At 38.6% G+C, this 57,671-nt stretch carries 54 protein-coding genes and 7 pseudogenes (1 of these 61 running past the window's edge); 53 read left to right on the plus strand and 8 right to left on the minus strand.

Features of this window, described 5'->3' with window-relative positions; genetic code table 11:
• Positions 1–394 precede the first annotated feature (394 nt).
• The gene (locus tag JCM19043_RS09260) at positions 395–1,147 is read left to right on the plus strand and encodes a SurA N-terminal domain-containing protein (RefSeq protein WP_062321954.1); all 753 of its coding nucleotides are present in this window, start codon (positions 395–397) and stop codon (positions 1,145–1,147) included.
• 252 nt (positions 1,148–1,399) lie between these two features.
• Positions 1,400–2,158 carry a SurA N-terminal domain-containing protein gene (locus JCM19043_RS09265; RefSeq protein ID WP_062321956.1) on the plus strand — a complete coding sequence of 253 codons (759 nt, stop codon included), beginning with the start codon at positions 1,400–1,402 and terminating at the stop codon, positions 2,156–2,158.
• Between the two features lie 139 nt (positions 2,159–2,297).
• Here the strand turns inward: JCM19043_RS09265 and JCM19043_RS09270 are convergent, their stop codons facing one another.
• The 3 genes from JCM19043_RS09270 to JCM19043_RS09280 form a co-directional block, all read right to left on the minus strand.
• A complete protein-coding gene (locus JCM19043_RS09270) occupies positions 2,298–3,332 on the minus strand; it encodes an aromatic acid exporter family protein (RefSeq protein ID WP_062321958.1) in 1,035 nt (344 codons plus the stop codon).
• A gap of 111 nt (positions 3,333–3,443) precedes the next feature.
• Entirely contained in the window at positions 3,444–5,480 is a 2,037-nt protein-coding gene (locus JCM19043_RS09275) for a penicillin-binding transpeptidase domain-containing protein (RefSeq protein ID WP_062321960.1), read from the minus strand.
• Between the two features lie 5 nt (positions 5,481–5,485).
• The gene (locus JCM19043_RS09280) at positions 5,486–6,079 is read right to left on the minus strand and encodes a class D sortase (RefSeq protein WP_062321962.1); all 594 of its coding nucleotides are present in this window, start codon (positions 6,077–6,079) and stop codon (positions 5,486–5,488) included.
• Positions 6,080–6,259: 180 nt separating this feature from the next.
• Here JCM19043_RS09280 and JCM19043_RS09285 point away from each other — a divergent pair, with 180 nt between their 5' ends.
• Positions 6,260–6,772, plus strand: coding sequence for a VanZ family protein (locus tag JCM19043_RS09285; protein WP_231631479.1), 513 nt, complete (start codon positions 6,260–6,262; stop codon positions 6,770–6,772).
• Positions 6,773–6,794: 22 nt separating this feature from the next.
• Here the strand turns inward: JCM19043_RS09285 and JCM19043_RS09290 are convergent, their stop codons facing one another.
• Complete coding sequence (locus JCM19043_RS09290; protein WP_062321965.1) at positions 6,795–7,427, minus strand: YigZ family protein; 633 nt, start codon at positions 7,425–7,427, stop codon at positions 6,795–6,797.
• 154 nt (positions 7,428–7,581) lie between these two features.
• On the opposite strand from JCM19043_RS09290, the gene JCM19043_RS09295 reads away from it, so the two are divergent.
• The 7 genes and pseudogenes from JCM19043_RS09295 to JCM19043_RS09315 all read left to right on the plus strand — a co-directional run bounded on the left by JCM19043_RS09295 (position 7,582) and on the right by JCM19043_RS09315 (position 13,557).
• Positions 7,582–9,309 carry a sensor histidine kinase gene (locus JCM19043_RS09295; protein ID WP_062321967.1) on the plus strand — a complete coding sequence of 576 codons (1,728 nt, stop codon included), beginning with the start codon at positions 7,582–7,584 and terminating at the stop codon, positions 9,307–9,309.
• Positions 9,310–9,313: 4 nt separating this feature from the next.
• A complete protein-coding gene (locus tag JCM19043_RS17610) occupies positions 9,314–9,454 on the plus strand; it encodes a hypothetical protein (RefSeq protein WP_231631480.1) in 141 nt (46 codons plus the stop codon).
• Positions 9,455–9,498: 44 nt separating this feature from the next.
• The gene (locus tag JCM19043_RS17615) at positions 9,499–9,981 is read left to right on the plus strand and encodes a response regulator (RefSeq protein ID WP_231631481.1); all 483 of its coding nucleotides are present in this window, start codon (positions 9,499–9,501) and stop codon (positions 9,979–9,981) included.
• Positions 9,968–10,081, plus strand: a complete 114-nt coding sequence (locus JCM19043_RS17620) for an AraC family transcriptional regulator (RefSeq protein ID WP_231631482.1) — start codon at positions 9,968–9,970, stop codon at positions 10,079–10,081. The genes JCM19043_RS17615 and JCM19043_RS17620 overlap by 14 nt, the downstream gene beginning before the upstream one ends.
• Positions 10,082–10,194: 113 nt before the next feature.
• Positions 10,195–11,511 (plus strand): extracellular solute-binding protein, encoded by a 1,317-nt coding sequence (locus tag JCM19043_RS09305; RefSeq protein WP_062321969.1) that lies wholly within the window; start codon positions 10,195–10,197, stop codon positions 11,509–11,511.
• A gap of 300 nt (positions 11,512–11,811) precedes the next feature.
• Positions 11,812–12,693, plus strand: coding sequence for a carbohydrate ABC transporter permease (locus JCM19043_RS09310; RefSeq protein WP_062321971.1), 882 nt, complete (start codon positions 11,812–11,814; stop codon positions 12,691–12,693).
• A gap of 34 nt (positions 12,694–12,727) precedes the next feature.
• Positions 12,728–13,557, plus strand: a pseudogene (locus JCM19043_RS09315) (carbohydrate ABC transporter permease).
• 246 nt (positions 13,558–13,803) lie between these two features.
• On the opposite strand, the gene JCM19043_RS09320 reads toward JCM19043_RS09315, so the two are convergent.
• On the minus strand, positions 13,804–14,433 hold the full coding sequence (locus JCM19043_RS09320; protein WP_062321973.1) for a YesL family protein: 630 nt from the start codon (positions 14,431–14,433) through the stop codon (positions 13,804–13,806).
• 242 nt (positions 14,434–14,675) lie between these two features.
• Here JCM19043_RS09320 and JCM19043_RS09325 point away from each other — a divergent pair, with 242 nt between their 5' ends.
• From JCM19043_RS09325 to JCM19043_RS09460, 31 genes and pseudogenes are all read left to right on the plus strand, one after another.
• On the plus strand, positions 14,676–15,848 hold the full coding sequence (locus tag JCM19043_RS09325) for a sensor histidine kinase (protein ID WP_062321974.1): 1,173 nt from the start codon (positions 14,676–14,678) through the stop codon (positions 15,846–15,848).
• Positions 15,849–16,109: 261 nt separating this feature from the next.
• Positions 16,110–16,783 (plus strand): annotated as a pseudogene (locus JCM19043_RS17625) (response regulator).
• Positions 16,784–17,157: 374 nt separating this feature from the next.
• On the plus strand, positions 17,158–18,000 hold the full coding sequence (locus JCM19043_RS09335) for a DegV family protein (protein WP_062321976.1): 843 nt from the start codon (positions 17,158–17,160) through the stop codon (positions 17,998–18,000).
• Positions 18,001–18,213: 213 nt separating this feature from the next.
• Entirely contained in the window at positions 18,214–19,785 is a 1,572-nt protein-coding gene (locus tag JCM19043_RS09340) for a DEAD/DEAH box helicase (protein WP_062321978.1), read from the plus strand.
• Positions 19,782–20,453, plus strand: a complete 672-nt coding sequence (locus JCM19043_RS09345) for a ComF family protein (RefSeq protein WP_062321980.1) — start codon at positions 19,782–19,784, stop codon at positions 20,451–20,453. The genes JCM19043_RS09340 and JCM19043_RS09345 overlap by 4 nt, the downstream gene beginning before the upstream one ends.
• Positions 20,454–20,624: 171 nt before the next feature.
• Positions 20,625–21,065: a TIGR03826 family flagellar region protein gene (locus tag JCM19043_RS09350; protein WP_062321982.1), complete on the plus strand. Its 441-nt coding sequence runs from the start codon at positions 20,625–20,627 to the stop codon at positions 21,063–21,065.
• Positions 21,066–21,221: 156 nt separating this feature from the next.
• A complete protein-coding gene (gene flgM / locus JCM19043_RS09355; RefSeq protein WP_062321984.1) occupies positions 21,222–21,482 on the plus strand; it encodes a flagellar biosynthesis anti-sigma factor FlgM in 261 nt (86 codons plus the stop codon).
• Between the two features lie 123 nt (positions 21,483–21,605).
• Positions 21,606–22,094: a flagellar protein FlgN gene (locus JCM19043_RS09360; RefSeq protein WP_062321986.1), complete on the plus strand. Its 489-nt coding sequence runs from the start codon at positions 21,606–21,608 to the stop codon at positions 22,092–22,094.
• Between the two features lie 12 nt (positions 22,095–22,106).
• Positions 22,107–23,522 carry a flagellar hook-associated protein FlgK gene (gene flgK, locus JCM19043_RS09365; RefSeq protein WP_369813836.1) on the plus strand — a complete coding sequence of 472 codons (1,416 nt, stop codon included), beginning with the start codon at positions 22,107–22,109 and terminating at the stop codon, positions 23,520–23,522.
• Positions 23,519–23,632 (plus strand): flagellar basal body rod C-terminal domain-containing protein, encoded by a 114-nt coding sequence (locus JCM19043_RS18835; protein ID WP_369813837.1) that lies wholly within the window; start codon positions 23,519–23,521, stop codon positions 23,630–23,632. Before flgK ends, JCM19043_RS18835 begins: the two co-directional genes overlap by 4 nt.
• A gap of 8 nt (positions 23,633–23,640) precedes the next feature.
• A complete protein-coding gene (flgL, locus tag JCM19043_RS09370) occupies positions 23,641–24,525 on the plus strand; it encodes a flagellar hook-associated protein FlgL (protein ID WP_062321988.1) in 885 nt (294 codons plus the stop codon).
• 63 nt (positions 24,526–24,588) lie between these two features.
• Entirely contained in the window at positions 24,589–25,128 is a 540-nt protein-coding gene (locus tag JCM19043_RS09375) for a DUF6470 family protein (protein ID WP_062321990.1), read from the plus strand.
• A gap of 97 nt (positions 25,129–25,225) precedes the next feature.
• Entirely contained in the window at positions 25,226–25,672 is a 447-nt protein-coding gene (gene fliW, locus JCM19043_RS09380) for a flagellar assembly protein FliW (protein ID WP_062321992.1), read from the plus strand.
• On the plus strand, positions 25,673–25,882 hold the full coding sequence (csrA, locus tag JCM19043_RS09385) for a carbon storage regulator CsrA (RefSeq protein WP_062321994.1): 210 nt from the start codon (positions 25,673–25,675) through the stop codon (positions 25,880–25,882).
• Positions 25,883–26,036: 154 nt separating this feature from the next.
• Positions 26,037–26,862: pseudogene (locus JCM19043_RS09390) on the plus strand (flagellin).
• A gap of 53 nt (positions 26,863–26,915) precedes the next feature.
• Positions 26,916–27,811, plus strand: a pseudogene (gene hag, locus JCM19043_RS09395) (flagellin Hag).
• Positions 27,812–27,947: 136 nt separating this feature from the next.
• A complete protein-coding gene (locus JCM19043_RS09400; protein WP_062321996.1) occupies positions 27,948–28,511 on the plus strand; it encodes a hypothetical protein in 564 nt (187 codons plus the stop codon).
• A 110-nt stretch (positions 28,512–28,621) separates the two neighbouring features.
• A complete protein-coding gene (locus JCM19043_RS09405) occupies positions 28,622–30,049 on the plus strand; it encodes a motility associated factor glycosyltransferase family protein (protein ID WP_062321998.1) in 1,428 nt (475 codons plus the stop codon).
• Positions 29,992–30,399 (plus strand): hypothetical protein, encoded by a 408-nt coding sequence (locus JCM19043_RS09410; RefSeq protein ID WP_062322000.1) that lies wholly within the window; start codon positions 29,992–29,994, stop codon positions 30,397–30,399. The genes JCM19043_RS09405 and JCM19043_RS09410 overlap by 58 nt, the downstream gene beginning before the upstream one ends.
• A 244-nt stretch (positions 30,400–30,643) precedes the next feature.
• On the plus strand, positions 30,644–31,624 hold the full coding sequence (locus tag JCM19043_RS09415; RefSeq protein ID WP_062322002.1) for an NAD-dependent 4,6-dehydratase LegB: 981 nt from the start codon (positions 30,644–30,646) through the stop codon (positions 31,622–31,624).
• A 14-nt stretch (positions 31,625–31,638) separates the two neighbouring features.
• Positions 31,639–32,805 (plus strand): LegC family aminotransferase, encoded by a 1,167-nt coding sequence (locus JCM19043_RS09420; RefSeq protein WP_062322004.1) that lies wholly within the window; start codon positions 31,639–31,641, stop codon positions 32,803–32,805.
• 28 nt (positions 32,806–32,833) lie between these two features.
• Positions 32,834–32,962, plus strand: a complete 129-nt coding sequence (locus JCM19043_RS18190; RefSeq protein WP_255349954.1) for a hypothetical protein — start codon at positions 32,834–32,836, stop codon at positions 32,960–32,962.
• Positions 32,963–33,005: 43 nt separating this feature from the next.
• Positions 33,006–33,875, plus strand: a complete 870-nt coding sequence (locus tag JCM19043_RS09425; RefSeq protein WP_197274790.1) for a sugar phosphate nucleotidyltransferase — start codon at positions 33,006–33,008, stop codon at positions 33,873–33,875.
• 93 nt (positions 33,876–33,968) lie between these two features.
• Positions 33,969–34,826, plus strand: coding sequence for a 3-hydroxyacyl-CoA dehydrogenase family protein (locus JCM19043_RS09430; RefSeq protein ID WP_062322006.1), 858 nt, complete (start codon positions 33,969–33,971; stop codon positions 34,824–34,826).
• A 109-nt stretch (positions 34,827–34,935) separates the two neighbouring features.
• Positions 34,936–35,607 (plus strand): NeuD/PglB/VioB family sugar acetyltransferase, encoded by a 672-nt coding sequence (locus JCM19043_RS09435; protein ID WP_062322009.1) that lies wholly within the window; start codon positions 34,936–34,938, stop codon positions 35,605–35,607.
• Positions 35,608–35,621: 14 nt separating this feature from the next.
• Positions 35,622–36,621: pseudogene (neuB, locus tag JCM19043_RS09440) on the plus strand (N-acetylneuraminate synthase).
• Positions 36,618–37,790, plus strand: coding sequence for a UDP-N-acetylglucosamine 2-epimerase (gene neuC / locus JCM19043_RS09445; RefSeq protein ID WP_062322011.1), 1,173 nt, complete (start codon positions 36,618–36,620; stop codon positions 37,788–37,790). The pseudogene neuB and the gene neuC overlap by 4 nt, the downstream one beginning before the upstream one ends.
• Entirely contained in the window at positions 37,787–38,503 is a 717-nt protein-coding gene (locus JCM19043_RS09450) for a cytidylyltransferase domain-containing protein (protein ID WP_062322012.1), read from the plus strand. The genes neuC and JCM19043_RS09450 overlap by 4 nt, the downstream gene beginning before the upstream one ends.
• A 120-nt stretch (positions 38,504–38,623) precedes the next feature.
• Positions 38,624–39,439: a flagellin gene (locus tag JCM19043_RS09455; protein ID WP_062322014.1), complete on the plus strand. Its 816-nt coding sequence runs from the start codon at positions 38,624–38,626 to the stop codon at positions 39,437–39,439.
• A gap of 72 nt (positions 39,440–39,511) precedes the next feature.
• Positions 39,512–39,679: a YjfB family protein gene (locus JCM19043_RS16045; RefSeq protein WP_082394510.1), complete on the plus strand. Its 168-nt coding sequence runs from the start codon at positions 39,512–39,514 to the stop codon at positions 39,677–39,679.
• A 281-nt stretch (positions 39,680–39,960) separates the two neighbouring features.
• Positions 39,961–41,652: a methyl-accepting chemotaxis protein gene (locus JCM19043_RS09460; protein ID WP_062322016.1), complete on the plus strand. Its 1,692-nt coding sequence runs from the start codon at positions 39,961–39,963 to the stop codon at positions 41,650–41,652.
• A 202-nt stretch (positions 41,653–41,854) separates the two neighbouring features.
• On the opposite strand, the gene JCM19043_RS09465 is transcribed toward JCM19043_RS09460, so the two are convergent.
• A complete protein-coding gene (locus JCM19043_RS09465; protein WP_082394511.1) occupies positions 41,855–42,772 on the minus strand; it encodes a diacylglycerol kinase family protein in 918 nt (305 codons plus the stop codon).
• A gap of 294 nt (positions 42,773–43,066) precedes the next feature.
• Between JCM19043_RS09465 and JCM19043_RS09470 the strand changes: the two genes are divergently transcribed.
• From JCM19043_RS09470 to JCM19043_RS09490, 6 genes and pseudogenes are all read left to right on the plus strand, one after another.
• The gene (locus tag JCM19043_RS09470) at positions 43,067–43,390 is read left to right on the plus strand and encodes a hypothetical protein (RefSeq protein WP_062322020.1); all 324 of its coding nucleotides are present in this window, start codon (positions 43,067–43,069) and stop codon (positions 43,388–43,390) included.
• 292 nt (positions 43,391–43,682) lie between these two features.
• A pseudogene (locus tag JCM19043_RS09475) lies at positions 43,683–46,323 on the plus strand (cation-translocating P-type ATPase).
• A 332-nt stretch (positions 46,324–46,655) separates the two neighbouring features.
• The gene (locus JCM19043_RS09480) at positions 46,656–48,350 is read left to right on the plus strand and encodes a bifunctional diguanylate cyclase/phosphodiesterase (protein ID WP_062322022.1); all 1,695 of its coding nucleotides are present in this window, start codon (positions 46,656–46,658) and stop codon (positions 48,348–48,350) included.
• Positions 48,351–48,451: 101 nt separating this feature from the next.
• Positions 48,452–48,620, plus strand: a pseudogene (locus JCM19043_RS16050) (30S ribosomal protein S14); the annotation flags it as partial.
• Positions 48,621–49,112: 492 nt separating this feature from the next.
• Positions 49,113–50,498, plus strand: coding sequence for an L-cystine transporter (locus tag JCM19043_RS09485; protein WP_062322024.1), 1,386 nt, complete (start codon positions 49,113–49,115; stop codon positions 50,496–50,498).
• Positions 50,499–51,004: 506 nt separating this feature from the next.
• The gene (locus tag JCM19043_RS09490) at positions 51,005–51,625 is read left to right on the plus strand and encodes an SGNH/GDSL hydrolase family protein (RefSeq protein WP_062322026.1); all 621 of its coding nucleotides are present in this window, start codon (positions 51,005–51,007) and stop codon (positions 51,623–51,625) included.
• Between the two features lie 191 nt (positions 51,626–51,816).
• Here the strand turns inward: JCM19043_RS09490 and JCM19043_RS16455 are convergent, their stop codons facing one another.
• Positions 51,817–51,960 (minus strand): lmo0937 family membrane protein, encoded by a 144-nt coding sequence (locus JCM19043_RS16455; RefSeq protein WP_143103171.1) that lies wholly within the window; start codon positions 51,958–51,960, stop codon positions 51,817–51,819.
• 261 nt (positions 51,961–52,221) lie between these two features.
• On the opposite strand from JCM19043_RS16455, the gene queG reads away from it, so the two are divergent.
• Together queG and JCM19043_RS09500 are read left to right on the plus strand one after the other, a co-directional pair.
• The gene (gene queG / locus JCM19043_RS09495) at positions 52,222–53,391 is read left to right on the plus strand and encodes a tRNA epoxyqueuosine(34) reductase QueG (RefSeq protein WP_062322028.1); all 1,170 of its coding nucleotides are present in this window, start codon (positions 52,222–52,224) and stop codon (positions 53,389–53,391) included.
• Between the two features lie 71 nt (positions 53,392–53,462).
• Positions 53,463–53,942, plus strand: coding sequence for a tRNA (cytidine(34)-2'-O)-methyltransferase (locus JCM19043_RS09500; RefSeq protein WP_062322030.1), 480 nt, complete (start codon positions 53,463–53,465; stop codon positions 53,940–53,942).
• A gap of 132 nt (positions 53,943–54,074) precedes the next feature.
• On the opposite strand, the gene JCM19043_RS09505 is transcribed toward JCM19043_RS09500, so the two are convergent.
• Positions 54,075–54,656 carry a GbsR/MarR family transcriptional regulator gene (locus JCM19043_RS09505; RefSeq protein WP_231631483.1) on the minus strand — a complete coding sequence of 194 codons (582 nt, stop codon included), beginning with the start codon at positions 54,654–54,656 and terminating at the stop codon, positions 54,075–54,077.
• A 252-nt stretch (positions 54,657–54,908) separates the two neighbouring features.
• On the opposite strand from JCM19043_RS09505, the gene JCM19043_RS09510 reads away from it, so the two are divergent.
• From JCM19043_RS09510 to JCM19043_RS09525, 4 genes are all read left to right on the plus strand, one after another.
• Complete coding sequence (locus JCM19043_RS09510; RefSeq protein ID WP_062322032.1) at positions 54,909–56,024, plus strand: ABC transporter ATP-binding protein; 1,116 nt, start codon at positions 54,909–54,911, stop codon at positions 56,022–56,024.
• Complete coding sequence (locus JCM19043_RS09515) at positions 56,021–56,668, plus strand: ABC transporter permease (RefSeq protein ID WP_062322034.1); 648 nt, start codon at positions 56,021–56,023, stop codon at positions 56,666–56,668. The genes JCM19043_RS09510 and JCM19043_RS09515 overlap by 4 nt, the downstream gene beginning before the upstream one ends.
• A 76-nt stretch (positions 56,669–56,744) precedes the next feature.
• Positions 56,745–57,650, plus strand: coding sequence for a glycine betaine ABC transporter substrate-binding protein (locus tag JCM19043_RS09520; protein WP_062322037.1), 906 nt, complete (start codon positions 56,745–56,747; stop codon positions 57,648–57,650).
• 18 nt (positions 57,651–57,668) lie between these two features.
• A protein-coding gene (locus tag JCM19043_RS09525; protein WP_062322039.1) for an ABC transporter permease crosses the window boundary here: on the plus strand, positions 57,669–57,671 show its beginning. The gene runs 648 nt beyond the window's last position; only the first 3 of its 651 coding nucleotides appear in the window; its start codon is at positions 57,669–57,671; its stop codon lies beyond the right edge, outside the window.

Below are 57,671 nucleotides of genomic sequence, written 5' to 3' on the forward strand. Positions count from 1 at the left end.
TTCACCCTCTCTTTGTTTTGTGTCGGTCACTGTTATTGCTTTAATTATACCATGCAGAATATATGTTTGTCACTTCAAAAATATTCAAAACAAGCGATTCATCCCCCACCTAGTGCTAACGCACTTGAGGAAGGTGTCTTCTCGCCCTAAAACGATAAATTTACCACACTTGAATTAATCTCTGCGCAAAATTGGCAAGACATTACGGTTTTAAAAGCGATGCATGCCTAATCTACTCAAATCTATTAGAAAACGGACTGACACAACGGTGCGTTTTCTTTTTTGTTCTTTTTCTTATGTAAATCGCTTGCTAAAGCAGATGAAAACGTGTTCTAATAGACAAAGTGATGTGTGGAAAAGTCATCATAAATTTATTTAAAGGAATGGTTAATAGATGTTAAAGAAACAGTTACGTGTACTTTTAGGATTACTGGTATTTAGTTTACTCCTCGTCGCGTGTAGTGAAGACGGAGAAGAAAATACAGCACCTGATGAATCAGATGCGCCTATTGAAGAAACAGACGATACAACAGAAGATACAGAGCGCGAACCACTTGATGTTAATGTGTCTGATGAGGAGACAGTAGACGCTTCAACTGTCGTTCTTGTTATTAATGGTGAAGAAGTCAATGGTGAGACATATAACGACACATATTTCAATACGAAGCGCTACATGATGCAAAACAATCAAGATGTCAGTGATATAGAACTGATTAAAGAACAAACCTTAACAACGCTTAAAAGCTACACGTTGCTGAGACAAGATGCCGAAGAAAGAGGCATTGAAGTCACAGACCAAGATGTAACCGATGCATTAGATGAAACAAAAGCACAATTTGAATCAGATGAAGAATATGAAACGGCGTTAACACAACTAGCGTATACAGAAGAAAGCTTTAAACAGTCACTTGAAGAACAACTGCTTCAACAAATGTATATGGATCAGGTTATTGAAACAGAAGCTGTCACAGAAGAAGAGATTACAGAATTTTATGGTCTACTAGAAGAACAATTAGATGACACCCCTCCGCTTGAAGAAGTGCGAGATCAAATTGTCACCCAAATTGAACAAAGTAAAATGCAACAAGCGTTTCTCGCTCAAATTGAAGAACTCAATGAACAGGCAGAGATTGAACAAAATATATAAAATATACGCTATGGACACCTTTTGGAGCGATGACTTCAAAGGGTGTTTTTATATAACCTCGAGAGTAGTATAAAAGTGAACGTATTAGCCAGTGAAACGAACTAGCGAAATGACAATGAAGTAACAAGGCGATGTAAAAAGTGTGTATTTATCATGAACACGGTTGAATGAGTGTTCAGACTATGTTGTAATGGGTCACATAGAAAGCGTGAGTCGTGCTCACAATTCATTATAAAAGGATGGGTTTAACAGATGAAAAAGACATTACAACTATTTTTAGGATTATTACTTACTACAACCGTGCTCGTGGCATGCGGCAATGAAAGCGCAGAAGAGGAGACACCAGAGGAAGAACCGAATCAAGAAGCGACTGACAATGAGGACACGTCAAATGATTCATCAGAAGAAACACCGGCGCTAGACCTTGATGTATCGGATGATGAAACAGTTGCCGATGATCAAGTCGTGTTAGAAGTGAATGGTGAAGAAGTTTTAGGTGACGCGTATAATACAGCGTACGTTGATACAAAACGTTACTTACTACAAAATAACCAAGATGCCTCTGACAAAGATATGTTAAAAGAACAAACCCTTCAAACCTTGCAAAGTAACACGCTTGTCAAACAAGATGCCAAAGAACAAGGGATTACCATTACGGATGATGATGTAGCTGCTGCACTTGAAGAGACAAAAAGTCAATTTGAGACAGAAGAAGCCTATCAACAAGCGTTAAACCAATTAGCCTATACAGAAGAAAGTTTTAAAGTGTCACTACAAACGCAACTATTACAACAACAATATCTTGAGGACGCCATTGAAGTTGAATCAGTGACAGATGAAGAAGTTGAAGAGTATTACAACTTAGTAAAAGAACAATCAGATGATGTCCCACCGCTAGAAGACGTGAAAGAACAAATCGTCGCCCAGCTTGAACAAACAAAAGTCCAACAAGCCTTCCAAGCAAAAGTGACGTCATTAATGGAAGAAGCAGAGATTAACGAAAATATTTAAACGAACGACCTCAGTTCGATCAAGCATGTATCTAACAAATCAATATCAACAAAAAAGGCAACCAAGATCTCTCACTGTTCTTGGTTGCCTTTTTAGCTTATTTTAATATAAAGCCAATAAGTAACAGCATAAGCATAATCTATGTGCTAAGGGCATCTTCTGACTCTTCTAAAGTGAAATAATAAACCATGAGTTCCGTTAACTGAATCAACTCATATAAAACGACCGTTTCAGCATGTAAGTAATCGACAAGCGTGACTTCACGTTTAGCGCTTTGACTGAAGGTGTGATTCAATGTTTTTAAATGTTGTTCTAATTGATTAAGGTCAAAGTGATCAGGGTCATGTAATACGGCACTGAGTTCATCAACAATCTGTGTCACCGTTTGATGTGTCGGTTCATCCCATTCGACTTCAGTGTGTAAGGGCATGGTTAAATTCCCGATATGATAATGCATGCGTTTGACCATATGTAGTTGTTTTAATTCAATATCAATGTTGGCTTTCTTTTTATATAGCTGTGTATGATAGCGAGATTCTTTTTGTTGGTCAAGTATAAGTGATTCAACTTTCAGCAAGCGTTCTTGAAAGGTATCGAACACTTTTTTTGACTGGGCTTGGATATCGTCTAGCTCATGATGGCGAAGACTATTGGCAAAGACACCAAGGTCAACGCTCGCGAGTTTTAAGACATCATCCATCGTTGTATTGATTTGTTTTAAGTAATTAGGCGGTAATACGATAAAATTGACGAGCGTCGAGACAGATAATCCAATCGTTGTGGTGAGTAACCGAACAAAAAAAGCATCAACAGGGCTTCCTTCAATCACATATACCATCGCAACAGACGTTAAGGTGGCGACAAGTAAGCCATCAAATAATTTTAATTTATAACAAGTCACAATCGTAAATAGTGTTGCTAAGGCATACGCCAGCGGTGAAATATGAAACAAATAAAAAAAGCTAGCCGCATAAAAAGAGCCAATGGCTGAAGCTGGAAACCGAACCAAGCCTTTTTGGATGGAGTCTTGAACCGTCGGTTCAATCGTGACAATCGCGGTCATAACCGCAAAGACTGCCGGAATATTGAGCCACTGACAGATAAAGGCCGTAATAAAAACAGCTACACTTGTTTTTAAAATTCGTCGACCAAAGAATGTTTTTAATAGTTGCATCTCTGTCACCTCCTTATTTTTCTCTTGTTGACTCATAAATGTATCTAGGCGTTATTTCATGACCTATGTATGAAGAGGGAAAGCTACCAGTAACCGGTAGGCTTTCTGTTATTAATTGACGAGTGCTTCAAATGCTTGTCTAACTTTTTCGGCTGGATAGCGGCTACCACCTTTTGATTCAACGCTTTCGATCATCATCGTGATCAAATAACGCGACTCGTCGTCATAACCGACAAACCATCCGTTTTCTTGTTTGTTTTCATCGGACGCCGATTGTTTTAATTCAGCTGTCCCTGTCTTTCCACTTAAAGTGACAGTATCAGACTTAGCAATCGTTGCCGTTCCGTTTTGCACCACATCATATAATGCCTGTCTTAAAGCAGTCACATCAGCTTCAGAGATGACGTGTTCAGTTAAAATCTCTGAAGTTTCGCCTTTTAGTAAGATAGGTGTCATCATATTCCCATTGTGAAACAGGGGCGTATACATCATCGCTAAATGATGACTACTCACTAACACTTGTCCTTGCCCGTAACCAGTATCGGCCAGTAAGACATCATTTGAAAGAGTCTCATCATTCGCAACTTGACTCTGTCTAATCGGATAGCTAAAGGTATACGCATCATTGTTAAAACCGAAGAGCTGACTTGTTGTTAAAAAGTTCTCAGCACCAATATTTAGCGCTTGTCTGGCAAAATAAATATTATCACTTCTGACGAGCGCATCATGTAAATCGACCGGTCCATCACTTAGTGAAACGCGTCTCACTTCATAGTTACCGAAAGACGGTTGGTTATACGTATAGCCATCAATGTCTAACGTATCGGTCGGTGTAAAGCTACCGGTGTGTAAACCAATCATTGCTGTGACCGGTTTAAAAACAGAGCCGGGACTGTACGTACTTTGAAATCTGTTTAAGAGTGGTGTCAGTGGGTCATTATTTAGCCCATCATACACTTCCTGTGACATCCCTTCAGTAAATAAGGTAGGGTCAAATGACGGATATGAGACGAGTGCTAATGTTTCGCTCGTTTTTGGGTCGATTATCGTCGCATGACCTGCATCACCCTCAACAAATTGATTAAATAGAGTGGATTGGACTTTACGGTCAATCGTTAAATGAATATCTTCACCGTCCACAGGATCTTGTTCAACAATACCAGTGCGATTGCCGTTATTATCAACGACGAGACGAATCCCGTCCTCGCCACGGAGTTGTTCTTCAAAGATATATTCAATGCCGCGTTTACCTATCATATCACCGTCGGAATAAATCCCGTCTTCATCATTTTCTAAGTCTTCCGCGGTGACCGTCCCAACATAACCAACGAGATGACTCATGGTCTCACCCTCAGGATAGACTCGGCCATAACTAGCCGTTGATAATACACTCGGGATTTCATTGAGTTGGGCTAGTTTTTCTTCTTCTGTCACGGATACGCGCTTCAGTGGAATAAATAGGCCATCTTGAACCCATGACTGTGATAAAGTATGTTCAATTTGGTCAACGGTCATATCAAGCGCCTTACTAATAAACTCAATTTCTGTCGCCCGGTCGACAAATCGTCCGGTATCAACCCCAATTTCGCGCATTTCACCGTTTACGGCTAATGCTTCACCGTTTCGGTCAAAGATGTTCCCGCGGATCGGTTCGGTGACGATTTGTTTAATCTCACCACCGTCTTTAAGTGGAGGAATAATTAAACCTTTATCCCAAATGATCTGATAATGCGTGACTTGTTCAGTGTCATCAATCGTCTCAATAACAGGGGTTAATGTGATAGCGGTATCAAATGAATAGTCACCAACAAGGGTGTTTTGGGTTATGGTTAACGTATAGGTGTAGTCATTCGTATCAACGACATACTCATCACGATCAGGATCGCGGTCAAGCTGTGGTTCATCGGTGATGCTGACGGCAACGTCTGTTGTTCCGAGTGCGTCGTAAGCTGTTTCGTATTGTTCAGTCAAGGTGCTGGCATCGTCACTGGCTAAGACAAGTGACTGCATCGCGTTAAAATCTAACCTTTCCCACGCCTCAACATATGCGTTTAAGTCATCTTTTGGATCTTTTGGTTCAATCGTCTCTTCTGAACACGCGATTAAACTAAATAAACTGATACATAGTATAACAACTAATTTTCTCATCGCTTTCACTCCTCTTGTTGTTCAACGGGTTTGGCGTAAATGATGTAGCGGTCAGGTGCATTTCCAACATAGCCAAAAGGATAACACGTTGAAATCACGAGTTCTTCCTCGGTCAGTTGAGGATTTATAATCGTTCGGTCATCAGCATCAACAATTTTACTTGAGACCATTTCATATTCAAAAGTGCCGTAAGGCAACTCAACGGAAATAATGTCACCGACTTCCACTTCACCAAGACGGGTAAAGACCGTATCCCGGTGCCCTGAAAAAAGAATCTGACTATTGTCGCCTGGATATTTCGTTGACGCGTAGTGACCAACGCCTTTTTCTAATTCTTCTGGGTCAGTGCCTTCCACAATCGGAATCGATGCCCCTATTTTATCAATGCCAAGTAAACCAACCGTTTCACCCGTTTCTGGGTTAAATGTTTGGCGTAAGACTTCTCGGTCTTCAACCGGTGTTTCGCGTGATTTAGCCAATAATTCATGCGCTTCACTGGTTGCTTGTCGTTCCTTTTGAATCGTTGACACGTATTGAAACGCCCCAACACCGAATAAGATGAGCCCGGTGACTAACACGAGCCATGCTAATTTTCTCATTCTCTGTCATCTCCTTTATTTCGCTCACCTTAGGTGAGTCAGTTATGTTAAACTAACGACATATGTAGTAGCGCATAAAATTATGATGCGCCAATAAAAGTCATATTACCAGTATAGCAAATATCTCACCCTCACTGCACTATAAGTACTTAAAATTATCCAAAGAAAGTAGGTGGCTGCTTGCCAACTCAATATAGTAAGATTCGTATGAAGCAATTATTCATCTGGTCCATGCCCGTGATATGGATGGGCATCATTTTTTCATTTTCTGCCACACCGTATGAACGCCAAGATCTAAAACCCGCGCTAAGTGAACGGTTTGACTTAGCAGTGATTGAACCGTTTGTTGACAACATCACCTTTACCTATCACAACTCCGTGATAAGTGTCGCGAGCCTTGGGATTGAAAGTTTTGTTGAATTTTTCATCCGTAAGGGGGCGCATGTGTTTGTTTTCTTTACGCTCACACTGCTTTTCATTTATGCGTTTAAGAAGACAACAAACCTGGACCGTCACTTAATCTATCTTTTTAGTTATTTGTTGTCGGTTATCTATGCCGGGTTTGATGAATGGCACCAAAGCTTAACCCCGAACAGAACGCCGTATATTGGCGATGTGTTTTTAGATAGTCTGGGCAGCTTATTGGCAGTAATCACTATCGCCACGTTCGCGTTTTTAAGAAAAAGACGCTAACAACAAAAGCCTATAGAGGTCCCTAGACAGGGACGTCAATATAGGCTTTTGTTGTTTCAATGATTTCGGCTTGGTCACTCGTTAAGTTAACAAGCCACTGTTTACACGTCTCAACGTCATCTGTTTCAACCGCTAAGTGGACGGTTACATGTTCTAAATAATCAATCGACTCTAAGATATAAGATGTTTGTCTTACGTCGTTTTCTAACTTACCAAGTAACGGATAATCAATGGTCACATCTAATTTTTGTACTTGTTTACGACAGACGACACCGGCTGCGTCAATCGCTTCTTTGGCACTCGTTGAGTAAGCCCGGATCAGGCCACCTGCGCCGAGTTTGATCCCGCCAAAATAACGCGTCACCACAATACACGTGTCTTTAAGTTCACGTTTTTTAATCACTTCTAATATCGGCACCCCGGCGGTTCCTGACGGTTCTCCGTCATCCATCGCTTTTTGAATCTGATCATGTTCTCCGATCATGTAAGCGGAACAGTTATGGTTCGCTTGTGGGTGGTCTTTTTTTATCTCGGCGATAAAGTCTTTCGCTGCTGCTTCTGTTTCGCAGCGCTTGGCGTGTGCGATAAAGCGTGATTTTTGAATCTCAATCTCGGTTTGTCCAAAGGGTTGAATGGTATAATATTTTTTTAACATGCTGTCACCTCGTTCTTTTATTATACAAAGACAGGGCGAGTAGGTAAACCTTGGGAGTTAGTTTAATGGATAGACAAACAACGCATGCGCTGATAAGATAGAGAAGTCTTTATATGTAAGCGGTTTATCGAAAAGATTAGACAGGGGGGATACAATGTCACGGTTTAGACAGTGGAACACGTTACGCAATCAATTATTAGCGGTCTTTTTGCTGGCAATGATGATTGTCTTATTGATCGTCGGTGGCATCATTTTTAAACAAGTAAGCGATACCTTAACCGATAATGCTGAAAGGCAAATCGACCAAACGGCTAAAGAAACAATGGCCCGATATGACGGTCTGATAGAACAAATCAATTTAGTCAGTAAACAAATCTTAACCAATGACTTTGTTCAAGATGTGTTATTTGACCAAAAGGCTGGACGATTTCCAGCGTTCACAGAGCGTCAACGACTGTCTAGTGTGGTGAGCCGGATTCAAGCAAACGCCGACGGTTTTTACCGGGTGGACATTTACACACCAGACTATGTCAATCTTATTCCACTTGATGGGCCACATTTGGATGAACAAGTGTCGATTGACGTGATACGAGAGGTCGATGACCTTAAGGGGGAGCTTGTGTTTATCGGTGAGGACCCAACGGACAGTAATTATTATTTATTTATGCGCCGAATCAGTTTACTTGATGGGCAATTTGAAAATGGAGGCTATATGCTCATCCGGATGATGCGCACATATTTTAGACCACTCATCACCGCGGACAATCATTACACAGTCGTTAGAGCCCCGAATAACTTAGTTATAGGCACGTCTAACCGAGAGGGATTAGATGAGTTGCTTAAAACAGAAGGCGAGGCGGCGTTTCAAGATGATTATGTCGTTCAAACGGAAACCTCAGGTGAGACAGGCTTTAGTGTCACGATGTTAACACCGATTGAACGCTTGACCGAAGATACGTCTTTTCTACTGTCAATCATTCTAATGAGCGGTACGGTCGGGGTTATGGTGTTCTTTATCTTTTCATTTGGCCTTTCAACCTATATCACAAAACCAATCATGACCTTGACTCAAGCGATGAAGAAAACCCATGTCGGTTTGTTGTCGCAATCACCAAGCAGTGTGTCATCGATTGAAATCAATCAATTAAATAGCACCTATAACCAACTTGTAGAAGAAACGAATTATTTAATTAAGATGGTCTATGAAAAAGAACTCGTTAAAAGTCAGACCGAATTAAAAGCGCTACAAGCTCAAATTCAACCACACTTCTTATTCAATACCTTAAACGCCTTATATTGGTCACTTGATGAAAAAGGAGAGGAAGAACTGGCGGATATGGTGATGAGTATGTCGAATCTGTTCCGCTATACGATTGCTAAAAAAGACGGTGATGAATGGGTCAGTATTAAACAGGAGGTCAATCACCTCACTGACTATATGACGGTGATGAAGATGCGCTTTGGTGACCGGTTCCGTTTTAAGACGGAGATTGATGAGGCGTTATTATCACTAGATATACCAAAGTTATTGATTCAACCGTTTATTGAAAATGCGGTCATGCATGGTTTAAATGAAAAAGCAACCGATGGAATCGTGACACTCTCGATGACTAAAATCAACGATGATTTAGTCATTGCGGTGAAAGATAATGGACTCGGGATGACCGATGTACGACTACGTGAAGTACAAGCATCCCTTAAACATGGCTTTACTTTAAACACAGAAGGTGCCGGGATGGCGTTAGCTAATATTAAACACCGGTTAGAACTTTATTACAACAAAGAAGCCGCTCGGAGTTTAACGATTCACTCAACTAAAGGTAAAGGGACGACGATCACGTTTACCTTACCAATCAAACATAATCGTGATAAAGGGGAGTAAACAGATGGAAGAAAAAACTTTGGTTATTGTTGACGATGAGCCGCGGGCACGGGAAGGGATTAAACGGACGTTGACACGTCACTTTGAAGGGGCACATACGCTTGTCTGTTTTGAAACAGCAAAAGAAGCAGAGGCTATATACTGAGTCACCCGGTCCACTTACTTATTACTGATATTGAAATGCGCGAGATGAACGGTTTAGAACTCATCCAAGCCCTAAAACAGCAACAACAAGAACCGGCGGTCATTATCGTCAGTGCCTACTCTGACTTTAATTACGCCAAAGAAGCTTTAAGACTAAATGTCGTGAACTACATTGTAAAACCGGTTAGTAAAGAAGAACTGATTCAAACAGTGGACCAAGCCTTAATTGATCAAGAAAAACAAGCGAAACAAACGCTGATTGAAAGTTATGTCGATGAATCGATTGTCAGATTAAATGAGGAGAAACACCGGTTTAGTCGTTCAATCAAAGAAGCGATGGACTATATTGATACGCACTTCAGTGAAGCACTCACATTAAAAGTCGTCGCCAGTGTTGTGCATCTTAATCCAAGCTATTTAAGTACACTATTTAAAGATGAACTAAAAATATCTTTCGTTGAGTATTTAACCCGCGTGAGTCCAACAAGCCAAACGCTTGCTTCTGACGACCGATATGAACGTGACTGAAATCGCTGAAGCGGTCGGCTATCAAACACCGAAATACTTTAATAAAGTGTTCCGAGAATTTGAAGAGACGACACCTGGTGCTTACCGGAAGAGTATGTAAACGCTTTCTAAAAATAGTGGACTTTTCGCTATAACTTACTCCCTTACGGATTGATACACCCCATGATAAATTAGTAACTGTAAGACAAACCAAATTCCTTAGGGGGTAAAAAAATGATGTTGAAGAAAAAATTCTTAATGCTCGTGGCACTCTTATTCACTGTATTGGCACTAGTTGCGTGTGGTGGTGACGATGAAGCATCAGATGGCGGTGCGACAGATAGTAATGATGCGTCTAGTGGAGATGAGGTTGTGATTGACTTTATGCACCTCTGGCCAGAAGGTAGCTCGAAACAACACAACATGATCGTTCAAACAATTGTCGATGAGTTTGAAGCAGAAAACGCCGGCGTGACCGTTGAGATGGAAATCTTAGGTAACGAACAGTACAAAGAAAAGTTAAGCGTATTAGGTTCAAGTAATGACTTACCTGATGTCGGTATGACTTGGGGTGGCGGTTTCTTAGACCCTTATGTAAGCGGCAACATGTTTGCTGATTTGACAGACATCATCTCAGATTCCTTTGTTCCTGGTACGACAGAAGCTTATGCGGTAGACGGCGCAACATATGGTTTACCACTTGAGTTAAACATTACACCTGTTTATTACAACAAAGCGATCTTTGAAGAACACGGTGTCGACGTACCAACAACGTTAGAAGAAATGAAAACAGCTATTTCTACATTGTCTGACGCTGGTGTGACCCCAATTACACTCGGTAACCGTGATGCTTGGACTGGTTCTATGTGGTACATGTATCTAGCTGACCGTATTGGTGGACCAACGGTCATTACTGATGCGATCAATGGTGACATTAGCTTTACAGATGAGGCATTAGTACAAGCCGCTGAAGAAATTCAAAACCTTGTCGATATGGATGCCTTCATCAATGGTACGAACGGTTTAGGTAACGATGAAGCGAAGGGTTACTTCATTAACGAACAAGCCGCGATGTACTTAATGGCGACGTGGGACTTACCAGAATGGACAACAAATGAAGATAACCCACAAGCATTCAGAGATTCAATTGGCTACTTCAAGTTCCCAACAGTTGAAGGTGGAGCAGGTGATATTAATAGCTACGTCGGTGGTCCTGGTGTTGGTCTATTCGTAGCTGAAAACTCAGATGTGAAAGACGAAGCGAAAGCATTTGTTGAATACTTCGTTGAACGTTGGGGCGAAATGTCCGTTCAAAACGCAGGCGTGATTCCAGCAACAGCGGTTGACACGGCAGAACTTGACTTACCACAAATGTACATTGATATTTTAAACGACTTAAACGAAGCGTCTAACTTAACCTTGTATGCTGATGTGCAAATGTCAGCTGCAGCGGCAGATGTGCACTTAAACATGATCCAAGCGCTCTTCATGGGTGAAGTCACACCTGAAGAGTTTGCCGAAAATCATGAAGAAGCCCTTCGGGCGGAATAACAAGTCATTAAATGAGCGCTCACTTCAAAGGTTAAACATCATGAAGCGCGATATAAGAGAGTCAATAATTAACGTAAGTTTAAGTGAACGACACGAGGGGCAAATACGGCCCCTTGTGTGATTCACCAATGACGGATAATCGTTATATCCGACTAAAAAGATGTTATTAATAGAGAATAAAAATGAAACATAAAACATTATCAGGATAAACAAAAACACTCTAGACGTATGAGCGATCCATTCATTTGCTAACGTCAACTTACATCAATAGAACCGATACAAACGAAGGGAGTTGTTACTATGGATAAAGTGATGTCCAATAAGAAAGTCATTGCCTTATATGTGTTACCATCACTCATTCTACTCGCAGGGCTTGTCTACATTCCTATCTTTCTAACCGGCTATTACGGTTTAATGGATTGGAACGGGGTTGGACCGATGACCTTTATTGGTCTTGATAACTATATCGAACTGTTATCAGATGATACGTTTTGGTATAGTGCCCGTAATTCATTTTTCCTTGCCTTCTTCTCAACCGCGGCACTCATTGTCTACCTTGCGGTATCCTTAGTCTTATCAGCGAAGATTAAAGGGCGAGAAACTTTAAGAAAGATTTACCTCATTCCGATGTTATTATCATCGGTTGCGATTGCGCAGTTGTGGATTAAAATTTATGACCCGAATAACGGGATGTTAAACAGTTTACTAACGACTCTTGGTGTCGAGTCGCCTCCAGCTTGGCTCGCAGAACGCGGGACGGTATTAATCGCGATCTTTATTGCGATTGTGTGGCAATATGCCGGCTTTTATATCATCATTTATAGTGCGGCCTTAAAAGGGATTCCAGCCTCACTTATTGAAGCGGCTGAAATTGACGGGGCCACGCCACTTCAGATTGCTTATAAAATTAAAGTCCCACTTATTTCAGGTGTGATTAAAACAACGATCGTGTTAGCGATTGTTGGATCACTGAAATACTTCGATTTAATTTACGTGATGACCGGCGGTGGACCAAACGGTGCCAGTGAAGTAATTGCTTCCTATATGTACAAACAAGCCTTTGGTATTAAAAACTTTGGTTATGGCAGTGCGATTGGTTTTGCTTTACTGATTCTCGCACTAGCGACAACCTTTGTGATTCAAAAATTAACGGCATCAAAAAATGACAATATTCAATATTAAGAAGGGAGTTAAGACATATGGCAGACACTAACAAATCGTCATCAAGAAAATTAGGCATGAGCTACTGTATGCGGTCCTCGGCTTGATGCTGTGTTTCAAATTTATCCGCTCGTCTGGCTCTTCTTCTTCTCATTGAAAGGAAACTCAGAGATTTTCGGGCGTTCACCCTTTGCTTTACCGGAAGATTGGTTATTTGAAAACTATGCGCGGGTATGGTTTGACGGTAATATCAGTCAATACTTCTTTAACAGTGTCTTCATCACCGCAACATCCGTGATTCTTACGGTTATTCTCGCAAGTTTTGTGACCTTTGCGATTACCCGGATGAAGTGGAAGTTAAGTGGACCGGTTCTATTACTCTTTATGGTAGGATATATGATTCCGATTCACTCAACACTCGTGCCACTGTTTCAGTTTTATCGTGAACTCAATTTAATTGATAACCCGTTATCGATTATCTTAGCGTACACCGCTTATAATATGCCGTTAACGATTATGATTCTGATGGGCTTTTATCGTACGTTACCACGTGAGATTGAAGAAGCAGCGGTTATGGATGGTTGTTCGATTCACCGGATGTTTTTCCAAATTATCTTACCGATGACTAAACCGGTGATGTCAACGACGATCATTATCAACATGATTTATAACTGGAATGAATTCGTCTTTGTGAATACGTTCATCTCATCAGATAAATACAAAACATTAACGGTTGGAATTCAAAACTTTATCGGACAGTACTTAACCGATTGGGGTGCGATTGGCGCCACACTGATGATCAGTATTATTCCAATCTTAATCGCCTTCTTCTTCTTAAGTAACAGAATTGTGGAAGGGATTGCGGCTGGTTCAGTGAAAGGCTAATCGCGACAGTTCAATCAATAAAAGAAGTGACTGAATCCTCAATTAAAACGAATGAACCATGATTCATACACACCTTAATCAGCTCTCGGTCTTATGATCGAGAGTTTTCTTTATCTAAAAACCATAAAATAAGCACGTGAATAAAACGATTAAGGAAGAAACCTAACCTAAACTTTATCTATTCTTTGTAGAGAATTAGCAGAATGAAGAAAGAAAAGAATAGAGGAAGACAAAAACCACCTTGCTTCAAGATTCAGAAGCAGGGTGGTTTGTTGCTTGTTGATGGATGGTATCAAAAATATGTTGGGTAATGGACGAGACCAGTAAAGCAATAAATGAACCACCAAAGAAGAATAGAAGACCAGGCACAAACGTCATTAAATAAAGGCTCATCGCAATAGAAATCACCATCAGTAACGTTTGGATCGGGTGAATCAACATAATAAGAAACGCTTGTTTGATCGTCTGAAAGAATGGCCAGTCAAAATGAACATAGACTGGGAAAAGATAGAGTAAGGTTAAACTAGAAAAGATTAAAAATAAATAGATGGGAATATGGATAAGAGTCGAATCAAGTGCCTCAATTTCCTGAATATATACGATATCCACTACACCAATGACGATGATTACTGTTGTAAGTAAACCGTAACCGAGACTTCTAACGACGTTGGCTTTAAAGTGTAACCAAAATGTTTGAAATAACGGTAGCGAAATATCTTCTCTTATAAATGACCTAATTGTCGCAAACATCGCGACCGTGGCAGGAAAAAAGCCAAAGACGAATAGTCCGAGTGCGGTGAACAATAGCCACAAGATATTTAAAAAGGCGAGTTTACTGACCCAGTCAACGACACGCATCAGTTTGTCATGTGTCACCTCTTGATCCCTCCTTTAAAGAACTACTTCTATTATACAAGTTTAGAACGCGTCAAAAAAGGCAATCATTATTGGTAGAAAGTCTCTTAAGTTTAGATGCTGTTTACCATTCTAATAGGCGAATAGCGTTCTGCATGATACAATGATAGTAAAGGTGTCATGTCAAGAGAAGAGACAGGATTAAAAGATGTGTGATTATCACACAAACCTAATCATGGATAATACATTAGGGAGTTTATATAATGAAAAAAAATCACAATAAACATGCCTCACATAAAAAACATGCGCGCGCAGATTTAAAAGGATTAGACGATATTATTGATGAAATGGTTGAAGCTGTCCATAATAGTAAAGATGAAATATATAATATTACTGAACAAGCACGTCTAGAGTATGAAACTTTAACAGAAAAAATCGCGCAATTACGTGAAGAGATTGAGAATATCATTAAGGAAAGTGACTTATTAGAACGTAAAGAACGTGTCGCAAGACAACGCTTGGCTAAAGTAAGCGAAAACTTTAGTATGTATTCTGAACAAGAAATTCAAGAAGTGTATGAAACAGCCCATAACTTACAAGTTGAATACCGGATGAAACAAGAACGTGAACAGACGCTTAGAAAAGAACGTGATGATATCGAGCGTAGGTTACGAACGATCGACGAGACGATTGAACGAGCGGAATCGCTTGTAGGAAAAGTATCGATTGTCTTGAATTATTTAACCGATGACTTTAAAGAGATCACCTCGCTCATTAAAGATGCGAAAGAAAAACAAATGTTTGGACTAAAAATCATTGAAGCCCAAGAAGAAGAACGTCGACGCATCTCTCGCGAGATTCATGATGGCCCGGCACAAATGCTCGCAAATGTCTTAATTCGGGCGGACATAGTCGACCGGACGTACCGAGAACGTAGTCCAGAAGAAGCGCTCGTTGAAATTAAATCGATGCGAAAAATGGTGCGCCAATCGTTATATGAGGTCCGCCGGATTATTTACGATCTCCGCCCAATGGCTCTTGACGACTTAGGACTGGTGCCAACGATTAGAAAGTATCTTCAAACAATCGGTGAGTATCACGATATAGAGATCCACTTCCAGGAACAATCCAATCAAGAGCGCTTAGAAGAAAAATATGAAGTGGCGATCTTCCGGTTGACACAAGAAGCCGTTCAAAATGCGATTAAACATGCGGAAGCTTCAGAGATTGATGTAAAACTCATTGTGACAAATAACCGGGTGAATGTATCGGTCAAAGATGATGGTAAAGGCTTTACCTTAGGTGAAACAAAGAGTCAGTCCTTCGGACTGATTGGGATGCGTGAGCGGGTCGATATGCTGGAAGGCACACTCGAACTTACGTCGAAACCAGGAAAAGGGACACATGTTTTTATTAATATTCCTTTAACAAACTGAGTCATTTTCATTAAAATTTGATTAAAACCAACTAAAGGTATAGGTATTTTCCAAGTTTTTTAGTATAATAAGTGTTGTTTAGTAGAAATGAATGAAACTTTTTTAACTATTTATTCGACATATACAGTGATATGTGGTTTTCATCACCGTTCTGTCAATAAAACAAGTACGTTAGTCGCAACTTGTGTTAGAATAGTACGACCACGTCAAACAAACCTAAACCTATGAATTATGCACAGAGAATATTAGGAGGACAAAACTATGAGTACAAAAATCGTATTAATTGATGATCACGTCTTATTTAGAGAAGGTATACGCCGTATTTTAGATTTTGAAAATGATTTTGAAGTTGTCGCAGAAGGTAGTGACGGAGAAAATGCTATGAGTTTGGTCGATACATATCAACCAGATGTTGTCTTAATGGATATCAATATGGAACATGTGAATGGTGTTGAAGCAACGAAACAACTCGTAGAAAAATACCCACAATTAAAAGTCATCATTCTGTCTATTCATGATGATGAAAATTATGTCACTCACGCCTTAAAATCAGGTGCCCAAGGTACTTACTAAAAGATATGGATTCTGAATCACTCGTTCAAGCGATTAAGATTGTCTCAGACGGTGGGGCTTACTTGCACCCGAAAGTGACCCACAACTTAGTCAAAGAATTTAAACGAATGAGTGAAGAAGAACATAAAGGCTTCCAACAAGTTGAATACCGTAAACCACTTCACCTACTTACACGTCGTGAGTGTGAAGTGTTACAACTTTTAGCGGACGGTAAGAGTAACCGTGGGATCTCTGAAGCGCTCTTCATCAGTGAAAAAACAGTGAAGAATCACGTCAGCAATATCTTACAAAAAATGAATGTGAATGACCGGACCCAAGCGGTAGTCACCGCCATTAAAAATGGCTGGGTAGAAGTTTTATAATTAACGTCAAATCACCAACAACCACTAAGGATAGAGAGCTAACGACTCGATACTTAGTGGTTGTTTTCTTGTAGAATAGGCTCATACCTCATTTAACTAAGTATTAGGGCTTTCTATTTTTTATGAAAAACGTTAGAATAGAATGGAGTTTCTTTTTATCTTGTGTTGATGTTCGTCGTCACATTGTGTCGTGCTTGTCTTTGTTCGTCTTATAGATAAATGAAAGCAACGAGAGCACAGAAGGTAATGACAGATAAAAAGATAAATCAATCATAATAGGATTAAGACAGTATCAAAAACGACTATAATAAAAAAGTAATAGCTAAAAAGAAATAATAAAAACAACTAAGCTAGTGATAGAGAGGTTCGATAATATGACAGTCGCAATAATGACAGATAGTACCGCCTATATACCGAAGGAAATACGAGAAGAATACGATATTTATATGATTCCTTTAACCGTCACAGTTGACGGGTCGTCTTACCAAGAAGAAGTCGATCTAACCGCATCAGAATTCTACGAATTAGTAAGAGAAGAAAAAGTTTTACCAAAGACATCTCAGCCAGCGATTGGACTGATGGTTGATTTACTTGAACAACTAAAAAATGATTATGACGCGGTTGTCTCGATCCACTTATCAAGTGGCATTAGCGGGACGTATCAATCGATGCAAACAGCGGGTAGTATGGTAGAGGGACTAGATACATATGTATTTGATTCAGAAGTAAGTTGTATGGCCCAAGGCTTTTATGTGTTAGAAGCTGCCAAACTCGCTCAAAAAGACGCCTCACCAGAAGAAATTTTAGACCGACTACAAACCGTGAAACAATCCTTACGTGCTTACTTTGTTGTGGATGATTTAAATCACCTACACCGTGGTGGTCGCTTAAATGGTGCCCAGGCACTTGTCGGTAGTGTCTTGCAAGTAAAACCGATCCTGCATTTCTCTGAGACGAAAATTGTTCCCTTTGAAAAGATTCGCACCCAAAAGAAAGCCTTTAAACGCTTGATTGAATTAATTGATGAAGATGCACGTACTGGCGTCCCCATTCGCGCGACCGTCATTCATGCGAATTGCCCTGAAACGGCCGAACAATTGATGCGTGAACTAAAAGAACGCTACCACAATGTTGAGTTAACATTAAGCTACTTCGGACCGGTGATTGGTACGCACTTAGGTGAGGGGTCGATTGGTCTTGGTTGGTATAAACTCTAAGACTTTTTAATCGGCTCGTCCAGTAACGATAAAGACAAAAAATATTTCACTCTCAGAAGGCAAGGCGTTTTAGTTTTTTCTGACGGTAAACATAAAAAACAGACCGTAAAGACCTAGGCAGATGTAAAAATCACAAACACCCATGAGCTCCCGAGCCCATGGGTGTTTGCGTTACAATAGAGCTATCTTTAAGTATAGAGGGAGAGACGTCATATGTTAAAGAAGCTCGACCAATCAATCCGTACACTCAATCAACAAATAGATCGTAACATCATGAGAGGACATGCATCGATGAAGTCACGATCTCAACAGATGATTCAGTTATTCAAACATCACCAACCCGTCCTCACATCAATAAGAGAAAACGATAGAAGAAATAATCGACCGTCTCATCAAAGTTCAGACATTTTGCTTAATAAAGAGCCAGTTGTTCATGAAGAAGTGACGCAAGATGACACTTATTTACTGCTTGACGGGCTATTAGTCACGAAAGACCGATTATCGTCACTAAAAGTAAAAGGTGATCAGTGGAACGTGGCAGTCAACGTTGACACATTTCCAGCTATTACACAAAAGTATGTTTTTAAGCGATGCGAGCGTTGTTTAAATGAGGACAGCACGTTGTTCCTATTTTTTCCTTGCGGAAAATGCCATAAGACCGACTGGTATTGCTTAAATTGTCTGACATACGGTCGGATTACCACCTGTCAAACGCTTTATCACCTCCGTGTACCCGCTAGAAAAATCAAGTCTCTTGAGACCGGGTTTCAATTCACCTCTACTTTAACCCCCCATCAACAACAAGCAAGTGACCGGTTAGCGAAAGCGATTAAGACAGGCGAGCGTCACTTACTGATTCATGCGGTTTGTGGGGCGGGAAAAACAGAAATGTTGTTTCATGGGATCAATGATGCGTTAAAGAGTGGAAAGCGAGTGGCGGTGGCGACCCCGAGGCAAGATGTCATTAAAGAGCTGTTGCCAAGGTTTCAAGCTGTCTTTACAAGCGTCCAAATAGTTTGTCAATACGGTGGTAGTGACGACAATAGTAAACAGGCATGGCTTACACTTTGTACGACCCATCAACTGATTCGGTATAAAGCAGCGTTTGATGTTTTAATCATTGATGAAGTGGATGCCTTTCCTTATCATCATGATCAAAGTTTGATTAAACAATCGAAGCGTGCCTTAAAAGGTACTGGGACCTTTATTTATCTTTCTGCTACCCCGCGGCAAGCACTCGTTAAAAAACGGTATCCGACGTGTTTTGTCCCCGTTCGTTATCATGGTCATCCACTACCTGTACCTGAAGCTTATTTTACGCGCTTTAAAAATACTCCGCTCCCGAGAAACATCAAAGAAGCCATCATCCATCAACGCGAAAATAACCGTCAATTACTCCTCTTTGTCGCCACCATTAAACAAGCAAACACGCTCTTACCTTATCTACAAACCACGTTCAAAAATCTAACCATCGAAGCGGTTCATGCCTCAAGTGACGAAAGAAAACAACATATTGATCAGTTTAGATTAACAACCATTGATGTACTTGTGACCACGACCATTCTAGAACGTGGGGTGACTTTTCCTTCTGTTGATGTGTTTGTCCTTCAGGCTGATCACGATGTGTTTGATGAAGCAGCTCTTGTTCAGATTGCTGGTCGTGCGGGAAGGAGTAAGAATGATCCCACCGGATCGGTGCACTTTTACTTTGAGACCTACACCAAAGCGATACGGAAGGCGATTAAAGCGATTAAACAGATGAATGCCTTAGGTGAGAAGTTATGAAATGTTTGAACTGTTTAACGGAGCTAGACACACTAGTCAGCTGGCAATCGATTGGACAAAAGAACAGCTTAGCTTATTGCGCCGACTGTCAACCGAAGCTCGAGATAATCACTGGGACGATTTGTCCTGATTGTGGACGGGGTATGCCAACGCGTGAGCGATGCGGTGATTGTCAAGAGCGTGTTACGAAAATCTTGTCCTATAACCGGTCATTGTATCACTATAACGACGCCTGTAAACAACTCCTGGCCTTATGTAAATACCGCTATCACTATCATGCGCTAACCCCACTGAAACAAGAGATACATCAAGGTTTCTTACAACAGTATTGTCAACTTAAGAAAGTGACGTTAGTGCCAATTCCGTTATCAACCGAGCGTATGGAGGAGCGGTTGTTTAATCAAGCGACGCTCATTGCGTCAATGATCAACCGTCCTATGTTGCCATTGTTACATAAACACCATACCGATAAACAAGCGCATAAATCAAGAAAAGAGCGATTAGATACGGTGAATCCATTTTTTTTAAAGGAAGGACAGGTGTTACCTAAAGGCCCAATTGTCTTAATTGATGATGTGTATACGACTGGTACGACCATTCATCATGCCGCTAATGTCCTACATCACGCTGGAATAACAGAGATATATAGTTTCACTTTGGCTCGATAGTCTTATTTAATAATGCAAGTATGTTGCCGATATAATAAGTAGGTTAAAATAAACATAAAGGATGGACGTACTAGAATCCATCAAGAGACACACTTCATTTGAAGTGCTTAACGCTTGGAGTGTAAAATAGTAATCATATTTAGATGAAAATAGGATCGATGAGGTGACACTATGGCAGATTTAGCGAACTGTAGTCGTTGTGGCAATTTATTTGTACAAACAACGCGTGATATATGTCAAGACTGTTATAAAGAAGAAGAAAAGCAATTTGAGATTGTTTATAACTTTATGAAAAAGCGAGCGAACCGGCAAGCAACCATCCCAGAGATTGTTGAAGCAACCGGTGTGAAAGAAGAACTGATCATTAAATTTGTGAAAGAAAAGCGTCTCCGCACGACGCAATTTCCGAATCTAAGTTATGGCTGTGAACGATGCGGAAAAGAAATCTCTGAAGGCAAGTTATGTCAAGCATGTTCGAATGAGTTATCGGGCGATTTAAAACATCAACACGATGTGGAACAAGTGAAAAAAATGCATGAAATGCGTGAAAAAGAAAAAGCAAATCAAACGTATGTTGCGGTCGATAAAGGAAAAAAAGACCGTAAGTTCTAAACATTTACCAAATGGTGTCGATAAAAAAACAAATGATGTCGAGATAGTAACACGTTTGGGTAATAGCTCATAAGGCATACCATTGACTCGTATGAATGATGAAAAATGAAACAACGATGAGAGACAGATAAATCATGAACGAAGGAGGACCATCAGATGAAAATCAATTTACAGCGGTTGGTGAATAATAATCCGTATAAGGCCCAGCAACAAAAACAGACTGAAATAAAACAAGACCAACAGAAACAACGCGATAAAGTAGAAATCTCACCAAAAGCGAAAGAGATGCAAGCATCAAGCGGTGTTCAACCTGAGCGTCTAGAAAAGGTGAACCAGATTAAACATCAAGTAGAAACGGGTACGTATCACGTGCGTCCACATGATGTGGCACAAAAGATGACGCAATTCTTTAAGTGAACAAAGGGCTAAAGGTACTTAAGGTGCCTTAGCTTTTTTGTGTGTATCAGTCAGGTATAAGCAAGATAAGGTAACGGAATTAGTTGGTATAATGAAAGAATAGCCGACTGAGGAGGCGAAAGAATGTTACAACCATTACTGAAAACGATGACGACGTTAATTGACTTGCATGAAAGTTTGTTGTCAGTAGCAGAAGAGAAAACAACCCGTTTAAAAGAAAATAATATCAATGATTTTAATCAGTTATTAAAAATTGAACAAAAGCATGTACAAGCTTTAGAACAAATAGAAAAAGAACGCCTAAAAGAAGCAAGCGACCTTGCGGCCGCTTTAAACTTACCGGAAAACGCTCCGGTGACAGCGATTATTGATTCATTACCGGAGGCATCAGATAGAGAAGCGCTAGAAGAAAAAGCAACGGCCTTACTTGCATACGTCGTTGACATTAAACAACAAGAAGATTTGAATCGACAGTTACTGAAGCAGTCACTTCAATTTGTACAACTACAAATGGATATGATTGAGCCGTCAGTGGAGTCTCTTACATATGGCACGAAGAAAGCCAAAGATGATCCCGCAACGAAGCGATCAGTGTTTGACTCAAAAGCTTAGGAGGATAGACAAATGGTATCAACCTTTAATGGATTAGAAATGGCCAAACGTGCACTGAGTGCCCAACAAGCCGCGATGTATACAACATCTCATAACATCTCAAATGCGAATACCGAAGGCTATACGCGCCAGCGCGTGAACTTTCAAGCAATCAATGGACTGACCTCAAGCCGTGAGCCAGGTGGTCTGATTGACCGTGTCGGTAACGGTGTAGAACCGGGATCAATCGAACGGATTAGAGAACAGTTTTTAGATGTGCAATACCGGAAAGAAAATGCGAAAACACAATATTATAGCCAACGAGCAGAAGCGGCTAACCAGATGGAAGCAATTCTTAACGAGCCATCAGAAGAAGGGTTATCTCATATCTTTGATCAATTCTGGAACTCACTACAAGATTTATCAGTTAATCCGGAGGATTCAGGCGCGCGTTCTGTTGTTGCGCAGAGAGCCCAAGCTGTTGCGGATACATTCAATTATATTTCAAACTCATTAGAATCGGTACGTGATGATTTAAAAAATGAAATGGATGTAAAAGAAACGGAATTCAATTCACTGTTAAACCAAATCAATCAACTAAATCGTCAAATTGGCGAAGTTGAACCACACGGACACGTGCCTAATGATTTATATGATGAACGTGATCGCCTACTCGATCAGTTATCATCGATCGCTGATATTTCTGTCAGCTATGAAAAAAGCTCAGGTATGCCAAGTCCTATTGCGATGGGTAAGGCAACGGTGAAGCTAAAATCAGAGGGTAGTGATGTGACTTTAGTTGATGGTAGCGATGATAACTATACAGTTAATCAATTAGAAGTGCTAACTGATGCTAATAATAATGTGACAGGTTTTACCTTTACTCATTCAGAAACTGGTGATGTGACATCAATTTCAGCTGAAAACTTTAAAGCAACAGGTCAACTTAAAGGGTTGATGGAGATGAACGGGTATGAGACAGCTACAGGTACCGTAGGTGTTTATACAGATATGTTAGAAAATTTAGATACGATGGCTGAAGCTTTTGTTGAAAAATTTAATGCTACACATGCGGGTGGTTATGATCTCAATGGAGATCCTGGTATCGGTAATTTCTTTGTGATTGATACAGCTGCCACGCGTTCTTCATCAACGATATCAGTCAACGAGATCATTTTAGATGATAAAGATAAGATCGCTGCAAGTTCTGTTCCTAATGCCAGTGGTGATGGGTTGAATGCGGTTGATTTAGCCGCGAGTTATACGGATTATTTACCGGGATCTTTAGGTGATAAAACATCCGTTAAAAGCTATTTTGAAGGTGTGATTGGTGAATTAGGGGTTGTTGCACAAGAAGCTTACCGCATGGAAGCAAACGCAGGAAGCTTCGCCAACAAGTTTCAAATAATCGAGACTCAGTTAGTCGAGTATCGCTCGATGAAGAAATGACAAACTTAATTAAGTTCCAACATGCTTATAATGCAGCCGCAAGAAGTATGACGACAGTGGACGAGATGTTAGACCGTATTATAAATAATTTAGGGCTCGTAGGAAGGTAGTGAGATAAATGCGTGTCACACAAAGTATGTTATCAAACAATATGTTGCGTAACTTATCTAAAAGTTATACTTCTATGAATAAATATATGGATCAATTAACGACGGGTAAAAAGATTAATCGTCCGTCGGACGATCCTGTTATTGCGATGAAGGGGATGCGTTATCGTACCGAGGTTGGTAACGTAGAACAGTTTCAGCGTAATATCACCGAAATGCATACGTGGATGGATACATCTGATGAAACCCTTGATGAAACAACCCAAATATTGAATAAATTACGTGAATTAACTGTACAATCGGCGAATGAAACGTATGATGCAGACCAGCGAAAAGCTATAAAAAAAGAAGTTGATCAACTCAAACTTCAACTCGTTGAAGTGGCTAATACAAAAGTGAATAATAAATATATTTTTAATGGTACACAAACAACAGAGAAACCAATAACGGTTGAGGATGATGGAAGTCTCACATTTAATACAAGTGACTTTAATCCGGTTATGTTAGAAGTAACATCAGGTACTCAACTTCAAGCGAATGTTAATCCAGCGAATGTTTTTAGTGAAGAGTTATTCCAATCAGTTTCAGATCTTTCAAATGCGCTTGAAAATGATGATACAGCAGCTTTAGATAGTCTAATAGGAGAACTTGATAACCACATTAATAATACAGTCGGTGAACGTGCCGACTTAGGTGCAAGGATGAACCGTGTTGAACTCATTGAATCACGTTTGGAAGGGCAACAAATTACTGCAAGAGATATGATGTCGAAAAATGAGGATGCGGATATCGCAGAGGTCATTATGAACTTAACTTCTCAAGAAGCAATCCATCGTGCAGCATTAAGTGCTGGTTCACGCGTTATTCAACCAACGTTACTTGACTTTCTAAGATAAGAAATAAAGCCTTACCTATGGTAAGGCTTTTTATCACATTTGTGAACGGAAGGAAGAAATATGATGAATATTCCGCAATTACGAATAGATCAACAATTTGCCCGCATTGGTATCGAAACAAATAACGCAACAGTAGACATAGATCAAGGTCCAGCAAAGCTTGATATTCAACAACCAGCGGCAGATATAAATATCCGTACAAAACCTAGTAAACTCACCATTGATCAATCGCAAGCTTTTGCGGATTTAGGACAATATCCAATAGGCGAAGCTATAAGAAGAGAGGCGAATGAAGGTTTACAAAAAGTGCGAGAGGGTTCCCAAAGGCGACGGCGTCAAGGCGATATGATGATGAAAATAGAAAATGGTGGGGATCCTCTGAAACTCATTGCCAAACAAAATACACCAAGGGAAGTTAGACCATTTAATATTGGCTTTATTCCGTCGTATGACTCTGTTAAAATTGATTATCAACCAGCAGAAGTAGAAGTAAATAATCAAGCGAATAAACCCATCATTAATGCTAAACAAACACCAGTCTTGCAATCATATCAACGTGGTAACGTTGATGTCTACCTTCAGCAAAAAACTATATCGATATAGTTTTGACAATATCCCATTTATAAATGCGGGACAGAAATATTTGTTTAATTATATGGTGAAAATAAAAGTAAAGCTTTGCTAAATAAGAGGTGAGAAAATGAAGATAAATACGAGCTATTTTGAAGAAGTTGAGATTGATAGTAAAGAAGTGATTTATTTTGAACAAGGTTTACCCGGTTTTTTAAACGAAAAAGAATTTGTTTTATTAAGTTTTGATGAACCGTTAGCCTTTCAAGTACTGCAGTCTATCAACACAGGTGAGTTAGCGTTTATTGTGGTCTTTCCATTTGACTTCAATAAAGAATATAAAGTGGATTTAAACGATCAGATCTTAGAGCAATTGAAAATTGAAACAGAAGATGATGTTTTAATACTATCTATCGTAACATTAAAAGACCATTTAAATAATAGTACGGCAAATTTACAAGCGCCTATCATAATCAATCGCCATTCACATTTAGGTAAACAATATATCATGCATCAATCAAATTACAGTACAAAGGAATATATTTTTAACTCCTCAATTGTGAAGGAGGAAAAATAAATGTTAGTCCTCACACGTAAAACAAACCAAAAAATTATGATTGGTGATAATATTGAAATTGAACTCTTATCGATTGAAGGAGACCAAGTTAAGTTAGGGATTAGTGCTCCAAAAGATATTGATGTCAATCGTTACGAAATATATAAAGCAATTCAAAAAGAAAATAGCATCGCATCGAAAAGAATTGATATTAAAAAAATCTTAAAATAAAACAAAAAACATTTATTTATGACTAAACAATCTTTTAGCCACTCCGATAATAATATTGTAGGTGATAAAGTCTGATTAAGCGGCCGCTAAATGTCTTTATCACCATAATAAACCACATGGATGTGGAACAAACAAATTCAAGGAGGAAACAAACATGATTATTAACAATAATATTCCAGCTTTAAACACTCACCGTCAAATGGGTATCAACCAAGGTAACATGCAGAAATCAATGGAGAAATTATCTTCTGGTCTTCGTATCAACCGTGCAGGTGACGATGCGGCAGGTCTTGCGATTTCAGAAAAAATGCGTGGTCAAATTCGTGGTTTAGATCAAGCAAGTCGTAATGCAGCAGATGGCGTTTCATTAATTCAAACTGCTGAAGGTGCGTTAAATGAATCACACTCAATTTTACAACGTATGCGTGAACTTGCAGTTCAATCTTCTAACGACACAAACACAGCTGAAGATAGAGCAGAGTTAAAAAAAAGAAAGTGATCAACTAGTAGCTGAACTTGATAGAATTGCCAATAATACAGAGTTTAACACGAAAAAATTAATTAATGGTGATTTATCGGGCACTGGACTGGAGTTTCATATTGGAGCAAATGATGGACAAGCAATTACACTAGAAATTAGTTCAATGAAAGCAGCTGATTTAGGCTCTGGAGTAGATGCATTAGTTATGGGGACACAATCTGGCGCTGATGCAGCCATTGCGACAATTGATGGTGCAATCGAAGCTGTTTCTTCACAGCGATCTGCTTTAGGAGCTGTTCAAAACCGTTTAGAGCACACGATTGCTAACCTAGACAACTCATCTGAAAATCTATCAGCTGCGGAATCACGTATTCGTGATGTTGATATGGCGAAAGAGATGATGGAAATGACGAAATCAAATATTTTATCACAAGCATCACAAAGTATGTTAGCTCAAGCTAACCAACAGCCACAATCTGTTTTACAGCTATTAGGTTAATTTTAAAAATATAGTTACATGGATGTAATTTTTATTTCAAGGAGGAAATAAACATGATTATAAATAATAATATTCCAGCGTTAAATACACACAGACAATTAGGTATCAACCAAGGTAATATGCAGAAATCAATGGAGAAATTATCTTCAGGTCTTCGTATCAACCGTGCAGGTGACGATGCGGCAGGTCTTGCAATTTCAGAAAAAATGCGAGGTCAAATTCGTGGTTTAGATCAAGCAAGCCGTAACGCAGCAGATGGTGTATCATTAATTCAAACTGCTGAAGGAGCATTAAATGAAACTCACTCAATCTTACAACGTATGCGTGAGTTAGCTGTACAATCTTCTAACGATACGAATACTATTGAAGATCGTGCAGAATTACAAAAAGAAATGAACCAATTATACGATGAAGTAGATCGAATTGCAGGCAATACAGAATTTAATACTAAGAAGTTATTAGGCGGTTCCGACGGTACAGAAGTATTTGATGGTAAATTCCATATTGGTGCAAATGATGATCAAAGCATTACTTTAACAATTGGAAATATGAGAGCATCTGGTATTGGATTAAGTGGTCTAAATATTGATGAAGCTGATTTTGATACAGCTACCGAATTATCAGGTATTGAAGCTGGTGGCGGTACGGCACATGGTTTATTGACTCAATCTGGCGCAGATGCAGCTATTGCAACTATTGATAGCGCAATTGGCACAGTTTCTTCTCAGCGTTCTGCTTTAGGAGCTGTTCAAAACCGTTTAGAGCACACAATTGCCAATTTAGATAACTCTTCTGAAAACCTATCCGCTGCAGAATCACGTGTTCGTGACGTTGATATGGCGAAAGAATGATGGAAATGACGAAGTCAAATATTCTATCACAGGCATCACAAAGTATGTTAGCTCAAGCTAACCAACAACCACAATCAGTTCTTCAGTTATTAGGTTAATTTAAAACATAATTGAAAACAAATAATAAAGGTCTTAGCCAGTAGGCTAGGGCCTTTATTTAATAAAATGAACAATACATAAGTATAAACTATGATAAAATAATAGTTAATAATATATTTAGTAAGAGGTGTTGGAATGATTACTGTTAAAGTAAATAAAGTAATGATTAATGTAGAAGAGACTGAAGTCTTTCAGTTTATAGTTAAAAAGATGAATCAGTTAAGTGAAAATGAAGATTTAGTTTTCAGTCATTTAATTATAGATGGACAAGAAGTATATAATGATCATGAAATTTATATTAATCACTATCTTCATGATATTAAACTCATTGAATTAGAGATGGTTTCAGTCGAGGAGTTAACAAATGATATTCTTAACTCTTTAAAGTTATATTTAGACAGAGCGGTCCCAACCCTTGAGTTGATGGTGAGTGAGGATTACGGGGAAATGTCAGAATCATTCTGGACTAGTATTGTGGACTTAGCTGATGGAATACAAGCCATCATGCAGTTCTCAGAATCGCTTAATGCTTTAGATAGTGTGGCTTTTCATACGGTTGAAGAAGAACAAAAACAACTAATAAATATCTTACCACAACTATTAGATGCTCTAGAATTAAAAGATGCGACGTTAAGTTTTGATCTATTAAGTTTTGAAATCGTTCCGATTCTTGAATCTCTTCAAAAAAAAAGTAAATAATGTGGTAAATTGCAAGAACGGTGATTCAATTGAATACTAACAATAGTCGATATCTACTAAGCTATTTTCCGGAAGTTCGGACACTTCTCTCCAACAATAATAAAGAGACTATGATTGTTGAAGTTATAGAAACTAAAAATAAACAAGAAACATTAAAGGTTAAGTTAGAGGATAGAGAATTATTTATTCATAGTAGTTATAACCCTGAAAGAGAAGCACAACATATTCTGAAAAAGGAATTAACACAAGATTTTAATTCCGATACACATGTTGTGTTTTTAGGCTTAGGTTTGGGCTATCATGTGTCACAGTTTACCAAGCAGTATCAACAAAATAGTTATTCTATTATTGAACCATCTCTAGAGATATTTAATGTCGCATCAGATTTGATACAATTGGAAGAAGTGTTTAATAAAAATGTCGCACATCTTTTTGTAGGAGAAATGTATTCAGTTAGACAAATAGTAGATCAGATTTATAAAGAGTCGGCGACAAGAGTAGAAATTGTCATTTCACCTACATATAAACAGTTATTTAGCAAATTAATAAATGAATTTGTTTCGGAATCGAAAAAAATGATAAGACAAAAGCGATCTGAACTTGCGACGAATTATAACTTTCAATTTAACTGGATTGAAAATAGTATTAAAAATCATAAACATGTATTAAATACACCAAATATCTTAGATGATAGTTTTAAAGAAAGGTTTAGTGATAAACCAGTTATTATAGTATCTGCAGGTCCTTCGCTTTCAGATGATATTGAGTCTATTCGTTCTATTAAACAAAATAACTTAGCATATATTTTCTCGGTAGGTTCCGCGATTAATACTTTGATAACCTATGATGTGATACCTGATGCGGTGTTCAGTTATGACCCAGGCGATAAAAATCATTTAGTATTTGAGAAAATGATTGATCAGGATAAGGATGCGATTCCTCTGGTGTATGGTTCAAGTGTAGGCCATCAGTTGTTAGAAAATTTTCGTGGTCCCAAGTATCATTTTATTACCTCGCAAGATTATACGTCACGATTGTTGTTAGGGGATCAAATAGGTAAAAATGAACTGGTCTTAGATTCACCTTCAATTGCGGTGATGACTTTTCAGATTGTGAATAAGTTAGGTATGTCACCTATAATATTTGCGGGACAAAACTTAGGTTATCTATATAACCGGCGTTATGCACAAGGAGTAGATTATGATTTTATTGATTCTGAACTTACAGAACAAGAAGTTGATCACGCTGAAGAAGTTAAAGATGTTTATGGGAATAATATTAAGACGAATATAGGGTTTAATAGTATGAGAAATGCCTTAGTACAATTCGCCTCAACCTTTAAAGGGGAATATTATAACACAACTAAGGGTGGGGCAGCGATTGAAGGAATCCCATTTAAAACAATTGAAGATTTACTGAATGATAACTTACAACAATCAATAGATAAAAAAATATGGCCAATAAATAAAAATCATATGATTTGTCAGACTATGATAAGAAGAAAGAAGATATCCAGTTATCATATGAAAGTTTCGTAGAAGAAAAAGCAAGATTAGAATACACTCTGAATAAAATTAAAGAGGAAACAGGTAAAAAGAAACTAGAGAAATTATTTACTAAAATCGATAATGAATTAACTAAATTTGAAAACAACCAATTCTTTACTCATTTTATTGTCCAGTCAATTCGTGTAGAACATGATTTATTAATACAGAAAATAAATAGAGTAGCTAAAAAAGAGACTACAGATAAAAAGAAAGAAATTATTCAAATGTTTAGAGGGTATAATGCCAGTTTGACAACCGTGTTGGTTAAGCTAGTTTTAGTTTTACAAGAAGAAGGCATATTAAATAATGGGAATGCAAAGACAGAGAGAAATCTTGTATAATTAAGATTTTAATATATCTGAGCTGTGTGTAAATTCAAAAAATGAATAGTCTACCACCACCACCACCACCACCACACACTACCGATATTTTCTTTTCCTGATATAGATAGAGTCTTTAAAGTCTTTAAAGTTGATAATTAATTAAGATACTAAGTTTCAAAATAAATAGATATCAAAAATAAAGTGCGATTTAGTTCAAACTTTTTATTTGAGAATACTGCCATAAAGAATAGGATGTGATTGCATGACTTCAGTATTAGTAACTGGAGCTGATGGTTTCATTGGAAGCCATCTAACGGAAGTATTAGTAAGAGAAGGATATAAAGTTAGAGCCTTTGCTTATTATAATTCATTTAATTCGTGGGGATGGTTAGATCACTTATCAAGAGATATTATGAAGAATGTAGAAGTATTTACAGGGGATATAAGAGACCCGAATGGTGTAAGAGAATCCATGAAAGGAATCAATCAAGTATTTCATTTAGCCGCATTAATTGCGATTCCTTTTAGTTATCATTCACCAGACGCTTATGTTGATACTAACATTAAAGGTACTCTTAATGTACTCCAAGCTGCTAAAGAATTAAATACTGATCGCGTATTAGTCACTTCAACGTCAGAAGTTTATGGAACAGCGCAACATGTCCCTATCGATGAAAAACATCCATTTCAGGGGCAGTCGCCATATTCTGCTACTAAGATTGGGGCAGATCGGTTAGCAGAATCTTTTTATCGAAGCTTTGATATGCCAATTTCTATTGTTAGACCATTTAATACGTATGGACCGAGACAATCAGCAAGAGCGGTTATTCCGACGATTATTACACAGCTTCTTGCTGGTAAAGAAGAGATTAAGTTGGGATCTTTGACACCTACAAGAGACTTTAATTATGTTAAGGATACAGCGAATGGTTTTATTAAAATTGCAAAATCCAAAAATACCATTGGTGAAGAGATTAATATCGCAACGCAAAAAGAAATCTCAATCGGTCAATTAGCGGAAGAATTAATAAGACAGATTAACCCAAATGCAAAAATTGTATGTGATGAACAAAGGCTTAGGCCAGAAAATAGTGAAGTAAATCGATTATTAGGTTCAAATGAAAAAATTAGAAGTTTAACTGATTGGGAACCAAAGTATTCATTTGAACAAGGATTGTCTGAAACTATTGCGTTCTTTAAAAATCATTTAAATCAATATAAAACAGATATTTATAATATTTGATAGGAGGTATTAACATGACACAAAAGTTTATACCTCTATCTGTTCCTAATCTTAAAGGTAAAGAACTAGAATATGTCACGCATGCAATTGAAACGGAGTGGGTATCAACAGCCGGTCCCTATATTAATGAGTTTGAAGATAACGTCGCAAAATATACAGGAGCTCGTGGAGCTGTTTCTTGTCAAAATGGAACATCAGGCTTGCACATTGCTTTAAGAGTTTTGGAAGTGACTAGCGAAGATGAAGTCATTGTTCCTACCCTTACCTTTATTGCGGCAGTTAATCCTGTTAAATATGTAGGAGCAGAACCAATTTTCATGGACTGTGACGTTACACTTAATATAAATGCAGATAAAGTAAGAGCTTTTTGTGAAACAGAATGTGACTATATTAATGGCAAGCTCATCAATAAAACATCTAAAAAACACATCAAGGCAATTATTGTCGTGCATGTTTTCGGAAACATGGGAGACATGGAAAAAATCATGTCGATTGCTGATGAATATAACCTAAAAGTAGTTGAAGATGCGACAGAAGCTTTGGGAACTTATTATACCGCAGGGAAATACAAAGACAAGCATGCAGGGACTATTGGTGATATTGGTGTCTATTCCTTTAATGGAAACAAAATCATGACCACTGGCGGTGGTGGAATGATTGTATCGAACAATAAAGAACTACTAAAGAAAGCCAAGCATCTAACAACACAATCTAAAAGTGATGACTTATATTATATACATGACGACATTGGCTATAATTATCGTATGACAAATCTTCAAGCGGCACTAGGATTGGCACAACTTGAACAATTAGAAGGATTTATTGAAACGAAGAAAGCTAATTATGAACGATACAAAACAGAAATTGAAAGTATTCATTGTCTAAGTATCTTAGATTTTAATGAACATACCAGACCAAATTATTGGTTTTATGCTTTGAGTATAGATAAAGGGTATAAGTTAAACAGAGATCAGCTCATTTCTTATCTATCTTCTAACGGTATTCAATCTCGACCGATATGGGGACTAATTAGTCAGCAAATACCATATAGAGCTAATCAAACATTTAAAATTGAAAAAGCACAAATATATTTAGAAAACGTGATCAATATACCTTGTAGCTCAAATCTATCTAAAGAAGACGTACAATATGTTGTTGAATGTCTACAACACCCAAAATAGAAGGAAGTATTAGTGGAGGTGTAGAGGTATGGATGTTAATGATTTTTTAATTGATGAAGAGAAAACGATGATAGAAGCGATGCAACAATTAGATGAAGTAGCGAAAAAAAGTTCTTTTTGTTGTAAAGAGAGATTACTTTGTAGCAGCAATTACTGACGGAGATATTCGTCGGTGGATATTAAAAAAAGGTCATCTAGATGTGAAAGTAAAAGAAATTGCAAATTATAACCCGAAATATTTAACTGAGAAAAATAAAACTAGAGCGAAAGAGTTCTTGAAAAAGCATTCTATCGAAGCCGTACCTATTGTTTCTAAAGAAAAACAAATTGTCTCAATAGTCCTTCGGAATGATGAAGATGTTGAAATGAAAAAACATTTAAAGGTGCCTGTTATCATAATGGCTGGTGGTCTTGGTACTCGTCTATATCCCTATACAAAAATACTTCCTAAGCCACTTATTCCCATTGGTGAAATTCCTATTGTTGAACATATTATCAATCGGTTCTATAAGCAAGGAAGTGATGAATTTCATTTAGTTGTTAATCACAAAAAAAATATGATTAAAGCTTATTTTAACGAAATTGATCGAAACTATCAAGTTAAATATGCCAATGAAATAGAGCCACTAGGAACAGGTGGTGGGCTTAGTTTACTAAAGGGTAAAATTAACTCAACATTTGTTTTATCTAACTGTGATATTTTGATCGAAGAAGATTATGAAAAAATGTATAACTACCATAAGCAAGAGAATAATTTAATCACGATGGTTTGTTCATTAAAGAACATTAAAATTCCCTATGGAGTTATTGAAATCAGTAATACAGGCGAAATAGAGAGTATGAAAGAAAAACCTGAACTATCATTCTTTACAAATACCGGTATGTATATTGTTGAACCTAAAATTATTGAAGAGTTAGAAGTTAATAAATCTATTGGATTTCCGGATATCATTGAACAATATAAAGCTAAAGGCGAGAAAATTGGGATCTATCCAATAAGCGAAAATAGTTGGATGGACATGGGTCAGGTTGATGAGATGGAAGAGATGAGAAGAAAATTAGAAAGATAACTGGGTATATTTGTATGATAATTAGTCGAATTATAATGAATTCATTTATTCAAATCAATTATAACTTTTTTTCAATATAATACAGATGTTTTAATGTTTGGAGGATGTACTTTGAAGGTTTTTGTATATGGCACAGGAGTAATGGGAAAAGGTATTAGTCAGGTTTTTGCAAAGAATAATCATGATGTTTTCTTATATAATCCAACTGTTGAAAATGCTATTATTGCATTAAAAAACATAGAAAGAGATTTTGACAGCTTAGTATCTAAAGGTAAATTGTCAAAGGATGATATGGAAAAATCCATGAGTCGAATTAAGGTGATAAAGACAATAGAAGAAGCAACCGATGTTGATTTAGTCATTGAAGCAGTGTCCGAAAATTTAGATGTTAAGAAAGAAAAGTTTGAAGAGGTAGATCAAATAATTGACAAAAGGGCTGTTTTTGCAACTAATACATCTTCATTATCTATAACAGAATTAGCAGTAGTAACAAATCGGCCAGACAAAGTAATAGGCTTGCATTTTTTCAACCCCGCACCCATCATGGATTTAGTTGAAATTATTAGCAGTATGACTACATCTACTGAAACCATTTCTTTTGCAAAAAAAATAACTTTAGAGATTGGAAAAATTCCGGTATTGGTTGAAGAAGCACCTGGCTTTATAGTAAATAGAATGCTTATACCTATGATAAATGAAGCGATTTCAATATATAGTGAAGGCATAGCTACGATAGAGGATATTGATATAGCAGTAAAAAGAGGAGCAAATCACCCTATGGGGCCATTGGCATTAGCAGATTTAATTGGCTTAGATATCTGTTTGAATATTATGGATACCCTTCATAGTGAATTCGGAGTTGACAAGTATACTGCGCATCCTCTTCTTAGAAAAATGGTTAGAGGAAATAAATTAGGCAGAAAAACGAAAGAAGGATTTTATATATACTAGTGTAACAAATCAAATTACCTATAATCATTATATGACCTACACGAATATTGAGTGTATGAGCTAAATCTAATTTAATGAATATATATTTGTACAAGGAGAGGTGGGTACTATGCTTTGGAATGGTTTACCGCTTGTTATCTTTGGTAGTGGGGGTATATCAAAAGAGATATATTGTTTGATTGATGATATCAATAGATCCAGTCTTCATCAAAGCTATGATTTTATAGGATTTGTCGGTTCTTCACAAGATGAGGTGGGGAATGCGATTATTGATAACTTTAATATCGTTTCTTCTGATGAGCAGTTTTTTGAGTTCGCTTCAAGATATCCAATTATTGGGGTAGTTATTCCTCTAGGTGATCCCATAGTTAAAAAGAAAATATACGACAAAATTAAAAATATTTCTAATGCGGTTTTTCCTAATCTTTTTCATCCTACTATATCCTTTAACAAAAATAACTTGATAATTGGTCAGGGGAATATAATTACAGCTGGAGTAAATCTAACTTGTGATATAAAAATAGGAGATTTCAATTTATTCAACTTAAACAGTACTGTAGGGCACGATACACTGATTGGAGATTTCAATGTAATAAATCCATCAGCATCTATATCTGGAAATGTTACCATGAAGGATTGTTGTCTTATTGGAACGGGTGCACAAATTTTACAAGGCTTAAATGTAAATGACAGATCAACAGTAGGAGCGGGTGCTGTGGTTGTAAGAGATGTTAACCAAAATGCTACGGTTATCGGAGTACCTGCAAAACCCATCAAATGAAAGAGGGACTTTTTGTGAATAGAACTTTAATAATTGCCGAAGCAGGAGTAAATCATAATGGAAGCTTAGAACTGGCAAAAAAATTAGTAGATGCTGCAAAGTCATCAGGTGCTGATGTGATTAAATTCCAAACATTTATTTCAAAAAAACGTTATATCAAAAAACGCCCCAAAAGCTGATTATCAAAAAAAAAATTACAATATAGAAGAAAATCAGTTGGAAATGGTTCAGAAATTAGAATTATCTTTTGAAGATTTTTCTAAGTTAAATGATTATTGCAAGGTCAAAGAAATAGAATTTATGTCAACAGCTTTTGATTTTGACAGCATAGATTTTTTAGATAGTTTAGAAATGGGCACGTGGAAAATTCCTTCAGGAGACATTACCAACCTCCCTTATCTAATCAAGATTGCTAAACTAAATAAACCTGTGATACTTTCCACAGGTATGAGCACAATGGAAGACATAAGATGTGCCATTAAAGCTTTAAAAGAAAATGGAGCGGCGGAACTTACAGTTCTTCATTGTACTACAGAGTACCCGACACCATATGAAGATGTAAACTTAAGAGCTATGAACACAATAAAGGAAGAGTTCAACGTGAATGTTGGATATTCTGATCACACTAAAGGTATAGAAGTTCCTATTGCTGCCGTCGCTTTAGGTGCTACAGTTATAGAGAAACATTTTACCTTGGATAGAAATATGGAAGGACCTGATCATAAAGCGAGCTTAGAACCTAATGAGCTAAAAGCTATGGTTGATTCCATAAGACATATTGAATTGGCTTTAGGTAACGGAATGAAACAGCCAGCCGAATCAGAGAAGAAGAACATGGCAGTTGCTCGTAAGAGTATTATTGCAAGTAAAGACATTAAAGCTGGTGAAATTTTTACAGAAAATAACCTTACAGTGAAAAGGCCAGGTACTGGTATAAGTCCTATGAGATGGTTTGATGTCATAGGAAAGTGTGCTTTAAGAGATTTTGAAGAAGACGAGTTGATAGAGCTATGAAGAAATTAATCAGTATATTGACAGCTACAAGGGCTGAATATGGATTGTTAAAACCGGTTATCGCAAAACTAAATAAAGTTCAGGAATTCGATGTGAGAATTGTAGCCACTGGCGCACATTTATCACCTGAATTCGGTTTGACGTATCAAGAAATTGAAAAGGATGGTTTTGTTATTGATAAGAAAATCGAGATTCTTTTAAGCTCAGATACGTCATCGTCAATTTCCAAATCGATGGGTCTTGCGATGATTAGCTTTGCTGATTATTTTGAGAAGCTAAATCCCGATTTGTTGATTGTTCTTGGCGATCGATATGAAACGCTAGCTGTAGCAACTACAGCTATGAATCAGAGAATTCCTATAGCTCATCTCTATGGTGGAGAAACCACAGAAGGTGCCATTGATGAGTCTATTCGTCATGCGATAACAAAACTGAGTTACCTTCATTTTACAAGTACAAATGAATACCGAAATAGGGTTATTCAATTAGGTGAGAATCCAGAGCGTGTATACAACGTCGGAGCCATTGGTATTGAAAATATCTTAAATGAAAAATTGCTACAAAAAGAAGAATTAGAAAATGAACTTAATATCAGTTTATCAAAGCCATATGCGGTGGTTACATTCCATCCAGTAACACTTGAAGAGAACAGCTCTGAGAAGCAAATTGAATCGCTTCTCGAAGTCTGTAAAAAATATAATAATTTAGATTTTATCTTCACTAAAGCAAATGCAGATGTTGAAGGCCGGATTATAAACCAATTTATTGATAGATATGCTAAAGATAATGATAACATTTTCGCATATGCATCACTTGGCATGAAACGCTATCTAAGCGCACTCAAGTATTGTAGGATGGTTATAGGGAATTCCTCAAGTGGATTAGTAGAAGCCCCAAGCTTTGGTATTCCTACAGTAAACATAGGAGACCGACAAAAGGGAAGAATGCAGGCAAGTAGTGTCATTAACTGTGAACCTATCCAGCTAAGCATACATCAAGCCTTGGGTTTGGCATTAAGTGATAAGTTTGCACACGAAACCAAGAAAACGGTTAATCCCTACGGAAATGGGGATACGTCTAATAAAGTAGTTGAAGTAATAAAAGATTGTGTGATTAATAATAAAATAGACCTTAAGAAAAAGTTTTATGATTGTGTGGTAGAGCAATGAGAAATCTTGCAATCATACCAGCGCGATCAGGATCTAAAGGGCTGAAAGATAAGAATATTAAATTGTTGAATGGCAAACCTTTGTTGGCTTATACAATTGAAGCCGCAGTAAAGTCAAGTATGTTCGATGAAATAATAGTTTCAACCGATTCTAGGGATTATGCTGATATTGCGAGAAAATGCGGAGCTAGTGTACCTTTCTTGAGAAGCAACGAGCTATCAAATGACACTGCTTCTTCGTGGGATGTAGTCAAAGAAGTCATTGAAGGATATAAGAACTTAGGAAGTGAATTTGATACAGTTGCTTTGTTACAACCAACGTCACCACTCAGAACTTCGAATGATATTGTTGAAGGATATAAAGTGTTGAAGGAAAAGGACGCGAATTTTGTTGTGGGTGTATGTGAAATGGATCATTCTCCATTATGGGCGAACACTTTACCAGATGATCTTTCCATGGAAAATTTCATAAGACCAGATATTGTAGGAATACCAAGGCAAAATATTTCTACTTACTATCGTATTAATGGCGCTTTATATATAGTGAGAATCGATCATCTTTTGAAATCGAATGATATTTATAATAATAAAAGTTTTGCATCGGTCATAAACAAAGAGAACTCAATAGATATAGATGATCAAATGGACTTTGATTTTGCCGAACTATTATTAAAAAGTCGCATACAAAATACTAAGTTAGATACAGATTTGTAAGAGAATATGACGTTTTCTTAATTAGCATGATGTAATTTCATACATTCTTCTTAATTTTCTATAAGAATAAGTCGATATAATTATTACGGGATGATATTCTATGGAAGGAAGAGGAGCACAATGCAAATCAGAACGAACACAATGGCCTTATTCGTCTATCGCCAAATGGGCTTACATCAGAATCACATGATGACAGCCATGATGCGCCTGTCTTCAGGGAAGCGTATTAATAGCGCTAAAGATGATGCGGCAGGCCTGGCCATTTCTGAACGCATGCGTGCGCAAATTCGCGGATTAAATCAAGCTTCACGTAATGCACAGGACGGCATTTCTCTTATTCAAACAGCTGAAGGTGGCTTGAATGAAAGTCATGCGATTTTACAGAGAATGCGTGAATTAACGGTTCAAGCTGGAAATGATACCTTGACTGATAGCGACCGGTTAAAACTACAGGATGAGTTCGACGAACTCATTGAAGGTTTGAATGATATCGGGAGAGGTACCGAATTTAATACCCAATCATTGTTAGATGGCTCATTTAAAGACAAAAAGCTTCAGGTTGGTGCCAACAGTGGTCAATATATTGAGATTTCAATCAATGATATGACAAGTGAAGGATTAAGTTTAAAAGATTTAAGTCTAGGTAGTCATGAGAAGGCGAATAAGACGTTATCCGTCCTTGATGAAGCAATTGAATCGGTCTCACGTGAACGCTCACGACTTGGTGCGATGGAAAATAGATTGGGTCACACAATTAGTAACTTAGATAACCAAGCTTTTAACTTAACCAATGCCGAATCGCGTATTCGTGATGCTGATATGGCAAAAGAAATGATGATGTTTGTGAAACATAATGTTTTAAATCAAGCAGCCCAGATGGTGCTGGCGATGAGTATGCAGCAGCCACAAAGTATCTTACAACTCTTAAATAGTTAGTAAAAGTATGGTAAAATAAAAAGTAGAGATATCTAGTGATGAAAGGAGCGATGCTTTATCGATATTGCTAAAATGTCTATCTTAATGTCCCAACAACAAGTGAAAAGTGAGATGTCCATTCAATTGATGTCAAAAACAATGGAAATGGCTGAATCAAACTCTGACTCGTTGACAGAGATGTTAGAAACAGCGACAGTCCCACATCCTGACCTAGGGCACCAAATTGATCTTAAAGCCTAACGATAAGCACTTTATCTCATACTCTTGAGGTAAAGTGCTTTATTTGTGAACGTTTATTATGCACACTAAATGGACTGGGATGAGCGCGGTTTGGCTATTTATGAGTAAGGCGTCTGTTGGGAATTGTGACAAGGTCCTTAAAAAATTACGCTAGTTGTTGGACAACTACTTTATTTTTAGCGTAAACAGTCGATATAATGATTAAAGTGTTTATTCTTGTTAGTTTATGAGGGGCAAAGAAGATGTAAGGGGTATACATCAAACGAAGGAGTGGATGGTAGTTGAAAAAACGTGGGTTAAAAAGTTTAAAGGCGAAAATTCTCATCGGTTTTCTAATCGTCGTAGGGTTAAGTGTGTTACTGAGTGGCTTTATGATTGTCATGATGCGACTAAGTAATATGGAAACAGAAAATATGATAGAAAAAGAGTTACCGATTTTAGTGATTGATGAACAATTGGCACTTAATATGCAAGAACGAACAAGCTTACTGAATTCGTACTTACTTTATGATGACGAAGTATACAGAGAAACATTTGAGTCTGGTTTAGAAGAAGCGATTGCTTTAGAAGAAGAAGCACTAGCACTCAGTGACTCAGAAGAATTAGAACGATTAATAAACTTAAAAATTGAATGGGGTGCACGTACCGACCAAGTACTATCGATGGTCGATGCCGGTAACGTCCCACAAGCGCGGATGTATCTACAAAACCAAGTTCAACCCATCTCGACAGAACTTGTGAATGGTTTTAAAGCACTTGCTCAAGAGCGGGAAGAAGTGATTGAATCAATGGGGGCTGACGTGATCTCGATGGGTGATGTTATGATTATGTCTTCAGGTGCGGCGCTTCTTGTGATTATTGTGTTAGCCTTTGTGATGGCCTTTGTGATGGCTGGAAACATTACTAAACCAATTAAAAAGGTGACGGAACGGATGCGAGCTCTAAGTGAAGGTAAATTAAATCATGAGCTATTTGAGACGCAATTACGTGATGAATCCGGTCAATTAATGGAAGCGACCAATGAATTGAATCTTCAGATGAATGTCTTAATAAACCAACTACAAGATGTCTCATCAACTGTTGGTCGCCATAGTGATGAGTTATCACAATCTGCGGTTGAAGTTAGTAACGGGGCAGATCAAATTGCGATTACGATGGGTGAACTAGCGGATGGCTCAGAATCACAAGCCACGCATGCATCAGAACTATCAGAAGGCATGCATGTGTTAAATACCGAAATGACAAAAGCACTCGGTCAAGGGCAAGCAGCACATAGTGAAACAGCTGATGTTTTAGCTCTAACGAAAGAAGGCCAGTCGTTAATGAAAGCATCTGTTGAAGCGATGAAAAATATTGACCGGGTCATTAAAGGTTCGGTGACACGTGTAGAAGAACTAAATACTAACGCCCAAAGCATCTCTAAGATGGTCAGTGTCATTGAAGACATTGCTGAACAAACAAACCTCTTAGCTTTAAATGCGTCAATTGAAGCCGCACGTGCCGGTGAACATGGTAAAGGCTTTAGTGTTGTGGCTAATGAAGTACGTAAACTCGCTGAACAAGTCGCCACGTCAGTCAAAGATATTACCGGTACCGTTGATACGATCCAAACATCATCCATTCAAGTCAATAATGATTTAAAAGATGGTTACGGTGTCGTGACCTCAGGTACAGAAAAAATTAATCAAACAAACGCAACTTTCAATAAAATCAATACCGCAGTGAATAGTACTGCTTCAAGTATTGATCAGATTGTGACGTCACTCAACCAAGTTTCTACTGAAACGACCCGTCTTCTTAGTGCGGTAGAAGAAGTCGCGTCAATTTCAGAAGAATCAGCAGCCGGTGTGGAAGAGACAAGTGCCTCAGTAGAAGAGATGAATGGCTCGATGCAAACCATCGCCGACGGTGCGAAAGACTTAACTGGTCTTGTGGATAACTTAAAACAAATCGTCGACCGTTTTGAAGTGTAACAACTTTAATCTGTTAGTTTGATACTTACAGAGATAAAAACGAGAACGACTCGTATTGATACGTGCACGTTCACATCTTTTTAACAACAAACATGCGCCTGTCCCCTTATTTTTGGGGCAGGCGGATGTTTTTCTTTTTCTTTATTTATTTCTCTCTTCTTTTCTTTTCTGGCTAGACCTTTTGATGCTTTGTCTTTCACGATTACTTTTGGAATAGAGAGGTATCACCCGTAATCATGGTTATGTGTTGCGGGAGAATAGTAATGTTGACAGGTGTTGTGCCTCCGTCTTCCCCGTCACAATCAATCTGTTGGGGAGGAGTGGTGGTGATATCAATGTCTGTGGCCCGGAAATACTCAATCCCTTCTAACTGTTTAGGATCTGTTGTGATATTGGCTTTAATAATTTCAAATAGAGACCGCGCCGAGACATTTTTAATGATCAAGAGGTCAAAGGCTCCGTCACTCATATCCGCTTGGTTGAAAAACGCCCGTACACCGCCGGTGTACTGACCATTTCCGACCATCACCATAATCGCATCACCTTCATAGTGACGTGTGTCACTCTTAACTGAAACAGAGAACGGTTCAGGCGCATTTAATGACTGTAAGCTACTCAAGTAATAACTAAACCGTCCAAGCGTTGCCTTTGTTCCTGATTCACTGACCGCTTGTTTTGTTTCTGTGACAAGTCCAATACCAAAGAAATTAAGGAAGTAGCGATCGTTAAACTGACCGATATCAATCTGTTTTGTCTGTTGTTTGACAATCATCTCTGCTGCTTTTACTGGATTCATCGGCATATTGAGTGTTCTGGCAAAGTCATTCGCTGTCCCACCAGGAATAATCGCAAAAATCGGTGGCTTGGGACAGTTAATCACGTGCTGTAAGACGTGGTGGACCGTCCCATCACCGCCGTAAGCAATGACGATGTGATTATCTTGAAAGGCTGAGTTAATGTCTTGATTAGTCGTGTTCGCCAAATTTAATTCTGTGACTGAAAAGTGAGTACGTTCAAGTGTTGAAACAATATCATTGAGTCTGTCACGGTCGACTTGACCGGCGTCTTCATGAAAACATAAAGTAATCTGTAAGTCAGACATAGCTTTTCCTTCTTTCATTTAGATGTCAAGTGTATTTTTAACTTGTTTTTTAAAAAATGTTTTTAAAAATGATCGCTAGAGATAGAGTGCTCTTTTAAAGATTTTCCCATTTGAAGAGAATTTAAACCTTTTCGTTGATCAACCATCGAGAGATAAGTCTTGTTATTCATATAGGATAGTGCCTAAAGTCATCGAAAATGTCAATCGATAGGGTGCATATATTCGGATTTTCACCTTTCTTGTATAAATATCATGAAAATTATAGTAGAATTGTTGATGAGATGAAGAATAAAACGAATGCGAGGTGTCAATATGTATCCATATGAGTTTGATGAGATTAGAGCGGTTATTGATAAGACAGACACAATGCACGGGTTAGTAGCGGAAATGGAGTGTCGTGAGATGACAGAAGAGGAGTGGTTGACACAATTTCATCAAGCAGCCGTGATGTATGTGGAGATTCAATACGCGTTGTTATCGCTTGATATTAATGTGGAAGGTGATTTAGAGCCTTACTTTACGGATGCGATCGAACGGTATAAAGATGGGGAAATGACGGTTTTTCAGTTATTTATTGAAATGCGCACCTTTAAAGAAGCGATTGAACGTAAATTATTGCCTTATGTCTGTCATTAATCGTTGTGTTACGTTTTGTAAACTCTTAGTTAAACCGTGCGGTTTAACTTGACGAACGATGAAACTACAGGTAAAATTAAGCTAACTAAAGGGGAGTAGCTCTAACAATAATGTCGTCATTACGAGATCTTTATCTCCGGCATTACTGGCAACATCCGTTGTAGGCAAGACCTTTACCAATATAACACTATGGGTGTTTGTTGGTAAGGGTCTTTCTTATGTTTACAAAGCCACCTTTACGTAAATATTATAAAGAGCTTACGAACGAATACCTAAAGAAGGAGTGAGAGGGATGTCTTATTATCAAAAGACAGAAGAAGAGACGTTAAATGACTTACAAGCTAGTATGGATGGTCTTTCAAAGCAAGAAGTCAGCTCACGTCAAGAACGTGACGGGTATAATGAACTCGAACAAGAACAAAAAGCATCCACATGGAAATTATTTTTAGATGCCTTTAAAGATGCGATGGTGATTGTGTTACTGATCGCCGCCGGTGTACAAATGCTTCTCGGGGAGTATGTCGAGACGATTGTTATTATGATTGTTCTTATTATGAATGCGGTCATTAGTGTGGTCCAAACAAAGAAAGCAGAAAGCTCACTGGATGCTCTAAGAGAAATGTCAGCACCCAATGCCAAGGTTTTACGTCATGGTGAAAAACAAACGATTCCCGCACGAGAACTTGTTAAGGGTGATATCGTTTATCTAGAAGCAGGGGACTATATCCCCGCAGACGGACGTTTACTTGAATCTGGTTCACTACAAGTCAATGAAGGTATGTTGACGGGTGAATCACAAGTGGTTACGAAAGACGTGGCGGTGATTGAAGAGGAAGTGGCACTCGGTGACAGGTGAACTTAGTCTTTTCAAGTTCACTTGTGACCAATGGCCGGGCAACCTTTGTTGTGACAGAAACCGGTAAAACGACGGAGATCGGTAAGATTGCGAATCTATTAAATACAGCCGAACAAAAACAAACACCACTTCAGCGTAAGCTCGATGCGTTTAGTCGTAAACTTGGGTTTTGGATTTTAATTCTTTCCGGTGTGATTTTCTTAGTCCAAGCACTAAGAATTTGGTTAGGTGACGGACCGGTGGATGTAACGACAGAACTCCTCAATGCACTTATGTTTGCGGTAGCAGTGGCGGTTGCGGCCATTCCGGAAGCCCTACAGTCGATCGTGACGATTGTGTTATCTGTTGGAACAAATAAGATGGCGAAACAACATGCGATTATTCGTAAGTTACCGGCGGTTGAAACACTCGGTTCAACGCGCGTGATCTGTACGGATAAAACAGGAACACTCACTCAAAACAAAATGACCGTCATGAATCACTTTACGTTCTCTGAGGGTGACGAGACATCACTTGATGAGCTAAGTGACGATGAACGTTTACTGATTGATACAGCTGTCTTATGTAATGACTCTTACATTGATTCAAAAGGACAAGAAGTTGGGGACCCAACCGAGGTTGCTTTAATCAATTATGCCAATAAAGCGGGTGAAGATTACTTAGCTTTACGTGAGCGATATGAACGGATCAGTGAAGTGCCATTTGATTCTGATCGTAAACTGATGTCCACTTTAAACGATTATGAAGGGTCACGCCTCTTATTTATTAAAGGTGGACCGGATGTCATGTTTAAGCGGGCAACGAAAATCTTAGAAAATGGTGAAGTAAAACCATTAACAGATGAACGAAAGATGCGTTTGAATGAACAAAACGAAGCGTATTCTCGTCAAGCCTTGCGCGTGCTGGCATTTGGTTTTAAAGAAATGCCCGAAGGTACCGCGGAGATTACCGTTGAAGATGAAGAAGACTTTGTCTTAATTGGACTTCTCGCGATGATTGACCCACCTCGTGAAGCTGTATACGCAGCAATCGAACAGACAAAACATGCAGGTATTAAAACCGTTATGATTACCGGTGACCATAAAACAACCGCAGAAGCGATCGCAAGAGAGATCGGTATCTTTGATGACGATGACTTGGCACTCACCGGGACAGAACTTGATCATTTAACGGATGCTGAGCTAGAAGAAAAACTCGAACACATTCGTGTTTATGCTCGTGTGTCACCAGAAAACAAAATCCGCATCGTGAAAGCATGGCAGAAAAAAGGTAACATTAGTGCGATGACCGGTGATGGTGTCAATGATGCCCCAGCACTAAAACAAGCAGATATTGGTGTGGCGATGGGTAGTGGGACTGACGTCAGTAAAGATGCCGCTGCGATGATTTTAACCGATGATAACTTTGTGTCGATCGTGAACGCGGTGAAAGTCGGTCGGACGGTCTTTGACAATATTAAAAAAGCGATTGCGTATTTATTTAGTGGTAACTTAGGGGCGATTATTGCGATTCTCTTCGCTGTTATTGCTGGTTTCCCTAATCCATTTACTGCGCTACAGCTGTTGTTTATTAACTTAGTCAATGACTCTTTACCAGCGATTGCTTTAGGTATGGAGAAATCAGAACCTGATGTCATGGACCGTGAACCACGTTCGATTGATGAAGGCATCTTTGCGGTGATACTTTACGGTCTGTCATGACACGTGGGTCCTTTATCGGGATTGCGGTTATTATTTCTCACTTAATTGGTCTTCAAACCTCACCAGAGATTGGTGTGGCAATGGCCTTTACGACCTTGATTCTTTCACGGACCTTACAGACATTTGCGGCCCGCTCAAATAAACAGACGATCTTTGGTGTCGGTTTATTCACAAATAAATACGTTCTAGGTGCGGTTGCGTTATGTTTCGGTCTTTATCTCATCACGGTTATTCCTGGACTACGTTCCATCTTTGCGATTCCAAGTAGCTTTGGTCTGACTGATTGGAGCATTGCGGCAGGACTAGCGGTATTAGCTGTTGTGATGATGGAAATTGTTAAAGTGGCGTATCACCGTTTCTTGAGTAAAGATAAATAGAAAAGTGCGTCTTTAACCACTAACAAATACAACAGATATTTAAGCAGAGTCAAGGTTTTATTATCTTGGCTCTTTGCTTTTGTTGTTTTGTCTATTTTTTATCCGTGCCGCCTTTTTTGTATTATTCGGATATATAATATTTGGTGTTGGTCAACGGATACATCCCGTTTTTCAGGGTGGTTTTCTGTTGAATCTTGTAGAGAAATAGCGAAAAAAGTTAGACTAGCATAAAGAGCAAAATTATTTAGTAAACGTTTACGTTTTAGATGCATAGGCTATAGAGATAGTGTTATAATCAAATCAAATTGTCTAAGGGAATTAGGTGACGCGAAATGGAATTGATGAGTCAAGCAATCATTGATGCAATGGAAGACATGGTGTTTGTCATGCGTGTGAGTGAAGATGGCGAACGCTTTTTTTATGAACGAGTCAATCAGACAGTCAAGCGGATCTTACGATTTACTGATGATATGATTGGTCAAACCCTTACGGATGTGAACCCGCCGACAAAAGCAACGATCTTACAAAACCAATACCGTAAAGTGGTTGAACAAAAACAAGCGTTACGTTATCAAGATGATTATCATATTTCAACCGGACAGCGCGTGACAGAGTCACTCTTGACACCTGTCATTAACAATGGACGGGTAACGCATATTGTTTCCGTCTCACATGACTTGACGAAACAGAAACTGATAGAAGATCAAATGTATATTAGTCAACGTCGTTTAGAACTTTCCCGGGAACGTTATAAATCACTGTTTAAAGAGAATACGGATCCCATTGCGTATACAAACAATTCTGGACGGGTGATCAAAAAGAACCATGCCTTTACACGATTAATTGAGACGATTCACCATGAGTATCAGCCGAAGGATATTTTTGATGTATTTCAACACTCGTCGAAAAAGTTTAAAGCATGCTTTTATGACACGATTGAAGGTGAGCCTGGATCGATTGAGATTCAACTGAATACGAGAGACGAGGTAGGAATGGAGCTACAAGTGAAGTTCATTCCGATGCAGTTGGACGGGGCTGTCCAAGGTATTTACGTTGTGGTTAAAGACTTAACGACAGAAAGCTTCGCAAGAAGCGCCCTTCTTGAAAGTGAACAACGTTTTCGGTTGATTGCCGAACATACATCAGATCTTATACAAGTACTCAATGCCAAACATCAAATGGTCTATCTATCTCCCTCCCATGAAAAACTGTTAGGCTATGAAACAAATCAGTTGCTTAATCAGCCGATACAAGCGATTCTTTCAGATAAATCTATCGTTCAGATGCGAGGGGTCTTTCATACAATGTTGATGGAACACCAATCGATTAAAAAAGAGGGGAAAATTATCGATGCGTTTGGTGATGAGCATTGGTTTGAGTTACAATTAGAACCCATTTTCGATGGGAATACTCACATTCAAACGATTGTTGTGGCACGAGATATTAAAGAACGGAAAAAATATGAACGTGAACTGAAACAAATGGCTTATCAAGATCCACTTACCGGTTTAGCGAATCGACGGTTGTTTCAAATTCGTCTGGAACAAGTGGTCAGTTTATATGAGCGTCACCACATACCGTTTGCGGTCTTAATGTTAGACTTAGATGACTTTAAAGGTATCAATGATCAATATGGTCATGAAGTAGGGGACCAAGTTATTGTTGAAGTAGGCCAACGTCTCACAATGGAATTACGCGAGATGGATACTGTCGCAAGGTTAGGTGGGGATGAATTTATCGTTCTTTTACCTGAAGTTCAAGACGTAACGAACTTAACGCGAATTGTTGACCGCTTAGAGACGCGTTTTAGAGATCCACATATTGTGAACGAGAATGAACTATATGTCGGTATTAGCGTCGGTGTCGTGATGCCTGGTCAATCAGATTGCCAGCTGAATAATATTCTCTCACATGCGGATGAAGCCCTTTATCAAGCAAAGCGAGACGGTAAAAATCAGAGCGTATTTAAATCAGTCCGCCAATTAACAAGACAAGGGCCATCAGGTCCTGAAGGCGTTGAGGAATAGTAGACGTGACAATTTAATGTATAACAGGAAAGAACAAAACGAACAGTCCCACTAGGATTGTTCGTTTCTTCATGGGATGTTTATCTACATTTTTTATTGCGAGAGGTGACTATCGAGCATTACAGAAGTTACCGGGTGACAGCTCGCGGACACGACTGAACAACCGTTGTCAGGTCGACGGACGTCCGCGTGGCTATAGGCGTAAGTTTGGACTGTCGCGAATTAGCCTTACGTGGTCAAATTCCTGGTGTCACGAAATCAAGCTTTTAATATACAAACAAAGTATTAGCACTCTTTTGATGTCAAATGCCTTGTTTTTCGTATTCTTTTTTCTTTTTCTGTTTCTCTTACCTTCTTTTCATCGCCTACCTAGCGCTCATGCGCTTGAGGAGGGTGTCTTTTTGCTCTAAATGATAAAGCTTTAAATGGATGAAGGTCAACAAATGACGATCCCATGAGAAAAAGTGAATGTAAAAGCTCGAAGGTAAAATTCATTGTCAAAATTTGTTGACAATTTCCGAGTTTCACTATAGTATAAATTTTGTATTTAAATTTGACTAAATTGGTCGGATTAATATGTCGAGCAGAGGAGGCAGTTATTGTTTCAAGTAAATAAGTCTCAAGGCTGAAATGATTTTAAATGGATATTGGCAGACGTATTTTTAAAAGGGAGTAACAATCCATAGACATCAGACGCATGCTCGACAGGATATCGGTTCTTTTAGTTACATTGATACAAAATACTTATTTGGAGGTATGAATATGAACACACTGTATACATTACTTATTTTATCTGTCGCTGTTGCCATCATTTTCGGTCTTTATGTTATGCAGAAAAAACACATGAGCTTTACGAAGAGAGTTCTTACCGCATTGGTAGCTGGAATACTTTTTGGTAGTGTACTTCAGCTGCTCCTTGGTTCTGAATCAGAATTAATCGCGTCGTCCAATACGTGGATCAGCATCATTGGTTCTGGTTATGTCAGACTTCTTAATATGATTGTCATCCCACTTGTATTTGTCGCGATTTCCACCTCTATTGTTAATCAGGATGCCAATTCGTTGAGAAAGAGCGCTCTTTCCATCATTATCGTCCTGATGTTTACTACAGCTATTTCAGCTGGTCTAGGTGCAGGTATTTCTACCATCTTCGGACTTGATTCCAGTGAAATTCTGGCTGGTGAGGCTGAAGCCGCCCGAGGTCAAGCTCTGGAAGATACCTTAAATGATTTCCAAACAAAACCTATCCCTGAACAGATCACAGAAATCATTCCTCGTAATGTGTTTTATGCGATGAGTGGTCAAGGTTCTTCTGCCACACTGTCTGTTGTATTTTTTGCCGCTTTTTTAGGTATTGCGACAATAGGGCTTAGACGCAAGAAACCTGATAGCGCTGAAGCCTTCACCAAATTTCTGAACATGCTTCATGATGTCGTTATGCGAATGGTTACATTAGTGCTAAGATTCACACCGTATGGTGTATTTGCCCTACTGTCCAGGTTTGTCTCTACTTCAAATTTATCGGAAATTTCAAGACTGTTTGAATTTGTTGCAGCATCCTATCTTGCCATTATTATCATGTTTATCATCCATCTCATCATCCTTGTTGTTTACAAATTAAACCCAGTAAAATATCTGAAGAAAGCAAGTGTCCCACTTTCTTTCGCCTTCTCATCAAGATCAAGTGCTGGTACATTACCACTGAACGTTGAAACTCAGATAGAAAAACTCGGTGTGTCAAATGGTGTTGCCAATCTGTCAGCTTCCCTTGGTACGAGCATCGGTCAGAACGGCTGTGCAGGGATTTATCCAGGTATGCTCGCAGTAATGATTGCGGTTGGTACAGGTGTTCCTATGGATGCCTCCTTCTTCATTAAACTCATTATCATTACAGCCATCAGTTCCTTTGGTATTGCGGGTGTTGGTGGAGGTGCGACATTCGCAGCACTTACGGTTTTATCCTCCATGGGATTGCCTGTAGGATTAGTTGGACTTCTTATTGCCATAGAGCCACTGATCGATATGGCGAGAACAGCACTGAATGTATCTGGTTCCATGATAGCAGGTCTTGTAACCGCAAGAAGGCTCGGAGAAATAGATATGGCGATCTACAACAAAGAATTCAAAGAAATAGAAGAAACCGTATAAATAATGATTCTCCTCATTCATTAATAATGGATGAGGATTTTTTTCGGGTAAGCCTGGCTTGAGTAGTAACTTGGTGGTGAAAGGCAACGGTAGACTTAGTAATAAGGACTGTATGCGTTTCTTCCGTGAGGAAGAATCTGAAGGAAACAGCAGCTAATTGCTTATGCTGAGGAACAGAAACGTCAGACGAAAGCTTAGGTGGAATGGATAAACTGTCATGACATGACTCATATGAAAAAGTTTATCCAAGTGGGGACTTAAGCGTTTAAATCTTCGATTTAGTGAGTCTACTCATGTCGTCTGGTTCATTCGTTGTTTGTTGATTTCATAGCTGGGCTTGGCCAGCGTTTAGCTATTTGTCTATTGCGTTAGTTATTTAGTATACGCTAGCATGGTGGTGTTACTTAAGTTATTAACTATAAAATAACTTTATTTAACTAATGAACATAGTGTATAATGTAAGCGTAAGGCATGATTAACTATGAATAGAGGAAGGTTGTTAGGAAATGAAAAAGGAACGGATGATTTTTATTGGTGATAGTATTACGGAGTGGGGTAAGGCGGATGACACGTTAGAGATTGGTGATAACTACGTCCGCATGATTCGTGACCACTATGCGACGTGTGAAGGACACTTACCTGAGATAATTAATAAAGGTATTGGCGGGAACCGCATCACGGACTTAAAAGAACGCTGGGAGGAAGATGTTATTCGTTTAAATCCTGATGTGTTATCGATCTCGATTGGGATTAATGACGTGTGGCGTCAGTTAGATTGTCCTAATATGGAACAAGTAACTCCTGAAATATTTGAAGCGTTATACCATGAACTGATTAAAGACACACAGGCAAAAACAAAAGCAAAGATTATTCTCATGGAACCGACCGTGATTGAAGAAAATCGTCACTCAAAAGGAAATACCCTACTGAAACCGTATGTCGAGATTGTCCAACGGATGAGTGAGACGTATCAGTTACCCCTTGTTAAAACACATGAAGCGTTCTTAAACTATATTGATCAGTCACTTGACTTACCGTTAACAATTGATGGTGTGCATACGACATCTACAGGTGATACATTGATGGCAAAAACATGGATTAAAGCGATCTTAAAAGATAAGCAGTAAGATTTAGATGAAAATAGACAAGTAAATATCGAAGACAAGAAGCTGTCACGAATTGTTGTGACAGCTTCTTGTCCATTTTATATTCATTCATATCCCGAGTGTCGGGTATAAGTATAACTTTCGGTGTTGCTTTCTTTTCTAGCATGGTTGATATCTTTTGTTTTATCTTTTTCTAGTAAGTATAAACACGGTTACCGTTTTCTTCCGGTAATCATATTGTAGATAAAGACGATTAATGCGACAACAAGTAAGATATGAACAAGTCCACCTGCCACGTCAAGCACAAACCCAACAAGCCAAATAAGTAGTAAAATACCAATAATAGTCCATAACATCATTTCTCACCTCTCTTTTATATCGTGTATTGTTGTTTTAGACTGATACTTTAACTTACCCGTCTAAAAAGGAAATAAACAATATTTCCAACAAATAGGAAAAAAGAATTAGGGGTTGCGGTCTGTTGAAAACGGTGCTATAATACAAGTTATCACTTTAGCTAACGCAGTATTTCGTTTTTAAAAACGAAGTGTTGCGTTTTATTTATGCCTTTTTTCGATTAGTTCAATAGTAATATGAAAGAATGTGTGGGATGTAAAATGGCTTATAACACGTTAAAACAAGACATTATAGATTATGCTGAAAAGATTGGGATTGATAAGATTGGTTTTGGCTCTGTTGATCCGTTCACTCAGATGAAAGCGCGATTAAAAGCCCAACAAGAAAAAAACTATCAGTCAGGGTTTGAAAAAGGAACGATTGAAGAAAGAACGGAACCGGCGATGCATTTAACTGGAGCCGAATCGATTATATCGATTGCGTTAGCTTATCCGTCTAGATTGACAGACCGACCAGCAAATAAACGCGGGGCAAGACGCGGGAATGTCTGCCGGGCCAGTTGGGGCGTGGATTATCATGTCGTATTAAATGAGAAGTTAAACAGGCTTCATGCTTTTTTAGAAAACCGTGTCCCGGGGTTTCGGTCAAAAATTATGGTCGATACCGGGGAATTACCCGACCGTGCGGTCGCAGAACGTGCCGGCATTGGTTTTAGTGGTAAGAACTGTTCGATCATTACTCCTGAGTTTGGTTCTTATGTTTATTTAGGTGAAATGATTACCAATATTCCTTTAGAACCGGATGAGATGTTAGAAGACGGTTGTGGGGATTGTACGAAATGTATCGACGCTTGTCCAACCGGGGCACTCGTTGGTCCAGGTCAGTTAAATACAACTAACTGTATTGCTTTTCTAACGCAGACAAAAGATTATTTACCTGATGAATTTCGCTCGGTCCTTGGTAATCAACTGTATGGCTTTGATACGTGTCAGCTTGTCTGTCCGTATAATAAGGGCGTGGACTTTCATCTTCACGAGGCGTTTGAACCAAAACCAGACCTTGCCAAACCAGAACTGTTGCCACTTCTCACGATCTCTAACCGAGAATTTAAAGAGACGTTTGGTGAAATGGCCGGTTCATGGCGTGGGAAAAAACCACTTCAACGGAATGCTATTTTAGCACTTGGTCATTACCGAGAAGTCTCAAGCATCGAGACGTTAGCGACATTGATGCGAAAAGATCCGCGTCCTGTCATTAGAGGAACCGCGGCCTTTGCGATTGGTAAGATTGGCCGGGAAGATAGTTATGAGCTTATTCGTGAGGCGATGATAAAAGAAGAGGATGCGACGGTAATGAAAGAGATGGAAAAAGGTCTGGAATTTGAAGCGATTTACGCAGATAATGGTAAACTAAAAGCACGGACAGAATAAAGTCAGTTTGTGTCTGAGATAATGAAAAGATTAGAAATAAATCGTTTAGTAAGATGAAGAGGTGAAGAAAGATGGGACTCCATATTGTTTTGTTTGAACCTGAAATACCCGCAAATACGGGTAACATTGCCCGGACGTGTCTGGCATGTAATGCGACACTCCATTTGATCCATCCGTTAGGGTTTTCAACTGATGATAAAATGTTGAAACGCTCAGGGCTTGATTATTGGTATGACGTGAACGTTCAGTATCATGATTCGATTTTTGACTTATATGATAAGCACCCAGACGGGGACTATTATTATATTGAGAACTTTGGCACAAAGTATTATACCGATGTTGATTTTAGTGATGCATCAAAAGAATGGTTCTTAGTATTTGGTAAAGAAACAACTGGCATACCAAAGGATTTACTTGTCGGTAAAGAAGACAAGTGCTTGCGGATTCATATGGCCAAAAATGACCGGGTCCGTTCGCTTAACTTATCGAATACCGCCGCTATTATCGCTTATGACGTGTTGCGTCAACAACAGTTTCCTGGCATGCATTAAATCAGCAGGCAAGTTAAGAGAAAAGGTCATATTAAATCAGGATGACGATCATAAGTCATACGGAAGATAATAAAAGAGGTTACTTATTTCGTCCTATGTCTAAGGGTGATCAAAAGAAAAAGGCTTACCGTTTTAGTTCTTAAAACGGTAAGCCTTTTTATCTTCATCTAGCGGGTCTTTCGGGACATACTTAAAGATGTCTTGTGAGTCAAACAACTCAACGATGCGTTCAATCCATTCAAAGTAACGGATCGATGCTTTTGAGTCTTCCATTAAGTTCTCTGCTTCAGCTTTAATTTCCGGTGTGGCTTCTTCGTCTTCGTAAATCTCCATCAGTTCTTCCATAATCTTTTGTTCAATCTTTTTATTGCGAATCGTCACCTCACGCCAGTTAGCCGTAAATAAGGTAATGAACGTTTGGTAATAATCTTCTTCGACAGTGTAGTGGTCTTTACGCGACCCCTTCACAAACTCTTTTTCAGCAATATTGTAACTCGTCATTTCTCTCAGTACTTGGCTCATGCGGGTTTTACTCATGCCGGTATGTTCGGCAAGTTCATCAAGGTCGAGCGCGCGCCCGGCATAATAGATGGCCGCAATGACCCGACCAATGGTCGCAGGATAACCGTAAGACTTCATATTTTCAGCAATTTGTTCACTGACGCGATGCTTCACGTGTTCTAACTGATCGTCTAAGCTCATTTTTTTATTCATTTTATCACTCTTTTTGTCAAATATTTGTTTGACTTTAACATTATCATAGTCAGATGTGAATGAAAAGAGCGAACTTTGGTAGGATTATAGAGGAATCCGGCGGAATTTTAAGATAGAACAGTTTATACAATCTATACACTAAATTGTATAAAGTTTGTACAATTTAAAGTGTATATCGGATTTTGCATTTGTCTTGCTCTTCTGTAAACTTATGATAGTAATCAAAACGAACGACGAAAGAAGGGAATGCTCTTGATTCAATTAAAAAACGTAAACAAGGTCTATGAGGATGGCTTCCATGCCTTAAAGAATATTAACCTCACATTTGAAGAAGGCAAACTTAATGTCTTAATTGGACCAAGTGGTTGTGGTAAAACAACAACAATGAAATTACTCAATCGCTTAATTGACTATACCGATGGCGAATTAACGATTGATGGTAAGTTAATATCAGACATTAATCCCATTGAGCTGAGACGTCAAATGGGTTATGTCATTCAAAGTATTGGTTTATTTCCACATATGACGATTTATGATAACGTCGCAACCGTCCCGAAATTATTAAAATGGGATAAACAAAAGATTAGCCAAAAAGTAGAGGAACTATTAAAGATGGTTGATTTAGACCCAGATACTTATCGTGAGCGCTACCCACATGAGTTGAGTGGGGGACAACAACAACGGATCGGTGTGATTCGTGCCCTTGCGGCGGAACCGAAAATTATTTTGATGGATGAGCCATTTAGTGCGCTTGACCCGATTAGCCGGGAACAACTTCAAGATGAACTTGTTCGCTTGCAGAAGGAAATCAATAAAACAATCATCTTCGTGACACATGATATGGATGAAGCGATTAAGATTGCGGATCAAATCATTTTAATGCGTGATGGGGAAGTTGTTCAAAAAGGCTCACCTCATGAATTATTGACCAATCCTATTAATCAATTTGTGGAAGACTTTATTGGAGAAGACCGCTTAAGACAAGCGCGTGGTCTACCACCGATGACAGCCTTTGTCGATGAAGATTATCCGAGTGTCAAAGTGACTGAGTCACTAGACGCGGCGATTAATGTCATGGTAGAAAAGAAAAAAGATCAAATGCCGATTGTCGATGCAGATGATAAATATTTAGGTATTCTCTCGCTATATGATGCGGTGAAAAATCGCGACAGTGAGATTAAAAATCTTGTCGATGAAACAGTCATTGCTTACCGTGAATCGGCGGAAGTTGAAAAGTTTGTCGCAAGTAAAGAAACCATCGCACCGATTGTTCGCGAAGATATGAGCTTTATCGGGGTGTTAGATCAAGATCAACTATTAGAAGTGCTTCATGAACAAGTGGATCAAAAAAGTGGTGTCATGTCATGAACTTAATTCAAGAGTATATTGAGTTTTGGGAAATTCGTTACGAGAATATTTTCGAGTATTTACTTGAACATTTATCCATCGCCTTTGTCTCCATTATCTTTGCGATTGTTTTGACCGTTCCACTGGCCATTGGGATGACAAAGATGAAAAATGAACGACTGAAGCAGGCGATCTTTAATGTTGCGAACTTCTTCCAAACGATTCCAACGATTGCCTTATTCGCCTTACTTATTCCGATTTTCGGGATTGGTTTTACACCCGCAGTCGTGGCTTTATTCTTATATGCGCTACTTCCGCTCTTACGTAACACGTATGCCGGGGTGGAGTCGATTGATCAAGGTATTGTCGAAGCTGCTAAAGGGATGGGCTATTCAACGGTTCAACGCTTGGCGAAAGTGGAGTTACCGATTGCGGTGCCTTATATTATGTCAGGGATTCGGATTACAACCGTCTATATTATTAGTTGGACGACACTGGCAACCGTTATTGGTGCGGGTGGATTAGGTGACTTGGTCATGGCTGGTATTGGTTCAAATAATACGTACATGATTTTTACTGGCACAGCACTGGCAATTATTTTAGCGTTAACGGTTGATTTGATTTTTGGTTTGATTGAAAAACGTTTATCTGTTTCACGTGGTTAAGTGAGCGTGAACGTAAAAATAAGGATAGCCTTCATCGATTATGATGAAGAAATATAATATAAAGGGGTAAATACTTATGAAGAAAAAACTATTACTAGCTTTACTTGCAAGTGCGATGTTGCTGTTAGCGGCATGCGGGGGAGAACAATCAGCTGATGGGGGCGAAGTGTTTGAATTTGGCGCCCAGTCTTATACCGATCCAAAGATTGCCGCTCAAATAGTGAAGATTTTAGTTGAAGAAAACACCGATCATGAAGTGACTATCACAGAAGATATTCAAGCAAGTCCACAAATTTTAGCGTCAATCGACCGTGAGGAATTTGACTTTGCGATGTTATATTCAGGTGAGGTATACAACAATCACTTTGATGATGTTGAGTATTCAACCAATTCAGAACAAACAATTGAAAATGCGCAAAACTTATTCGGTGAAGAATATGATATCACGTGGTTTGATTCAATCGGCTTTAAGAATGAATATGCGATTGCGATCCAAGGTCAACTACAAGATAGTGAAGGGATTGAAACGATTTCTGATTTAGAACCACTTGCAGGTGACTTACGTTTAGGAACAGACACCTCATGGGTTGAGCGAGATAACGATGGTTACCGCGGATTCCAAGACGCCTATGGTTTTGAATTTGGTGACGTACGTGCAATGGAAGTGTCACTCATGTATGAAGGAATTAAAAATGATGAATTAGATGTTGTCACAGCTTATACCGTTGACCCACAAATTGCGGAATATGATTTACGTATTTTAGAAGATGATGCGGAATTCTTCCCACCATACGATGCCTCACTTGTGGCACGTAATGAGGTATTAGACAACTATCCAGAAGTGAAAGAAATTTTTGATAATCTTGTTGATACCGTATCAACAGAACAAATGTCACAACTGATTTTAGAAGTTGACTTAAACGGTCGTTCGACAGAAGAAGTGGCACGTGAATTCTTAGAAAACGAAGGATTACTAAACTAATCATAATGGGGTTATATGATG

The organism is Halolactibacillus sp. JCM 19043, from assembly GCF_001310395.1.
GTDB lineage: Bacteria > Bacillota > Bacilli > Bacillales > Amphibacillaceae > Halolactibacillus > Halolactibacillus miurensis.

Bases quoted from the DNA above. Each gene is read 5' to 3' on its own strand.
- flgM (WP_062321984.1), top strand. From the start codon at position 21,222: ATGAAAATCAATTTACAGCGGTTGGTGAATAATAATCCGTATAAGGCC.
- JCM19043_RS09405 (WP_062321998.1), top strand. From the start codon at position 28,622: ATGATTGTTGAAGTTATAGAAACTAAAAATAAACAAGAAACATTAAAG.
- JCM19043_RS09450 (WP_062322012.1), top strand. From the start codon at position 37,787: ATGAGAAATCTTGCAATCATACCAGCGCGATCAGGATCTAAAGGGCTG.
- neuC (WP_062322011.1), top strand. From the start codon at position 36,618: ATGAAGAAATTAATCAGTATATTGACAGCTACAAGGGCTGAATATGGA.
- JCM19043_RS09435 (WP_062322009.1), top strand. From the start codon at position 34,936: ATGCTTTGGAATGGTTTACCGCTTGTTATCTTTGGTAGTGGGGGTATA.
- JCM19043_RS09500 (WP_062322030.1), top strand. From the start codon at position 53,463: ATGGGACTCCATATTGTTTTGTTTGAACCTGAAATACCCGCAAATACG.
- flgK (WP_369813836.1), top strand. From the start codon at position 22,107: ATGGTATCAACCTTTAATGGATTAGAAATGGCCAAACGTGCACTGAGT.
- JCM19043_RS09340 (WP_062321978.1), top strand. From the start codon at position 18,214: ATGTTAAAGAAGCTCGACCAATCAATCCGTACACTCAATCAACAAATA.
- JCM19043_RS18190 (WP_255349954.1), top strand. From the start codon at position 32,834: ATGGATGTTAATGATTTTTTAATTGATGAAGAGAAAACGATGATAGAA.
- JCM19043_RS16045 (WP_082394510.1), top strand. From the start codon at position 39,512: ATGTCTATCTTAATGTCCCAACAACAAGTGAAAAGTGAGATGTCCATT.
- JCM19043_RS09290 (WP_062321965.1), bottom strand. From the start codon at position 7,427: ATGTTAAAAAAATATTATACCATTCAACCCTTTGGACAAACCGAGATT.
- JCM19043_RS17610 (WP_231631480.1), top strand. From the start codon at position 9,314: ATGGAAGAAAAAACTTTGGTTATTGTTGACGATGAGCCGCGGGCACGG.
- JCM19043_RS09485 (WP_062322024.1), top strand. From the start codon at position 49,113: ATGAACACACTGTATACATTACTTATTTTATCTGTCGCTGTTGCCATC.
- JCM19043_RS18835 (WP_369813837.1), top strand. From the start codon at position 23,519: ATGACAAACTTAATTAAGTTCCAACATGCTTATAATGCAGCCGCAAGA.
- JCM19043_RS09430 (WP_062322006.1), top strand. From the start codon at position 33,969: ATGTTTGGAGGATGTACTTTGAAGGTTTTTGTATATGGCACAGGAGTA.
- JCM19043_RS09515 (WP_062322034.1), top strand. From the start codon at position 56,021: ATGAACTTAATTCAAGAGTATATTGAGTTTTGGGAAATTCGTTACGAG.
- JCM19043_RS09470 (WP_062322020.1), top strand. From the start codon at position 43,067: ATGTATCCATATGAGTTTGATGAGATTAGAGCGGTTATTGATAAGACA.
- JCM19043_RS09420 (WP_062322004.1), top strand. From the start codon at position 31,639: ATGACACAAAAGTTTATACCTCTATCTGTTCCTAATCTTAAAGGTAAA.
- JCM19043_RS09400 (WP_062321996.1), top strand. From the start codon at position 27,948: ATGATTACTGTTAAAGTAAATAAAGTAATGATTAATGTAGAAGAGACT.
- JCM19043_RS09335 (WP_062321976.1), top strand. From the start codon at position 17,158: ATGACAGTCGCAATAATGACAGATAGTACCGCCTATATACCGAAGGAA.
- JCM19043_RS09275 (WP_062321960.1), bottom strand. From the start codon at position 5,480: ATGAGAAAATTAGTTGTTATACTATGTATCAGTTTATTTAGTTTAATC.
- flgL (WP_062321988.1), top strand. From the start codon at position 23,641: ATGCGTGTCACACAAAGTATGTTATCAAACAATATGTTGCGTAACTTA.
- JCM19043_RS17620 (WP_231631482.1), top strand. From the start codon at position 9,968: ATGAACGTGACTGAAATCGCTGAAGCGGTCGGCTATCAAACACCGAAA.
- JCM19043_RS09465 (WP_082394511.1), bottom strand. From the start codon at position 42,772: ATGAAAGAAGGAAAAGCTATGTCTGACTTACAGATTACTTTATGTTTT.
- JCM19043_RS09345 (WP_062321980.1), top strand. From the start codon at position 19,782: ATGAAATGTTTGAACTGTTTAACGGAGCTAGACACACTAGTCAGCTGG.
- JCM19043_RS09325 (WP_062321974.1), top strand. From the start codon at position 14,676: ATGAAAAAAAATCACAATAAACATGCCTCACATAAAAAACATGCGCGC.
- JCM19043_RS09480 (WP_062322022.1), top strand. From the start codon at position 46,656: ATGGAATTGATGAGTCAAGCAATCATTGATGCAATGGAAGACATGGTG.
- JCM19043_RS09490 (WP_062322026.1), top strand. From the start codon at position 51,005: ATGAAAAAGGAACGGATGATTTTTATTGGTGATAGTATTACGGAGTGG.
- JCM19043_RS09360 (WP_062321986.1), top strand. From the start codon at position 21,606: ATGTTACAACCATTACTGAAAACGATGACGACGTTAATTGACTTGCAT.
- queG (WP_062322028.1), top strand. From the start codon at position 52,222: ATGGCTTATAACACGTTAAAACAAGACATTATAGATTATGCTGAAAAG.
- csrA (WP_062321994.1), top strand. From the start codon at position 25,673: ATGTTAGTCCTCACACGTAAAACAAACCAAAAAATTATGATTGGTGAT.
- JCM19043_RS17615 (WP_231631481.1), top strand. From the start codon at position 9,499: ATGAACGGTTTAGAACTCATCCAAGCCCTAAAACAGCAACAACAAGAA.
- JCM19043_RS09375 (WP_062321990.1), top strand. From the start codon at position 24,589: ATGAATATTCCGCAATTACGAATAGATCAACAATTTGCCCGCATTGGT.
- JCM19043_RS09520 (WP_062322037.1), top strand. From the start codon at position 56,745: ATGAAGAAAAAACTATTACTAGCTTTACTTGCAAGTGCGATGTTGCTG.
- JCM19043_RS09415 (WP_062322002.1), top strand. From the start codon at position 30,644: ATGACTTCAGTATTAGTAACTGGAGCTGATGGTTTCATTGGAAGCCAT.
- fliW (WP_062321992.1), top strand. From the start codon at position 25,226: ATGAAGATAAATACGAGCTATTTTGAAGAAGTTGAGATTGATAGTAAA.
- JCM19043_RS09265 (WP_062321956.1), top strand. From the start codon at position 1,400: ATGAAAAAGACATTACAACTATTTTTAGGATTATTACTTACTACAACC.
- JCM19043_RS09260 (WP_062321954.1), top strand. From the start codon at position 395: ATGTTAAAGAAACAGTTACGTGTACTTTTAGGATTACTGGTATTTAGT.
- JCM19043_RS09270 (WP_062321958.1), bottom strand. From the start codon at position 3,332: ATGCAACTATTAAAAACATTCTTTGGTCGACGAATTTTAAAAACAAGT.
- JCM19043_RS09280 (WP_062321962.1), bottom strand. From the start codon at position 6,079: ATGAGAAAATTAGCATGGCTCGTGTTAGTCACCGGGCTCATCTTATTC.
- JCM19043_RS09455 (WP_062322014.1), top strand. From the start codon at position 38,624: ATGCAAATCAGAACGAACACAATGGCCTTATTCGTCTATCGCCAAATG.
- JCM19043_RS09295 (WP_062321967.1), top strand. From the start codon at position 7,582: ATGTCACGGTTTAGACAGTGGAACACGTTACGCAATCAATTATTAGCG.
- JCM19043_RS09505 (WP_231631483.1), bottom strand. From the start codon at position 54,656: ATGAATAAAAAAATGAGCTTAGACGATCAGTTAGAACACGTGAAGCAT.
- JCM19043_RS16455 (WP_143103171.1), bottom strand. From the start codon at position 51,960: ATGTTATGGACTATTATTGGTATTTTACTACTTATTTGGCTTGTTGGG.
- JCM19043_RS09305 (WP_062321969.1), top strand. From the start codon at position 10,195: ATGATGTTGAAGAAAAAATTCTTAATGCTCGTGGCACTCTTATTCACT.
- JCM19043_RS09310 (WP_062321971.1), top strand. From the start codon at position 11,812: ATGGATAAAGTGATGTCCAATAAGAAAGTCATTGCCTTATATGTGTTA.
- JCM19043_RS09350 (WP_062321982.1), top strand. From the start codon at position 20,625: ATGGCAGATTTAGCGAACTGTAGTCGTTGTGGCAATTTATTTGTACAA.